56 protein-coding genes and 1 tRNA gene (1 of these 57 only partly in view) are annotated in these 54,928 nt (G+C 72.4%); 23 read left to right on the top strand and 34 right to left on the bottom strand.

Features of this window, described 5'->3' with window-relative positions; all coding sequences use genetic code 11:
* Positions 1-568, bottom strand: the 5' portion of a protein-coding gene (locus tag ABZU46_RS00850; RefSeq protein WP_354853805.1) for an SDR family oxidoreductase. The gene continues 263 nt to the left of window position 1, outside the view; 568 of the gene's 831 nt are visible here — the first part of the coding sequence; its start codon is at positions 566-568; the stop codon falls past the left edge of the window.
* A 56-nt stretch (positions 569-624) separates the two neighbouring features.
* Complete coding sequence (locus tag ABZU46_RS00845; protein ID WP_354853802.1) at positions 625-1,083, bottom strand: Lrp/AsnC family transcriptional regulator; 459 nt, start codon at positions 1,081-1,083, stop codon at positions 625-627.
* Between the two features lie 269 nt (positions 1,084-1,352).
* Between ABZU46_RS00845 and ABZU46_RS00840 the strand changes: the two genes are divergently transcribed.
* Positions 1,353-1,619 (top strand): BldC family transcriptional regulator, encoded by a 267-nt coding sequence (locus tag ABZU46_RS00840; protein WP_007454516.1) that lies wholly within the window; start codon positions 1,353-1,355, stop codon positions 1,617-1,619.
* 100 nt (positions 1,620-1,719) lie between these two features.
* On the opposite strand, the gene ABZU46_RS00835 is transcribed toward ABZU46_RS00840, so the two are convergent.
* On the bottom strand, positions 1,720-2,349 hold the full coding sequence (locus ABZU46_RS00835; protein WP_354853801.1) for a UbiX family flavin prenyltransferase: 630 nt from the start codon (positions 2,347-2,349) through the stop codon (positions 1,720-1,722).
* Between the two features lie 160 nt (positions 2,350-2,509).
* On the opposite strand from ABZU46_RS00835, the gene ABZU46_RS00830 reads away from it, so the two are divergent.
* A complete protein-coding gene (locus tag ABZU46_RS00830; RefSeq protein WP_354853798.1) occupies positions 2,510-3,472 on the top strand; it encodes a terpene synthase in 963 nt (320 codons plus the stop codon).
* On the opposite strand, the gene mqnP is transcribed toward ABZU46_RS00830, so the two are convergent.
* The 4 genes from mqnP to ABZU46_RS00810 all read right to left on the bottom strand — a co-directional run bounded on the left by mqnP (position 3,469) and on the right by ABZU46_RS00810 (position 7,029).
* A complete protein-coding gene (gene mqnP / locus ABZU46_RS00825) occupies positions 3,469-4,380 on the bottom strand; it encodes a menaquinone biosynthesis prenyltransferase MqnP (RefSeq protein ID WP_354853795.1) in 912 nt (303 codons plus the stop codon). The genes ABZU46_RS00830 and mqnP overlap by 4 nt on opposite strands.
* Positions 4,380-5,840 carry a menaquinone biosynthesis decarboxylase gene (locus ABZU46_RS00820; protein ID WP_354853792.1) on the bottom strand — a complete coding sequence of 487 codons (1,461 nt, stop codon included), beginning with the start codon at positions 5,838-5,840 and terminating at the stop codon, positions 4,380-4,382. The genes mqnP and ABZU46_RS00820 overlap by 1 nt, the downstream gene beginning before the upstream one ends.
* 203 nt (positions 5,841-6,043) lie before the next feature.
* Entirely contained in the window at positions 6,044-6,232 is a 189-nt protein-coding gene (locus tag ABZU46_RS00815) for a DUF397 domain-containing protein (RefSeq protein ID WP_139587116.1), read from the bottom strand.
* The gene (locus ABZU46_RS00810; RefSeq protein ID WP_354853790.1) at positions 6,223-7,029 is read right to left on the bottom strand and encodes a helix-turn-helix transcriptional regulator; all 807 of its coding nucleotides are present in this window, start codon (positions 7,027-7,029) and stop codon (positions 6,223-6,225) included. The genes ABZU46_RS00815 and ABZU46_RS00810 overlap by 10 nt, the downstream gene beginning before the upstream one ends.
* Positions 7,030-7,164: 135 nt before the next feature.
* Here ABZU46_RS00810 and ABZU46_RS00805 point away from each other — a divergent pair, with 135 nt between their 5' ends.
* A complete protein-coding gene (locus ABZU46_RS00805) occupies positions 7,165-8,040 on the top strand; it encodes an alpha/beta hydrolase (RefSeq protein ID WP_354853787.1) in 876 nt (291 codons plus the stop codon).
* A gap of 47 nt (positions 8,041-8,087) precedes the next feature.
* On the opposite strand, the gene ABZU46_RS00800 is transcribed toward ABZU46_RS00805, so the two are convergent.
* Complete coding sequence (locus ABZU46_RS00800) at positions 8,088-8,642, bottom strand: carboxymuconolactone decarboxylase family protein (protein ID WP_354853784.1); 555 nt, start codon at positions 8,640-8,642, stop codon at positions 8,088-8,090.
* A 74-nt stretch (positions 8,643-8,716) separates the two neighbouring features.
* On the opposite strand from ABZU46_RS00800, the gene ABZU46_RS00795 reads away from it, so the two are divergent.
* The 3 genes from ABZU46_RS00795 (at position 8,717) to ABZU46_RS00785 (ending at position 11,042) form a co-directional block, all read left to right on the top strand.
* Positions 8,717-9,193, top strand: a complete 477-nt coding sequence (locus ABZU46_RS00795) for a MarR family winged helix-turn-helix transcriptional regulator (RefSeq protein WP_139587112.1) — start codon at positions 8,717-8,719, stop codon at positions 9,191-9,193.
* A 134-nt stretch (positions 9,194-9,327) separates the two neighbouring features.
* Positions 9,328-9,576 (top strand): hypothetical protein, encoded by a 249-nt coding sequence (locus ABZU46_RS00790; RefSeq protein WP_354853781.1) that lies wholly within the window; start codon positions 9,328-9,330, stop codon positions 9,574-9,576.
* 104 nt (positions 9,577-9,680) lie between these two features.
* A complete protein-coding gene (locus ABZU46_RS00785; RefSeq protein ID WP_354853778.1) occupies positions 9,681-11,042 on the top strand; it encodes a hypothetical protein in 1,362 nt (453 codons plus the stop codon).
* 70 nt (positions 11,043-11,112) lie between these two features.
* Here the strand turns inward: ABZU46_RS00785 and ccsB are convergent, their stop codons facing one another.
* Genes ccsB through hemL form a run of 6 tightly spaced genes read right to left on the bottom strand, consistent with a single transcriptional unit; the run spans position 11,113 to position 17,132 of the window.
* The gene (gene ccsB, locus ABZU46_RS00780) at positions 11,113-12,090 is read right to left on the bottom strand and encodes a c-type cytochrome biogenesis protein CcsB (protein ID WP_354853776.1); all 978 of its coding nucleotides are present in this window, start codon (positions 12,088-12,090) and stop codon (positions 11,113-11,115) included.
* Positions 12,090-13,745: a cytochrome c biogenesis protein ResB gene (locus ABZU46_RS00775; RefSeq protein WP_354853774.1), complete on the bottom strand. Its 1,656-nt coding sequence runs from the start codon at positions 13,743-13,745 to the stop codon at positions 12,090-12,092. The genes ccsB and ABZU46_RS00775 overlap by 1 nt, the downstream gene beginning before the upstream one ends.
* Positions 13,745-14,572 (bottom strand): cytochrome c biogenesis protein CcdA, encoded by an 828-nt coding sequence (locus ABZU46_RS00770; RefSeq protein ID WP_354853772.1) that lies wholly within the window; start codon positions 14,570-14,572, stop codon positions 13,745-13,747. The genes ABZU46_RS00775 and ABZU46_RS00770 overlap by 1 nt, the downstream gene beginning before the upstream one ends.
* Positions 14,572-15,141 carry a TlpA disulfide reductase family protein gene (locus ABZU46_RS00765; protein ID WP_354853769.1) on the bottom strand — a complete coding sequence of 190 codons (570 nt, stop codon included), beginning with the start codon at positions 15,139-15,141 and terminating at the stop codon, positions 14,572-14,574. The genes ABZU46_RS00770 and ABZU46_RS00765 overlap by 1 nt, the downstream gene beginning before the upstream one ends.
* Positions 15,141-15,788 carry a histidine phosphatase family protein gene (locus tag ABZU46_RS00760; RefSeq protein ID WP_354853767.1) on the bottom strand — a complete coding sequence of 216 codons (648 nt, stop codon included), beginning with the start codon at positions 15,786-15,788 and terminating at the stop codon, positions 15,141-15,143. Before ABZU46_RS00760 ends, ABZU46_RS00765 begins: the two co-directional genes overlap by 1 nt.
* Before the next feature lie 3 nt (positions 15,789-15,791).
* Entirely contained in the window at positions 15,792-17,132 is a 1,341-nt protein-coding gene (hemL, locus tag ABZU46_RS00755) for a glutamate-1-semialdehyde 2,1-aminomutase (RefSeq protein ID WP_354853764.1), read from the bottom strand.
* A gap of 165 nt (positions 17,133-17,297) precedes the next feature.
* Between hemL and ABZU46_RS00750 the strand changes: the two genes are divergently transcribed.
* On the top strand, positions 17,298-17,633 hold the full coding sequence (locus tag ABZU46_RS00750; RefSeq protein ID WP_272614785.1) for an STAS domain-containing protein: 336 nt from the start codon (positions 17,298-17,300) through the stop codon (positions 17,631-17,633).
* Positions 17,634-17,756: 123 nt separating this feature from the next.
* Here the strand turns inward: ABZU46_RS00750 and ABZU46_RS00745 are convergent, their stop codons facing one another.
* Together ABZU46_RS00745 and ABZU46_RS00740 are read right to left on the bottom strand one after the other, a co-directional pair.
* A complete protein-coding gene (locus ABZU46_RS00745; RefSeq protein WP_354853761.1) occupies positions 17,757-19,370 on the bottom strand; it encodes an ABC transporter permease in 1,614 nt (537 codons plus the stop codon).
* The gene (locus ABZU46_RS00740) at positions 19,367-20,263 is read right to left on the bottom strand and encodes an ABC transporter ATP-binding protein (protein ID WP_354853758.1); all 897 of its coding nucleotides are present in this window, start codon (positions 20,261-20,263) and stop codon (positions 19,367-19,369) included. The genes ABZU46_RS00745 and ABZU46_RS00740 overlap by 4 nt, the downstream gene beginning before the upstream one ends.
* A 92-nt stretch (positions 20,264-20,355) precedes the next feature.
* Between ABZU46_RS00740 and ABZU46_RS00735 the strand changes: the two genes are divergently transcribed.
* Positions 20,356-20,853 carry a helix-turn-helix domain-containing protein gene (locus tag ABZU46_RS00735; RefSeq protein WP_354853755.1) on the top strand — a complete coding sequence of 166 codons (498 nt, stop codon included), beginning with the start codon at positions 20,356-20,358 and terminating at the stop codon, positions 20,851-20,853.
* A gap of 9 nt (positions 20,854-20,862) precedes the next feature.
* On the opposite strand, the gene ABZU46_RS00730 is transcribed toward ABZU46_RS00735, so the two are convergent.
* Together ABZU46_RS00730 and ABZU46_RS00725 are read right to left on the bottom strand one after the other, a co-directional pair.
* The gene (locus ABZU46_RS00730; protein ID WP_354853752.1) at positions 20,863-21,417 is read right to left on the bottom strand and encodes a response regulator; all 555 of its coding nucleotides are present in this window, start codon (positions 21,415-21,417) and stop codon (positions 20,863-20,865) included.
* Entirely contained in the window at positions 21,414-25,781 is a 4,368-nt protein-coding gene (locus tag ABZU46_RS00725) for a HAMP domain-containing protein (protein ID WP_354853749.1), read from the bottom strand. The genes ABZU46_RS00730 and ABZU46_RS00725 overlap by 4 nt, the downstream gene beginning before the upstream one ends.
* A gap of 305 nt (positions 25,782-26,086) precedes the next feature.
* On the opposite strand from ABZU46_RS00725, the gene ABZU46_RS00720 reads away from it, so the two are divergent.
* Positions 26,087-28,156: a SpoIIE family protein phosphatase gene (locus ABZU46_RS00720; RefSeq protein WP_354853746.1), complete on the top strand. Its 2,070-nt coding sequence runs from the start codon at positions 26,087-26,089 to the stop codon at positions 28,154-28,156.
* Between the two features lie 22 nt (positions 28,157-28,178).
* On the opposite strand, the gene ABZU46_RS00715 is transcribed toward ABZU46_RS00720, so the two are convergent.
* A complete protein-coding gene (locus ABZU46_RS00715; RefSeq protein WP_354853743.1) occupies positions 28,179-29,537 on the bottom strand; it encodes an FAD-binding oxidoreductase in 1,359 nt (452 codons plus the stop codon).
* A gap of 96 nt (positions 29,538-29,633) precedes the next feature.
* On the opposite strand from ABZU46_RS00715, the gene ABZU46_RS00710 reads away from it, so the two are divergent.
* Positions 29,634-31,730, top strand: a complete 2,097-nt coding sequence (locus ABZU46_RS00710; protein ID WP_354853740.1) for a S9 family peptidase — start codon at positions 29,634-29,636, stop codon at positions 31,728-31,730.
* A 92-nt stretch (positions 31,731-31,822) separates the two neighbouring features.
* On the top strand, positions 31,823-31,984 hold the full coding sequence (locus ABZU46_RS00705; protein WP_354853948.1) for a hypothetical protein: 162 nt from the start codon (positions 31,823-31,825) through the stop codon (positions 31,982-31,984).
* 29 nt (positions 31,985-32,013) lie between these two features.
* Here the strand turns inward: ABZU46_RS00705 and ABZU46_RS00700 are convergent, their stop codons facing one another.
* The 4 genes from ABZU46_RS00700 to ABZU46_RS00685 all read right to left on the bottom strand — a co-directional run bounded on the left by ABZU46_RS00700 (position 32,014) and on the right by ABZU46_RS00685 (position 35,534).
* The gene (locus ABZU46_RS00700) at positions 32,014-33,537 is read right to left on the bottom strand and encodes an ABC transporter permease (RefSeq protein WP_354853737.1); all 1,524 of its coding nucleotides are present in this window, start codon (positions 33,535-33,537) and stop codon (positions 32,014-32,016) included.
* Positions 33,534-34,235: an ABC transporter ATP-binding protein gene (locus tag ABZU46_RS00695; RefSeq protein ID WP_354853734.1), complete on the bottom strand. Its 702-nt coding sequence runs from the start codon at positions 34,233-34,235 to the stop codon at positions 33,534-33,536. Before ABZU46_RS00695 ends, ABZU46_RS00700 begins: the two co-directional genes overlap by 4 nt.
* Positions 34,232-34,768: a PadR family transcriptional regulator gene (locus tag ABZU46_RS00690; RefSeq protein ID WP_354853731.1), complete on the bottom strand. Its 537-nt coding sequence runs from the start codon at positions 34,766-34,768 to the stop codon at positions 34,232-34,234. The genes ABZU46_RS00695 and ABZU46_RS00690 overlap by 4 nt, the downstream gene beginning before the upstream one ends.
* Positions 34,769-34,943: 175 nt before the next feature.
* The gene (locus ABZU46_RS00685; RefSeq protein WP_354853728.1) at positions 34,944-35,534 is read right to left on the bottom strand and encodes a TIGR03086 family metal-binding protein; all 591 of its coding nucleotides are present in this window, start codon (positions 35,532-35,534) and stop codon (positions 34,944-34,946) included.
* A 31-nt stretch (positions 35,535-35,565) separates the two neighbouring features.
* Between ABZU46_RS00685 and ABZU46_RS00680 the strand changes: the two genes are divergently transcribed.
* Positions 35,566-36,381: an AraC family transcriptional regulator gene (locus ABZU46_RS00680; protein ID WP_354853726.1), complete on the top strand. Its 816-nt coding sequence runs from the start codon at positions 35,566-35,568 to the stop codon at positions 36,379-36,381.
* A gap of 59 nt (positions 36,382-36,440) precedes the next feature.
* Here the strand turns inward: ABZU46_RS00680 and ABZU46_RS00675 are convergent, their stop codons facing one another.
* From ABZU46_RS00675 to ABZU46_RS00650, 6 genes are read right to left on the bottom strand one after another with little or no spacing between them, the layout of a single operon-like run.
* Entirely contained in the window at positions 36,441-37,979 is a 1,539-nt protein-coding gene (locus tag ABZU46_RS00675; RefSeq protein ID WP_354853928.1) for a SpoIIE family protein phosphatase, read from the bottom strand.
* Between the two features lie 2 nt (positions 37,980-37,981).
* A complete protein-coding gene (locus ABZU46_RS00670) occupies positions 37,982-39,343 on the bottom strand; it encodes a sensor histidine kinase (protein WP_354853723.1) in 1,362 nt (453 codons plus the stop codon).
* Positions 39,340-40,356, bottom strand: a complete 1,017-nt coding sequence (locus ABZU46_RS00665) for a SpoIIE family protein phosphatase (RefSeq protein ID WP_354853720.1) — start codon at positions 40,354-40,356, stop codon at positions 39,340-39,342. The genes ABZU46_RS00670 and ABZU46_RS00665 overlap by 4 nt, the downstream gene beginning before the upstream one ends.
* Positions 40,344-40,763 carry an anti-sigma regulatory factor gene (locus ABZU46_RS00660; protein WP_354853717.1) on the bottom strand — a complete coding sequence of 140 codons (420 nt, stop codon included), beginning with the start codon at positions 40,761-40,763 and terminating at the stop codon, positions 40,344-40,346. The genes ABZU46_RS00665 and ABZU46_RS00660 overlap by 13 nt, the downstream gene beginning before the upstream one ends.
* A complete protein-coding gene (locus ABZU46_RS00655; RefSeq protein WP_354853715.1) occupies positions 40,760-41,170 on the bottom strand; it encodes an STAS domain-containing protein in 411 nt (136 codons plus the stop codon). The genes ABZU46_RS00660 and ABZU46_RS00655 overlap by 4 nt, the downstream gene beginning before the upstream one ends.
* Positions 41,170-42,030 (bottom strand): STAS domain-containing protein, encoded by an 861-nt coding sequence (locus tag ABZU46_RS00650; RefSeq protein ID WP_354853713.1) that lies wholly within the window; start codon positions 42,028-42,030, stop codon positions 41,170-41,172. Before ABZU46_RS00650 ends, ABZU46_RS00655 begins: the two co-directional genes overlap by 1 nt.
* A gap of 166 nt (positions 42,031-42,196) precedes the next feature.
* On the opposite strand from ABZU46_RS00650, the gene ABZU46_RS00645 reads away from it, so the two are divergent.
* The gene (locus ABZU46_RS00645; RefSeq protein ID WP_007454464.1) at positions 42,197-42,553 is read left to right on the top strand and encodes an STAS domain-containing protein; all 357 of its coding nucleotides are present in this window, start codon (positions 42,197-42,199) and stop codon (positions 42,551-42,553) included.
* 13 nt (positions 42,554-42,566) lie between these two features.
* Here ABZU46_RS00645 and ABZU46_RS00640 read toward each other — a convergent pair whose 3' ends face one another.
* Entirely contained in the window at positions 42,567-43,718 is a 1,152-nt protein-coding gene (locus tag ABZU46_RS00640; protein ID WP_354853925.1) for an MFS transporter, read from the bottom strand.
* A 176-nt stretch (positions 43,719-43,894) separates the two neighbouring features.
* Here ABZU46_RS00640 and ABZU46_RS00635 point away from each other — a divergent pair, with 176 nt between their 5' ends.
* The 4 genes from ABZU46_RS00635 (at position 43,895) to ABZU46_RS00620 (ending at position 46,047) form a co-directional block, all read left to right on the top strand.
* Complete coding sequence (locus ABZU46_RS00635) at positions 43,895-44,611, top strand: FCD domain-containing protein (protein ID WP_354853710.1); 717 nt, start codon at positions 43,895-43,897, stop codon at positions 44,609-44,611.
* Positions 44,612-44,650: 39 nt separating this feature from the next.
* Positions 44,651-45,109: a large conductance mechanosensitive channel protein MscL gene (gene mscL, locus ABZU46_RS00630; protein WP_354853708.1), complete on the top strand. Its 459-nt coding sequence runs from the start codon at positions 44,651-44,653 to the stop codon at positions 45,107-45,109.
* A gap of 81 nt (positions 45,110-45,190) precedes the next feature.
* A complete protein-coding gene (locus tag ABZU46_RS00625) occupies positions 45,191-45,442 on the top strand; it encodes a hypothetical protein (RefSeq protein WP_354853705.1) in 252 nt (83 codons plus the stop codon).
* A 236-nt stretch (positions 45,443-45,678) separates the two neighbouring features.
* A complete protein-coding gene (locus ABZU46_RS00620) occupies positions 45,679-46,047 on the top strand; it encodes a hypothetical protein (protein WP_354853702.1) in 369 nt (122 codons plus the stop codon).
* Positions 46,048-46,055: 8 nt separating this feature from the next.
* Here ABZU46_RS00620 and ABZU46_RS00615 read toward each other — a convergent pair whose 3' ends face one another.
* The gene (locus ABZU46_RS00615) at positions 46,056-47,309 is read right to left on the bottom strand and encodes a benzoate/H(+) symporter BenE family transporter (protein ID WP_354853700.1); all 1,254 of its coding nucleotides are present in this window, start codon (positions 47,307-47,309) and stop codon (positions 46,056-46,058) included.
* 56 nt (positions 47,310-47,365) lie between these two features.
* Here ABZU46_RS00615 and ABZU46_RS00610 point away from each other — a divergent pair, with 56 nt between their 5' ends.
* Positions 47,366-47,926, top strand: coding sequence for an XRE family transcriptional regulator (locus tag ABZU46_RS00610; RefSeq protein ID WP_354853697.1), 561 nt, complete (start codon positions 47,366-47,368; stop codon positions 47,924-47,926).
* A 7-nt stretch (positions 47,927-47,933) separates the two neighbouring features.
* Here ABZU46_RS00610 and ABZU46_RS00605 read toward each other — a convergent pair whose 3' ends face one another.
* Positions 47,934-48,998 carry an AAA family ATPase gene (locus ABZU46_RS00605; RefSeq protein WP_354853694.1) on the bottom strand — a complete coding sequence of 355 codons (1,065 nt, stop codon included), beginning with the start codon at positions 48,996-48,998 and terminating at the stop codon, positions 47,934-47,936.
* Between the two features lie 62 nt (positions 48,999-49,060).
* Here ABZU46_RS00605 and ABZU46_RS00600 point away from each other — a divergent pair, with 62 nt between their 5' ends.
* From ABZU46_RS00600 to ABZU46_RS00585, 4 genes are all read left to right on the top strand, one after another.
* Positions 49,061-49,780, top strand: coding sequence for a protein phosphatase 2C domain-containing protein (locus tag ABZU46_RS00600; protein WP_354853691.1), 720 nt, complete (start codon positions 49,061-49,063; stop codon positions 49,778-49,780).
* Between the two features lie 81 nt (positions 49,781-49,861).
* A complete protein-coding gene (locus ABZU46_RS00595; protein ID WP_354853688.1) occupies positions 49,862-51,052 on the top strand; it encodes a GNAT family N-acetyltransferase in 1,191 nt (396 codons plus the stop codon).
* A 42-nt stretch (positions 51,053-51,094) separates the two neighbouring features.
* Entirely contained in the window at positions 51,095-51,844 is a 750-nt protein-coding gene (locus ABZU46_RS00590; RefSeq protein WP_354853685.1) for a ZIP family zinc transporter, read from the top strand.
* 116 nt (positions 51,845-51,960) lie between these two features.
* Positions 51,961-53,157, top strand: a complete 1,197-nt coding sequence (locus ABZU46_RS00585; RefSeq protein WP_354853921.1) for a hypothetical protein — start codon at positions 51,961-51,963, stop codon at positions 53,155-53,157.
* 104 nt (positions 53,158-53,261) lie between these two features.
* Here the strand turns inward: ABZU46_RS00585 and ABZU46_RS00580 are convergent, their stop codons facing one another.
* A complete protein-coding gene (locus ABZU46_RS00580; protein WP_354853682.1) occupies positions 53,262-54,344 on the bottom strand; it encodes an NAD-dependent epimerase/dehydratase family protein in 1,083 nt (360 codons plus the stop codon).
* Positions 54,345-54,470: 126 nt separating this feature from the next.
* Positions 54,471-54,662 (bottom strand): hypothetical protein, encoded by a 192-nt coding sequence (locus ABZU46_RS00575; RefSeq protein ID WP_354853679.1) that lies wholly within the window; start codon positions 54,660-54,662, stop codon positions 54,471-54,473.
* Positions 54,663-54,814: 152 nt separating this feature from the next.
* Between ABZU46_RS00575 and ABZU46_RS00570 the strand changes: the two genes are divergently transcribed.
* Positions 54,815-54,886: transfer RNA gene (locus ABZU46_RS00570), tRNA-Lys, on the top strand.
* The last annotated feature ends 42 nt before the right edge of the window (positions 54,887-54,928 follow it).

The following is a 54,928-nucleotide window of genomic DNA, read 5'->3' as shown; positions in this document are numbered from 1 at the left end:
GCATCGGGGTCCAGATGCCGTCCGGGCAGAGGCAGGAGACGTGCACCCGCCGGTACCCGGCCATCCGCAGGTCAGAGAGGGTGCCGAGGCTGAAGGCCAGCAGTGCGTGCTTGCTGGCGGCGTACACCGTCTCGCCAGGTGCGGCGATGAGCCCGGCCAGCGAGACGATGTTCAGGACGTGGCCGTGGCCCTGGTCGCGCATGACCGCCAGCGCGGCGAGTGTGCCGTTCATGGCACCGAGCGCGTTGACGTCGAGCACCCGGCGGCGGGTCGGCCCGTCGTGCTCCCAGGAGGGGCCGGTGACCAGGATGCCGGCGTTGTTGACCCAGAGGCCGAGGCCGCCTCGACTCGCGGCGGTCGCCGCGATCTCGGCGCACGCGGCCTCGTCGCGGACGTCCAGTGCGGCCGACCAGCCGCCGAACGGCACGGCGGCGGCCGCTGCCGCGTCCGGGTCGAGGTCGGTGAGCAGCACCGACCAGCCGTCGGCGTGCAGCGCGGCGGCGACGGCGCGGCCCAGGCCGCCGGCGGCCCCGGTCACCACGGCCGCGCCGCGTCCCGGCGAGGTCATCGGCGCACGCTACCGCCGCGCGCCGGACGACACCAGGGGTACGCGGCGCAGCAGGGTCAGGCGGGCGGCGGGCCGAGCGGCTGGGGGCGGTTCTCCCACTTGGTGGAGAGGGCGATGGCGGTGCGCGTCGAGGCGACCCCGGGGGTCCGGTTCAGCCGCACGATGAGCTGCTCCAGCTCGGCGATCGTGCCGACCCGGGCCTTGAGCAGGAACGACTCGACGCCGGCCATGAAGTAGCAGGATTCGATCTCGGGCAGCACCCGCAGCGACTCCAGCATGTCGTCGGAGTCCGCGCCGGAGTCCTCGACGATGCCGATGAGCGCCGTGACACCCAGGCCGATCGCCTCGGGTTCCACGTCCGCGCGGTAGCCCCGGACCACGCCACTGCTCTCCAGCTTGCCGACGCGTTCGTGCACGGCGGGGGCGGAGAGGCCCACCTGCCGGGCAAGCTCGGCGTACGAGAGGCGGGCGTTGCCCCGCAGCAGGTCGACGAGGCTCAGGTCGATAGCGTCCACGGAGAGTGACCTTAACGTGTTGGGCGTAACGCGACGCCTTCGGCATCCGTTGGTCAGAACAGTGAGTAACCGTTCATAAACTGACCGTCTAGGTAGGGGTTGCACCAGTACCATTTACTAACTTCCCAGTCAGTGCATTTTTCGCGTTTGGCGGACAGGCCAGGTCCCTGGTGCTGTAATTGCCATACGTCCCTCATGACGGCTCTGGGCTCGCACCAGCCGGGGGCAGTGTGTTCAGCCAGGGGCTTCGTCGACGCGAGGAGGGGGCTGTGGACACTGGAGATCGCCTGCTGACACCGGGTGAGGTCGCCGCGCTGTTTCGGGTGGACCCGAAAACTGTGACGAGATGGGCGGCGGCCGGCCGGATAGGAAGCATCCGGACTCCAGGCGGGCATCGCCGGTTTCGGGAATCCGAGGTGCGGGCCCTGCTTGAGGGGGAGGGCATGCTGGACGAGGTGGACGAGGTCGGAAAGCCACGCAACGTGGGTCCGGCTGCCTCCACCGGGCCGGGTCCGGCCAACGCCGGCATGTACTGAACTGGTGCGGACAACGTCAGGCGGACCGGACACCAGTCCGGTCCGCGTCCCGCTGCGACAACCGGCCGGGCGTCCCGGCCGAACGAGCTGAACCGACGGCTCAACCCCGGGCCGCGCCGAGCTGGCCGGACCAGCGGCGGAACAGGGTGTGTGGCACGCCGAGCGCGTCCAGCACCTTGCCGGCCACGAAGTCGACCAGTTGCTGCGCGCTGGCCGCCGCGCCCGCGCCGTAGAAGCCGGGGCTGGCCGGCAGCACCACCGCCCCGGCGTCGTGCAACGCGAGGAGATGCTCCAGGTGACTGCGGGTCACCGGCGTCTCCCGGGGCACCACCACCACCGGTCGGCGCTCCTTGAGGTTGACCTCGGCGGCGCGTTGCAGCAGGTCCTTGGAGAGCCCGATCGCGATGCCCGCGCAGGCCGCCGTGCTCGCGGGCACGACCGCCATTCCGCGTACCCGGTAGGAGCCGCTGCTGGGCCCGGCGGCCAGGTCACCCGCCGGCCAGTGCCGTACGTCCGCGTCGGTCAGGTCCCGGCCGAGCCAGGCGGCGAGGTCCTCGGCCCAGTGCGCGTCGCGGAACGACCGGCCGGTCTCGTCGAGCACGGTGAGCCGTGCCGCCCGGGACACGATGAGGTCCACCGGCTCGCCCGCGTCGAGGAGCCCGCCGACGACGGCCGCCGCGTACGGCGTGCCGGAGGCTCCGGAGACCCCGACCACCCATGGTTCCCGCATACCCTCAGCCTGCCTGGTCGGCGTCGCACGCCGGTGGGCACCCCCGCGATCCGGTCGACGCGAGCCGTCCGAGATGTCCGGGCGGGTCTCTGCTCGTCCCGCCGACCTGACATGCTGCCGGTGGCGATTCGCACCGGAGCAGATCGCGCGGGAGGCATCGGTGACGACCGGCGAGGTCCTCTGGGCGCTGCGCGCCGAATGCCCGATTCCGGCCCGGTCTTCGCCGCACGCGGACCGGGTCCAGCAGTGGCTGCTCGGTCTGCTGCCCGAGCTGGGTCTGCCGCTGGACGACGCCGCGCTGCACCGGCTGGCCCGGGGCGGCTTCGCCCGGTACGCGGGGCGGCTCTACCCGGACGCCAGCGAAGCCGACCTGCGGGTGCTGACCGCCCTCTTCACCTGGTTCTTCCTCGTCGACGACGCGTGCGACGGGCCGAACCGGCTCGATCCGGCGCAGATCCGGGCGCTGCGCGACGGGACGCTGGCACTGCTGCACGACGGCCCCCGGCTCCGGCACGGCGGCCTGACCGGTCCGCTGCGGCGGCTGCTGGTGCTGGCCTGGCGGGAGCCGCGCCGCCGGATGCCGGCCCGGTGGCGGCAGCGCTTCGCCGACGCGGTGGCCCGGCACCTCGACGGCACCTGGCGGGAGGCGGTCAACAAGGAGGCCGGCCGCCGTCCCAGCGTCGGCGAGTACGTCGAGTTGCGGCGGGAAACCTCGGCGGCGGAGGTGTCGTACCCGCTGGTGGAGTTCGTCAGCGGCCGACCGCTGCCCGACGCGGTCTACCACCACCCGCTGCTGCGGCAGGTCGCGCGCACCGGCAACGACCTGCTCTCCTGGTACAACGACGTGGCCTCGCTGGACCGGGACCGGGCCACCTCGGGCGGGCACAACCTGGTCCTGGCCACGCAGGCCGAGCAGGGCGTGTCGGCGGCGGAGGCGGTCGACCGGGTGGCCGAGCGCTGGCGGGAGTCGATGCGACAGTTCGTGGCGCTCCGCGCCGCCGTGCCGTCGTTCGGGCCGGCGTTGGACGAGGCGGTCACCGACCATCTCGACGGGGTCGCGTACGCGGTGCGCGGCACCATCGACTGGACGCTGGAGAGCGCCCGCTACCCGACCAACGCCTAGGAACGCAGGTCGAGGCGGATCACCAGGTCGAGCAGGGCGAACACGAACAGCGCGATGCCGACGAAGCCGTTGGCGGTGAAGAACGCCCGGTTGACCTTGCTGAGGTCGGTCGGGCTGACCACCAGGTGCTGGTAGCCGAACGCGACAGCGGTCAACGCCAGCCCGATCCACCAGAGCCAACCGAAGCCGACCAGCGCGCCGAACCAGATGAACAGCGCGAACGTCACCACGTGCGCGACGGTGGAGGCGTGCAGGGCGAAGCGCCGGCCGTACCGGGCGGGCACGCTGCGCACGCCGATCTCCTGGTCGATCTCGGAGTCCTGGCAGGCGTAGATCAGGTCGAAGCCGCCGATCCACAGGCCGACCGCCGCGCCGAGCAGCCAGGCCGGCCAGGAGCCGTCCAGGGTGCCGGTGACCGCGAGCCAGGCGCCGACCGGGCCGACCGCCTGGGCGATCGCGAGGATGGCGTGCGGCCAGTTGGTGAACCGCTTGCCGTACGGGTAGACGACCAGCGGCACCACGGCGAGCGGCGCCAGTACCAGGCAGAGGGGGTTGAGCAGCGCGGCGGCGGCGAGGAACACCACAAGCGCGACGGCCGCGCCGGTCCAGGCCGTCCGCACGCTCACGGCCCCGGTGACCAGTTCCCGTCCGGCGGTACGCGGGTTCCGGGCGTCGATGCGCCGGTCGAGGATCCGGTTGGCGGCCATCGCGAACGTCCGCGCGCCGACCATCGCCACGGTGATCAGCAGCAGGTCGAGCCACCGCACGTGCCCGCCGTTGACCTGCATGGCGGTCAGCGCCGACAGGTACGCGAACGGCAGCGCGAACACCGAGTGCTCGATCGCGACGAGCTTGAGGAAGGACTTGACCCGGCCCGGCTTCTCCACCGGTGCGTCGAGGACGGCCATCAGATCCCGTACTCCTTCCAGCGCTTGTCGACCAGGGCCGCGACTTCCGGGGCCATGGTCATCTCCTCCGGCCAACCGCGGGTGTAGCCCTCGGTGGGCAGCTTGCGGGTCGCGTCGACGCCGGCCTTGCCGCCCCAGAACTGCTGGTACGACGAGTGGTCGAGGTGGTCCACCGGACCCTCGGTCAGCAGCAGGTCACGGGCGTAGTCGACGTTGCCGAACGCGCGGAAGGCGACCTCGTTGTAGTCGTGCACGTCGCAGTCCTCGTCGACGATCACGATCAGCTTGGTGAGCGACATGAGGTGCGCGCCCCAGATCGCGTTCATCACCTTCTGCGCGTGCTTCGGGTAGCGCTTGCGGATGGAGACGATCGCGCAGTTGTGGAACACCCCGGCGGCCGGCAGGTCGTAGTCGACGATGTCCGGGATCATCAGCTTGAGCAGCGGCTGGAAGATCCGCTCGGTGGCCTTGCCGAGGCCGTGGTCCTCCTGCGGCGGCTTCGACGTGACGATCGAGTGGTAGACCGGGTCGCGCTGCGTGGTCATCGTCTCGATGTGCAGCACCGGGAACGGCTCGACCGGCGTGTAGTAGCCGGTGTGGTCGCCGAACGGGCCCTCGGGCAGCCGCTCGCCGGGCTCCAGGTAGCCCTCCAGGACGATCTGCGCGTGCGCCGGCACCTGCAACGGCACGGTGAGGCAGTCGACCATCTCCACCCGCTCGCCGCGCAGGAACCCGGCGAACAGGTATTCGTCGATGTCGCCGGGAAGCGGCGCGCTGGCCGCGTACGAGACGACCGGGTCGCAGCCGATCGCGATCGCGACCGGCAGGCGCTGGCCGAGCCGCTCGGCGACGGCGTGGTGCGCGGTCGAGTCCTTGTGGATCTGCCAGTGCATGCCCAGCGTGTTGCGGCCGTGCTGCTGGAGCCGGTAGAGGCCCAGGTTGCGCTTGCCGGTCTCCGGGTGCTTGGTGTGGGTCAGCCCGTAGTTGTGGAAGATCCCGCCGTCGCCGGGCCACACCTGCAACCCCGGCAGCCGGTTCAGGTCGACGTCGTCGCCGGAGTAGACGACCTCCTGGCAGGGCGCGGTCTTGACCTTGCGCGGCGGCACCGACTTGAGCTGCATGACCTTGCCGAGGCCCTCGCGGATGCCGGACCAGCCGACCGGCAGCTCCGGCTTGATCAGCGCGCCGATCCGCTCGCCGACCTCGTCCAGCGAGTCGACGCCGAGGGCCATCGCCATCCGCTTCTCGGTGCCGAACAGGTTGATCGCCACCGGCATCTCGCCCCGGGTGGGGTGCTCGAAGAGCAGCGCCGGCCCACCGGCGCGCACCGTGCGGGTGACCACCTCGCTGATCTCCAGGGTCGGGTCAACGGGGACGTCGACCCGACGCAGCTCCCCCGCGCGCTCCAGCGCCGCGAGAAAGTCCTTGAGATCGGTGTACGGGAAGCCACGAGCCGCCATGAGGCCCAGTCTCCCGCACCGGGTCCGGGGTGGCCCACAGCGGGTGCTGTGACACCCGCGACGGCCCGGGTCGACGGCTGTCCGCGGGTCCGGCGGGCGGCCGTCCGCGGGTCCGGCGGGCGCGGCGCGGCCACCGGGGCAGGCCGGCGCGGGCCACCGCCCAGTGACAGCTCCTGGACCGGCGGCGCGGTCGTTCGGCGCGGTCAGTCGGTGCGGGCCAGCTCGACGAAGGCGCGCCACGCGGCCGGGCTGAAGGTCAGCACGCCGCCGTCGCGGTCCTTGGAATCGCGGACGTGCACCCGGCCGGGCAGGTTGTCGGCGACCTCGACGCAGGCGCCGGCGTCGTTGCCGCTCCGGGTGGACTTGTGCCAGCGGGCTCCGGTCAGATCCATGGCTTCACGATCTCCTCGAGCAGGTCGATGGACTGCTGCCGGGGCAGCGCGTCACTGCGCAGACTCTCCCACCTTCCGAGCAGGGTCGCCACCTCGTTGTTCTCGTCGACGGCGGTGCCGCCGGTCTGGTTGTCGAGGAAGCCGAGCCAACTGCCGTCGGCGGTGCGACCGAGGATGAACGGCCCGAACAGGCCGGCGTGCAGCCCGACCGCCTGCGGCAGCACGTGCACCCGGATGTGCGGCCGACGGGCGCACGCCACCAGGTGCCGGAGCTGATCGGCCAACACCCCGGCGCAGCCCTCGGCGAAGCGCTGCAACGCGGCCTCGTCGATCACGGCGGTGAGCTGCGGCGGATGCTCCCGGTCGAGGATCACCTGCCGCTCCAGCCGGGCGGCCACCAACTCCTCCACCCGCTCGGCGGTGAGCCCCAGGTCGAGCCGGAACACCGCGCGGGCGTAGTCGGCGGTCTGCAAGAGGCCGGGGATCATCGTCGCGCCGAAGCAGCGCAACTGGGTGGCGACCCGCTCGACCTCCAACCAGGGCCGGAACCAGACCGGCTCACCGTCTCGCCGGCCCAGCTCGCGCAGCGAGACCAGCAGCCCACCGGTGTCGAGCACCTCGTCGGCCCGGGTCAGGTACGCCAGGTTGGGCACGGTCTGGCCCAACTCGACCGCCGACACCATGGAGGGCGAGTAGTGCGCCCGCTTGCCGTACTCCTCCTGACTCATGCCGGCCGCGAGCCGCGACCGGCGGAGCTGGTCCCGGATCATCGCCACCGTCGACACCACTGGGGCCATTCGCCCGCCTCCCGCCGTGAATGAAGGACCACATCGATCCGCCTGCCGCAAGGTAGCGAACTCGCGACCCTGAGTCAGCATCCAACGGCCATATCGGGGTATCGCGAGTCTCAAAGCGGGCGGACGGAGGCAGCGATGGGGGCGGAGCGGATGCCGGCGGGGTTCACTGAGCAACAGGCGCGGATCGGCGAGATCACCCTGAACTACGTCCGGGGCGGCAGCGGCCCGCCACTGGTGCTGCTGCACGGCTATCCGCAGTGTTCGCACATGTGGCGGCACCTGCTGCCCGAGCTGGGACGCTCCTACGACGTGGTCGCGCCCGACCTGCGCGGCTTCGGGGACAGCGACGCCCCCGCCGGCGGGTACGACAAGAAGACGGTGGCCGCTGACCTGCACGGACTGCTCGACCAGCTCGGCCTGACCGCCGACCTGCGAGTGGTCGGGCACGACCTGGGAACGATGGTGGCGTACGCGTACGCCGCCGCCCATCCGGAGCGGGTGAGCCGGCTGGCGCTCACCGAGGCGCCGATTCCCGACGAGAGCATCTACACGTTCCCCGCGCTCACCGCGGCCGGGCCGGGGGTGTGGAACTTCGGCTTCTTCTCGATCGGCAACGGGCTCGCGGAGGAGCTGGTCCGCGGGCGGGAGTCGCTCTGGGTGGACCGGTTCACCGATGCCCTGATGGTGCGCAAGAGCAGCATCGCCGCTCCCGACATCGAGGAGTACGCCCGCCACCTGCGCGACCCGGCGCACCTGCGAGCCAGCTTCGCCTACTTCCGGGCGTTCGATCAGGACATCGTCGACAACGCGGCGTACCGGGCCACGAAGCTGACGATGCCGGTGCTGGCCGTCGGCGCGTCGGCCAGCCTCGGTGGACAGGTCGCCGAGCAGGTCCGCCGGTACGCCGACACGGTCCGCGGCGAAGTGATCGACGACTGCGGACACTGGCTGTACGAGGAACGCCCGGACGAGATGCTGGCCCTGCTGCGCGACTTCCTCGGTGCGGGCTGAGGGCCGCAGCCGCTGGTCAGCCCTGCGGGCGGCGGGCGATGCGGCGGTCAGGCGGCGGGCGCCCAGGCGTGGGCGGCCAGCGGCGGGTCGAGCGGCGCGCGGGTGAGCCGGTTGGCGAAGGCGGACATCGTGTACGCCCCGACGCCGAGCACCACCTCCAGCGCCTGCCGGGGCTGGTAGCCGGCCGCCAGGAAGGCTTCCAACTCCTCGTCGGGCACCGCGCCCCGGTGCTTGAGCACGGCCAGCGTGAACTGGCGCAGCGCCTCCAGTCGCGGCTCGGGCAGCTCCGTGCCGCCGCGCAACGCGGTGATCAGCGCGGTGCTCGCGCCGATCTCGGTGAGCTTGCCGGTGTGCAGGGCCACGCAGACGTGGCATTCGTGCGAGGTGGAGACGGTCAGGATGACCACCTCCCGCTCCACCGGCGCGAGGCTGGTCTGTTCGAAGCCCGCGCTGGCGGTGAGGAAGCCGCTGAGCAGCTGTGGCGACTCGGCCATCAGCGCCACCGGGGTGGGCAGCCAGCCGAACCGGCCGCGTACGCCCTCGACGGTCCGGCGGGCGGCGGTGGGTGCGGTCTCGGCGGTGTGGACGGGAAAGACGGACATGGTTACCTGCTTCCACGGCGTACGCCGTAATATGGTCAACGTGGTTGACGAAATAGTAAACGTGGTTGTCGAACATGGCAACCGCTGATCCCGCCCGGCCCGGCTTCCAACTCCCGCTGTTGCTGCTGGCCGGCTTCCGCACCCTGATCGACGACCTGCACGCCGAACTGGCCCGGCAGGGGCATCCCGAGCTGCGCCCGTTGCACGGCTTCGTGTTGCAGGCCGTCGGGGTGCACGGCACCACCGCCACCGAGCTGGGCCAACGACTGGGCATCTCCAAGCAGGCGGCCGGCAAGACGGTCGACCGGCTGGTCGCCGTCGGCTACCTGGAACGGGTCGACGATCCGTCCGACGCCCGCCGCCGGCTGGTCCGGGTGACGGAACACGGCGCCGACGGGCTACGCCGCTCGGCGGAGACCTTCGACCGGCTGCGCGAGCAGTGGGCCGAGGCCCTGGGCGAGGAACGCGTCGCCGCCCTGGAGGACGACCTGCGCACGATGGCCTCGGCTAACTGGTTCCGCCTCGACGTGCCGGGCTGGTTCGGCGGCTGACCCTGCTCCACACCGGATCGCCGACGTGGTGCCCTGCGGGGCGCAGGACGCCACCCCATCGGCGTGGGTCAAGCCCTGCGGACACATCTCACCGGTCCTGGCCGAACGGCCGGACCCCGGCGCAGGCTGGGGGCATGTCGGACGCGTACGTCGACGGCGACCCGGACGGGTTGTCGCCGCTGCTGGTCGAGCTGCGCGACACCATCGCCCGGGAGCTGCACGCGCAGGTGGCGCTGCGGGGCGAGCGGATCGGGCTGGCCGACCTGCCCGAGGTGTCCTATCAGGTCACCATCCAGGTCGAGCGGGCGTTGCGCCGCTGGCGACCCGGGCCGCCGCCACGCGGCGAGGCCCGTTCCGACGGTATTCAGGCTCCGATCGACTGATCGAGAACTGTCACAGGCGATCTCTAGGATCAGGGGTGCCGGTCGGGTCGGGTCGCAGCAGCCCCGGCTTCTACCGACCGGCTCATCCCTCACCAAGGAGATCGATGAGATCTGTGCACGTTACGCGTGGCAGGCTCCTGCGCGGTCTGAGCGCGCTGGTCGTGGCCACCACGGCGGTCGGCGTGGTGGCCGGTCCCGCTGCGGCCGCTGACGACCCCGGTTGGGTCAGCGGCTGGCTGGGGGACCTGACGGTCGGCGGCCCCGGTGCTCCCGCCCGGACGGTGCCGCTCACCCTGACCAGCACCGGGGCCACCCAGCCCCGGGTGACCATCGACCTGGCCGGCCTGGCCGGCGTGGCCACCGCCAGCTTCCCCGACTGGTGCGTCACCGAGGCCACCTCGGTCACCTGCCCGATGCCACCGAACGCCGTCGACGACTTCGGCACGCTCACCGGAACCGTGCCGGTGGTGTTCCGGGCCGCTCCCGGTGCCGCCGACGGCGTGACCGGCACGCTCGACTACACGGCGTTCGGCGAGCAGACCGAGGCGTACACCCAGCAGGCGACGATCACCGTGCGGTCCGGGCCCGACCTGCTCGACATGGTCGACGAGTACGTCTCCGGCGTCGAGGTGGGCGACACGCGCCCCGTCCCGGTGGCCGTGGTCAACGCCGGTGACCAGCCGACCGTGGACCTGCGGCTCACCATGCGCTTCCCGGTGGGCCTGGTCCCGGCGAGCTACCGCAACTGCCGGTACGGCACCGACCAGGTGCTCGCCACCGTGGCCGTCTGCACCGTGCGCGGCACCTTCGCGCCCGGCCAGCGGCACGAGCTGCGCGGCGGGCTCGCCACCACGGTCGGCCCGGCCACCCTCGGCGACAAGCGGATCACGCAGATCGTGGAGCCGCTGGCCAGCGCCGGGCCGCTGCCCAGTGGTGTGAAACTCGCGCGCCGCGAGGCCGACCAGGCACTGCGGCTGCGCGCGGTCGGGCGGCCGCTCGGCGTGATCCCGGTCGAGGTGACCGGCGCTGGCGGGCAGACCTACCTGCGAAACGTCCAGGGCGCCTTCGACATCGTCGCCGAGGGCGCAACCGTCACCGGGGCCGTCGGTGACACCGTCCGGGTCACGGTGGGCCTCCGCAACGAGGGCCCCGGTGTCCCGGACGCCACCAACTCCGGTGACGGCGTCGGCGCCTTCCTCTTCGTGCCGCCGGCCGGCACCACAGTGCTCGCCAACCCGTCGGGCTGCTGGCTCAACGGCGACGATGAGACCGCCGGAGACGCCCCGACGACCTGGTACTGCAACGGGCCGGGGGCCGTGTTCCCGGCCGGGACGAGCCACACGGTCACCTTCGACCTGCGCATCGACAGCCTCACCGGAGCCGCCGGCGAGGTGCAGCCGTACGGCCGCTACCCCCGGGTTGACGACGACCCGAGCAACGACATCGCCCCGGTGACCGTGAGCTGACCAGGGCAACGACAGACGGCGGGCCGGTCACGGACGATTCCGTGGCCGGCCCGCGCGTCGTCGACCAGGGTCAGTTCAGCCCGCCGTACGAGTGCAGGCCGGTGAAGAAGATGTTCACGCCGAACAGGTTCATCAGCATGGTGAGGAAGCCGATCACCGCGATCCAGGTGGCCACGTTGCGCTTCACGCTGGGCGTGGCGCGAGCGTGCAGGTAGCCGGCGTAGACGACCCAGGAGATGAACGCCCAGGTCTCCTTCGGGTCCCAGCCCCACGGCCGGCCCCAGGCCGCCTCGGCCCAGATCGCGCCGGCGATGACCGCGAACGTGAAGATCGGGAACGCGAACGCGTGCAGCGCGAAGGTCAGCCGCTCCAGGCTGACCGCGCCCGGCAGCCGCTTCGCGAGGGTGTACGGGAAGCTCCGCTTGCCCTGCTCGTACCCGTTGCGCATCAGGAAGCCGACCGCCGGCACCGCGCCGAGCAGGAAGATACCGGACGCGAAGACGATTGTCGAGACGTGGATGACGAACCAGTACGAGTTCAGGGCTGGCACCAGCGGCACGATCGGCACGTACAGGACCAGCTCGGCGGTGGCCACCAGCAGCACCATCACCAGGGTCAGGAACAGCCCGAGCTTGCGCAACGCCGGGCGCTTCCAGAGCACCACGAGCCAGGCCGCGACCCCGATGAACGTCACCGTGAGCACGAACTCGTACATGTTGCCCCAGGGCATCCGGTCGGCGGCCAGACCTCGCGTGACCAGCGCCGCGAGGTGCAGCACGGCGGCCAACGCGGTGGCACCCACCGCGACCAGGCCGGCGATCCGGGCCCGACGCGACGCGCCGTCGACCGTCGGCGGGACCGGCGCGGGCGGCTCCGGGATGACGCCACCGCCACCACCGACCCCCGCCCCCACCAGCTCGCGGGCGGGCGACGCCACGGCGACCCGGGTGCGCGCGTTGCCCAGCGCGTACTCGACGGCGTGACTGATCATCGCGATCAGGTACGTCAGGATCGCGAAGGTCACCAGATTGTCGGAGAGCGCGGACATCACTCGGTCCCTTCTCGCACACCGGCCCGGTCGCTGGAGTCAGCGTCGGTGCCGGCCCGCTCGGCAGCCCCGTCGGCACCGCTCACGGCGGTGACGAGCTGGGCGAACTCGTCGGCGAACCCTGGATAGTCGGTGCGCGGCAACCCACCGGCCTCCATCAAGCTACTACCGCCCGTCGGAGATCCATCCGCCGGGTCGGCCGGTGCCACCCGGAAGAACACCCGGCGGCGCCTACCGAAAAGCGAGCCCATCAGCCCGACCAGCAGGGCGCCACAGCTCACCAGCAGCGGCGTCGAGCCGGGGTCGTGCCGGACGGAGAGCGTCACGTACCGCTCGGTGCCCAGGAACTCGACGGTCGTGCCGTCGTCAAGCGTCCACTTCTCGCCCTTGCGGAGCAGCTTGCTGCCGATCTCCTTGACCTTGCCGTTGCGCACCTGCCGCTGGTCGAGCTGGTAGACCGAGCCGGGGATGCCGGCGTCCAGGCCGAGGTTGCCCCGGTAGGCGACCAGGTTCAGCGCCGGGTTGCGCTCGGTCGGGTACTCGGAGCGGACGAACGGGGCCTGCTGCGGCGCGGTGGGCAGGTAGATGCCGGTGAACGCCATCTGCTCACCCGGTGTCCGCTTGCCGGTGGCCGGGTCGACGTTCGCGTCCGGGAAGGCCGCCAGCCCCTCGCTGGTCAGGCCCATGTCGCCGGTGGTCAGGAACGGCTCGTCACTGACCTGGCTGTTGCCGAACCGGTCGGTGTAGCGGATCACCGGGGCGTACCCGTGGCCGAGCAGGTAGACGCTCGCGTCGGCGAGTCGCAGCGGTGAGTTCACCGAGAAGTCCGCGCTGCGGGTCGGCTCGTCCGGGCCGTCGACGGTCACCCGGGCGTTGAAGAACTCCGGCTGGCCGGACGGCAGGAACCGGGCCTGGAAGTCGTCCAGCCGCAGGCAGAAGCGGGGCAGGTCCGCGCTGTCGACGCGGGGGCCGAGCTTGGCCTCGGCGTACTGCTGGCGGGTGTTGCAGAACGCGTTGTCGGCGCCCGCCACGAGCAGGCGGTTGCCGCTCCAGCCGTACCACGAGCCGAGCGCGACACCGATCAGCACCGCGATCAGCGAGGTGTGGAACAGCAGGTTGCCGGTCTCCTTGAGGTAGCCCTTCTCGGCGGAGACCTCGTCGCCGCGGACCTCGACCCGCCAGCGTCGCTTGCGCAGCACCTCGGCGACGGCGGCCGCGCCACCGGCCGGGGCGGGCAGTACGGCGTGCTGCGGCAGCCGCGCCAGCTGCTTCGGCGCGGCCGGTGGCCGGGACCGCAGCGCCCGGACGTGGTCGCGCAGCCGGGGCGTGATGCAGCCGATCAGCGACGTGAACAGCAGCAGGTAGATCGCGGAGAACCAGACCGAACCGAAGACCTCGAACGCGCCGATCCGGTCCAGTCGGGGGGCCCAGTCCGGGTGGTCGGTGAAGTACTGGTTGACCTTCTCCGGGCTGATCCCCCGCTGCGGCAGCACCGAACCGGGGATCGCGGCGATGGCCAGCAGGAAGAGCAGGATCAGCGCCGTACGCATGCTGGTGAGCTGCCGCCACGAGTTGCGCAGCAGGGCCAGCAGCCGATTGGGCCGGCGCCGGGGCGCCGGAGCCACGGTCTCCGGTCGGTCGTCGACGACCGTCATCAGATGCTCACCTCGCCCACCCCGACGGTGGTCTGCAACCAGATCACGAAGCTCTGCCATCCGCCGGTGACCAGCGCCAGGCCGATCAGGATGAGCAGGGCGCCGCCGACCCGGGTGACCCAGCGGCTGTTGCGCCGGATGGCGCGGAAGACCCCGAGCAGGCGCTGGAAGCCCAGCCCGAAGACGACGAACGGTATCCCCAACCCGAGGCAGTACGCCACGGCGAGCACCACGGCGCGGTCGCTCTGACCGCTGCTGGCGGCCATGCCCATCACCGCGCCGAGGGTCGGACCGGTGCACGGCACCCAACTGAGCGCGAAGACCGCGCCGAACACGGGTGCGCCGAGCAGGCCGGCCGACGGCAGCCGGGAGATCCGGAACTCACGTTGCAGGGCGGGAATCATGCCGAGGTAGCCCAGGCCGAGCACGATGATCAGCGCGCCGATGCCGATCTGCAGTTCGCGCTTGTAGTCGAAGAAGACCCGACCGATGCCGGCGAACAGGATCGCGGTGGCGACGAAGACGACAGTGAAGCCGGCGATGAAGAGCAGGGTGCCGGCGAGCACCCGCCCCTTGACCGCCGCCGACGGTGCCGTCCGCTCCCGGACCGCGACACCCCCGCCGGTGGTCTCGGCGGGCGCGGGGGCCGTCGCCGGGCGGCGGCCCTCCAGGTCGGCGCCGGCCAGACCGGTGACGTACGACAGGTAGCCGGGGACCAGCGGGAGCACGCACGGGGAGAGGAAGCTGACCAGGCCGGCGAGCGCCGCCGCGCCGATGGCGAGCACCAGCGGCCCGCTCTGGGCCAACTCCTTGAAGGTCTCACCCATCAGTTCGGCGCCGGCTTCTCGGCCGCGACCCGCTCGACGATCGGTTGCAGGCCCTCCTGCTTGACGGCGGCGCGGATCACCACCGCGACCCTGCCCTCCCGGTCGAGCACCACGGTCGCCGGGACGGTGTTCGGCGGGATGTCCAGGTCGAGCGCCAGACGGCTGGACGGGTCGAACAGGCTCGGATAGGTGACCCGGCCCTCCTCGAACGCCTTGGCCTTGTCCCGCTGGTCTTGCACGTTGATGCCGAGGAAGCCCACCCCGGAGCCCTTGGTGGCCTGGTAGGTGGCTTCCAGGTCGTCGGCCTCGGCGCGGCACGGCGCGCACCAGGAGCCCCAGAAGTTGACCACCACGACCTGCCCGCGGGCCGCACTCACGTCGTAGGTGCCGCCGGTGAGCAGCTCACCGGCGAGCTTCGGAGGGGCCGAACGCTGGTCCGGTGCGCACTCGATGATGCCGTCGGAGGTGGTCGAGCAGGTCTTCTCCTGCCCCTTCGACGACGTGCAGCCCACCAGCGCCACCGTGGTGACGGCGGCGAGCAGACCGGCGGTCCACCTCCGGGCGGTCATCAGGCCCCCTTGGCCGTCCGGGCTGTCGCGGAGAGGGCGATGAGGTGCGCGGCCGGCTCGCTGTAGCCGATGCCCACCACCTTCGCGCCGTCGAAGTGGAACGAGGTGAGGCTCGCCAGCCCGCACTGCCGCTTGCGCGGGTCGTGCCAGAGCCGCTTGCGCTCGACGTAGCGGCGCAGCGTCCAGATCGGGAGCTGGTGAGACACCAGCACCGCCTCGCGGCCCTCGGCGGCAACGCGGGCGGCGTGCACGGCGGCGAACATCCGCTCGGCGATCACCCGGTACGCCTCACCCCAGGACGGCGTCACCGGGTCGCGTAGCACCCACCAGTTGCGCGGGTCGCGGAACGACCGGTCACCCGGGGAGACCTTCTTGCCCTCGAACCAGTTGGCGCTCTCGATCAGCCGCTCGTCCACCCCGACCGGCAGCCCGAACTGGGCGGCGATCGGCTCGGCGGTCTGCTGGGCGCGCTCCAGCGGACTGGCCACCACGTGCACGACCTCCCGATCGGCCAGCCCCTGCGCGGCGGCCTTGGCCATCTGCACGCCCAGCTCGGACAGGCGGAAACCGGGCAGCCGCCCGTACAGGATCTGGTCGGGATTGTGCACCTCACCGTGCCGGAGCACGTGGACCACCGTCTTGCTCACCGTTTACGACCCCCCGTGACCAGCCGCCGCCGCCGCGTTCGCCGCCGTCGGCAGCGCTGCGGCGATGTGCTCCAGAGCGGCGTCGTCGAGCGCCGCCGACACGAACCACGACTCGAACGCGCTCGGCGGCAGGTAGACGCCGGCGGCGAGCATCGCGTGGAAGAACGCCTTGAACGCCGGCACCTGCTGGGTGCGGGCACTGTCGTAGTCGACGACATCGGCATCGGTGAAGAAGATCGAGAACATGCTGCCCGCGTACGACAAACGGTGCGGGACCCCGGCGGCGGCCAGCGCGTCGGACGCGAGCTTGCCCACGACGGCGGCCGTGTCGTCGAGCTTGCGATACAGCGCGTCGTCGGCCAGCCGCAGCGTGGCCAGGCCTGCGGCGCAGGCCAGCGGGTTACCGGAGAGCGTGCCGGCCTGGTAGACCGGGCCGGCCGGCGCGAGACGCGCCATGATGTCCGCGCGCCCGCCGAAGGCCGCCGCGGGCAGCCCACCACCCATGACCTTGCCGTACGTCCACAGGTCGGCGTCGGAGGCGTCGAGGCCGTGCCACCCGGCGCGGGAGACCCGGAACCCGGTCATCACCTCGTCGACCACGAGCAGCGCCCCGTGTGCGTGCGCGATCCGGGCGAGCTGCTGATTGAAGCCGTCGCGGGGGGCCACCACGCCCATGTTGCCGGCGGCGGCCTCGGTGATCACCGCGGCGATGTGCGGGCCCTCGGCGGCGAACGCCTCCTCGACGGCCCGGATGTCGTTGTACGGCAGGACGATCGTCTCGCTGGCCGCCGCGCCGGTGACGCCGGGCGAGTCGGGCAGGCCGAGCGTCGCCACGCCGGAGCCGGCGGAGGCGAGCAGCGCGTCGACATGGCCGTGGTAGCAACCGGCGAACTTGACGATCTTGGAACGGCCGGTGAAGCCGCGAGCCAGCCGGATCGCCGACATGGTGGCCTCGGTGCCGGAGTTGACCAGGCGTACCTGCTCCACCGGCGTCCGGTCGACGATCTCGGCGGCCAGCTCCACCTCACCCGGGGTGGGCGTGCCGAAGCTGGTGCCCCGGGCGGCGGCGGCCTGCACGGCCTCCACCACCTCCGGGTGGGCGTGCCCGAGGATCAGCGGACCCCAGGAGCAGACCAGGTCGACGTAGCGGCGACCGTCGGCGTCGTACAGCCACGGGCCCTCGCCACGGACCATGAAACGCGGGGTGCCGCCGACCGCCTGGAAGGCGCGCACGGGGGAGTTCACCCCGCCCGGCACGATGGCGCGGGCGCGGTCGAACAGGGCCTCGGAAGCCGGCGCGTCGGCCGGGTAACGGCCAGATCCGGCGGAAACGATGTCGGTCACGATGCCGCCATTGTGTCAGCGACGGACGGTCAACCAGCAGCCACCCCGGGCCGGGGTTACCAGGCTCACCCGCTGCCGGCACCCGTCACCAGCCCCGACACGGGCCGGGTCAGCGGCTCTCGGCCTCAACAGGCCGGGTCGGCTGGATCGCGCTAGGCTGACCGGGTGGATCGTGCCGAACTGTCCATCACGCTACACCGGACGGGCGACGAAGCAGTGCTGCGCCTGGCCGGTGAGATCGACATGCTCACGGCCGCCCAGCTCAGCACCGTCGTCAACGAGGTGCTGGCCGACCCGCCCCCGCGGATCGTGCTCGACCTCGGCGGCGTCACCTTCTGCGACTCGCAGGGCCTGGGCACGCTCGTGGTGCTCAGCCGCAAGGCCAGTCACGCGCAGAGCCTGCTGATGCTCACCCACGTCGGCGAGTTCCTGATTCGCGTCCTGGACATCACCGGCCTGCGCAGCGCCCTGATGATCCGCAACGACCAACCCACCGGCTGACCCCCACCCCACCCCCGGCCTGGGTCCCGGCTGCCTCCAGCGTTGATCATGAAGTTATTGCCAATCTCCGTCCCATTTGTCGGCAATAACTTCATGATCAACGCGGTTCCAGGGGGCCGGGGGTTACTGGGTGGGGATGTCGCGGGTTTGGAAGGTGCGTAGGGCCAGGGCCAGGAGGGCTGCCGTGATCACCGTCAGGGCCGCCAGGGGGGTGGCCGTCCAGTTGTCGCCCAGGACCTGGGGGGTGTGCGTGAACGGGGAGACGTCCAGCGCCCACTGGCTCAGCTTCAGCACCGCGCCGATCTGACCGAGCAGCAGGCAGCCGGCGAGAACGGCCCAGGCCGCCGCGGAGAACCGGGGCAGCCAGCCCACCAGCAGCGCGGCGAGCCCGGCGAGCACCCACACCGCCGGCACCTGGGCCAGCCCCGCGCCGAGCAGCCGGGGCAGCTCACCACCGACGTCGCCCACGCTGAGGCCGTACGACAGCCCGGTCGCGAGCCCCGCCACGGCCAGCACCACCACCGGGCCGAGCAGCGCGAAGAGCAGGTGCGCCGCCAGCCAGCGGGACCGGCTCACCGCCGTGGCGAGCAGCGGTTCGGCCCGCCCGGCGGTCTCCTCGGCCCGCGCCCGCAGCGCCGCCTGGATGCCGTACCCGGCGGCGGCCAGCGCGGTCAGGCTCAGCGAGCTCCCGAGGTACGCCTCGGCCAGGGCCGACGTGCCGCCCAGACGGGCCAGGATCTCGGCGAACTGCTGGTTGCCCTGCACCGCGTCGCCGGCCGCGTCCGCCGCGCCGCCCAGCACCAGACCGAGCAGCCCGAAGCCGACCGTCCAGCCGAGCAACGGGCCCCGGTGCAGTCGCCAGGCCAGCCCGAACGGGCCGGCCAGCCGCGGACCGGCGGTGGCCGGGCCGAGCCGCGGCGGCAGCACCCCCGCGCCGAGGTCCCGGCGCACCGAGACGGGGTACGCGACGAGCGCGACCACCGCGGCGAACAGCACCGGCAGCAGCAGCACCCACCAGTGGTCACCGGCGAAGGCCCGCCCCCGGGGCGCCCAGCCCAGCGGCGAGACCCAGCTCAGCCATTCGGTCTTTCCACCGGTGCCGCCGGACCCTCCGGCGTCGCCCGCCAGCCGCAGCACGAAGGCCAACCCGAGCACCCCCAGGGCGATGCCGCGCGCGCCGCCGGCGCTCTCGGTGAGCTGTGCGGCCAGACCGCCGACCGTGGCGAAGGCGACGCCGGTGAGCGCCAAGCCGGCACCGAAGAGCAGCGAACCCGCGCCGGGCAGACCCGCGGCGACCAGGCCGCCGGCGGTGAGCAGGCCGAGCAGCACATTCGCGGCGTACGTCACCAGCAGCGCCGCGGTCAGACCGGCGTACCGGCCGAGGACCGTCGCGCCGAGCAACTCCCGCCGGCCGGCCTCCTCCTCGGTGCGGGTGTGCCGCACCACCGTCAGCAGGCTGGCCAACGCGGCGAACAACATCAGCAGGCCGGCCCGCTGGACGGTGAGCGCGCCGACGCTGTCGCCGAACACCGGGCCGAGCAGCGCGACGATCGACGGGTTGCTCGCCGTGCTCGCCACGTACGCGGCCCGCTCGGCGGCGGTCGGGTACAGCTCGGCGTACGTGCCGGCGTAGCTGGCCGGCAGCACGGCCAGCAGGAGGATCCAGATCGGCAGCACGACCCGGTCCCGCCGCAGAATCAGCCGCACCAGGTGCCGGGTGCCGGTGAGGGCGGTCATGACCGCACCTGCTCGGGCTGGTAGTGCCGCAGGAACAGCTCCTCCAGCGTCGGCGGTTGGCTGGTCAGGCTGCGTACGCCGATCTCGGTGAGCCGACGCAGCGCGGCGTCCAGCGCCGCGTTCTCCACGTCGAAGCGCACCCGCTGCCCGTCCACCCGCAGGTCGTGTACCCCGCCGAGCTGACCCAGCCCGTCCACCGGTCCGGTCACTTCGGCCTCGATCGAGGTGCGTCGCAGGTGCCGAAGCTCGCTCAGGGTGCCGTTCTCCACGTCCCGCCCGTTGCGGATGATCGTCACCCGGTCACAGAGCGCCTCCACCTCGGCCAGGATGTGGCTGGAGAGCAGCACGGTGCGACCGTCGGCCTTGGCCCGGCGCACCCAGTGCTGGAAGACCTCCTCCATGAGCGGGTCCAGGCCGGAGGTCGGCTCGTCCAGGATGAGCAGTTCGACGTCCGACGCGAGGGCGGCCACCAGGCCGACCTTCTGCCGGTTGCCCTTGGAGTACGCCCGGCCCTTCTTGCGGGGGTCCAACTCGAAGGAGTCGAGCAGTTCGGCTCGGCGGCCCGGGTCGAGGCCGCCGCGCATCCGGCCGAGCAGGTCGATGACCTCGCCGCCGGAGAGGTTGGGCCAGAGCGTCACGTCGCCTGGCACGTACGCCAGCCGGCGGTGCAGGGCCACCGCGTCGCGCCACGGGTCACCGCCGAGCAGTCGGACGTCCCCCGCGTCCGTCCGCAGCAGGCCGAGCAGGGCCCGGATGGCGGTCGACTTGCCGGCGCCGTTCGGGCCGAGGAAGCCGTGCACCTCGCCGGCGCGGACGGTCAAATCGAGACCGTCCAGCGCCCGGGTCCGGCCGAAGGTCTTGACCAGGCCGGACACCTCAATCGGAGTTTCCATATCTCGGAAGCTACACTCGTTTCACAAAGTTGTGAAGACAGTGAGAGTCGGTGCACCATCGGTGCCCACGAACCGCGCAGGGAGGGACCGCCATGGCAGCCGACGACGGCCACGACCCGGTGCACCTCTTCGTCGAACGGATGGCCCTCACGTTCGCCGAGGTCGGCTTCCCACGGATGGCCGCCCGGGTGTTGTTCACCGTGATGAGCGCCGACGACCCCCTGACGGCCGCCGAGATCGGCGAGCGGCTCGGGGTCAGCGCGGCGGCGGTCAGCGGCGCGGTCCGCTATCTCACCCAGTTCGGCATGCTGATCCGCGAGCCCGTCCCCCGGTCCCGCCGCGATCGCTACCGGATGCCGGACAACCCCTGGTACGAGGGGACCATCACCAAGACCGCGATCTACAAGACGTTCATCGACGTGGCCGGCTCCGGGGTGGACGCCCTCAACGGCCCGCAGACGCCGGCCGGCGAACGGGTGGCCGAGATGCGCGACTTCTTCATCTTCGTGCAGGAGGAAATCGACTCGCTGGGCGAGCGCTGGCGGATCCGCCGGGCCCAGACCGGCCATCTGCGCCCCGGCGACGGCTGACCGGCCCGGTCAGGCGGAGCTGCCCCAGCGGGCCTGCTCCAGCAGCTCCACCGCACGGCCCCGCGACTCCTGGTCGTCGGAGCGGAGCAGCGTGGTCGCCTCGTCGACCGCGTCGGTGAGCCGCCGCCACTGCGTGTCGCGCTCCCGAACCAGGTCCGACTGGGCGGCCAACTGCCGGGTCTTCACCCACAGCTCGACGAAGACCGACACCTTGGCCCGCAGCACCCACGGGTCGAACGGCTTGGTCAGGTAGTCCACCGCACCCACCTGGTAGCCCCGAAGGGCGAGCTGGGCGTCCCGGTCGGCGGCGGTGAGGAAGATGATCGGCACGTGCCGGGTCCGCTCCCGGCGCTTGATGTGGCTGGCCGTCTCGAAGCCGTCCATGTCCGGCATCTGCGCGTCCAACAGGATCACCGCGAAGTCGTCCACCAGCAACTGCTTGAGCGCCGCCTCGCCGCTCTCCACAGCCACCGACTGAACCGGCAGGCCCTGGAGGATCGCCTCCAGCGCCATCAGATTCTCGCGGCGGTCGTCCACGAGCAGCGCCTTGGCCATCTGGGTCACGAAGTCTCCTCGGTCCGGCCGCCGCTGATCCAGGACGACATCAACTCGATCAGGTCATCCAGGTCGACCGGCTTGGTGATGTAGTCGCTTCCCCCGGCCGCGAGCGCGGACTCGCGGTCACCCGGCATCGCCTTCGCGGTCAGGAAGACGACCGGAAGGTCGGCGAACCGGTGGTTACGGCGGATCTGGCGGGTCGTCTCGTATCCGTCCTGGTCCGGCATCATGGCGTCCATCAGCACGATGTCCACCTCCGGGTGCTCGGCCAGCAGGCGGACGCCGTCCGCCCCGTTGTCCGAGTACAGCACGGTCATGCCGTGCAGCTCCAACGCGCTGGTCAGAGCGAAGACGTTGCGGACGTCGTCGTCCACGATCAGCACGGTGGCACCGTCCAACTGACGGGTGGCCGGCGCCTCCGGCCGCGCCGGCAGGAGCTCCAGCGGCGGCATCAACAGCGACGACGGCAGGCCGGCACGCTGCGGTGACGGCGGCTGGGGCGCGACCACCGCGTCCGGAGCGAGGACCTGCGGCACGAACAACGTGAACGTCGAACCCTGCCCGGGCGCCGACGACACCGTGATGGTGCCACCGATCAGCCGGGCCAGGTCGCGGCTGATCGACAGCCCCAGGCCGGTGCCGCCGTAGCGGCGGCTGGTCGTGCCGTCCGCCTGCTGGAACGCCTCGAAGATGATCGACAGCTTGTCGTCGGAGATGCCGATGCCGGTGTCGATCACCGTGAAGGCGATCACCTGCTGGGCGTTGGTCAGCGCCGGCACGTCGAAGACCGCGTTCTCGGCCGCCGGGGCGATCCGCAACGTCACCGCGCCGTTGTCGGTGAACTTCACCGCGTTCGAGAGCAGGTTGCGCAGGATCTGCTGCAACCGCTGCGCGTCGGTGACCAACGCCGGCGGCAGATCCTTGCTGACCCGTACCTGGAAGTCGAGGTTCTTCTCCTCGGCCTGCGGCGCGAACGCCTGCTCGACGTAGCCGCGGATCTCCGCGAAGCGGATCTCGGTGGGCTCGACGTCCATCCGGCCGGCCTCGATCTTGGACAGGTCCAGGATGTCGTCGATCAGTGAGAGCAGGTCCGAGCCGGCACTGTGGATGGTCCGGGCGAACTCGATCTGCTTCGGGTTGAGGTTCTGCTCCGAGTTCTCGGCCAGCAGCCGGGCCAGCAACAGCAGCGAGTTCAGCGGCGTACGCAGCTCGTGGCTCATGTTGGCCAGGAACTCCGACTTGTACGCCGAGGCCCGCGTGAGCTGCTGCGCCTTCTCCTCCAGGCCGAGCCGGGCCAGCTCGATCTCCCGGTTCTTGGTCTCGATGTTGCCCTTCTGTTCGGAGAGCAGGGTGGCCTTCTCCTCCAGCTCGGCGTTGGTGCGCTGCAACTCCGCCGACTGCTCCTGCAACTCGTGCGCGAGCCGCTGCGACTGGGCCAGCAGCTCCTCCGTACGCCGGTTGGCCTGGATGGTGTTGACCGCGATGCCGATGGTGAGCACCAGCCGCTCCAGGAACGACAGGTGCAGCTCGGAGAAGGCGGCCACGCTGGCGAACTCGATCACCCCGAGCAGCTCCCCCTCGAACAGCACGGGGAGCACCACCAGGTCGGACGGGGGCGTCTCGGCCAGGCCGGAGCGCAGCGTGAGGCGGCTGTTCGGGGAGGCGCTGACCCGGATCGTCCGGCGCGAAAGGGCGGTCTGGCCGACCAACCCCTCACCCGGCCCGAAGGTGACGTCGTGCCCGCGTGCCACATACCCGTACGACGAGGTCAACCGCAGCCGCATGCTGCCGTCGGTGTCGTCGGCCAGGAAGAAGGCGCCGAGCTGGGCGTCGACCAGCGGGGTCACCTCGGTCATGATCATGCGGCAGACCTCGACCAGGTCCCGCTGGCCCTGCAACAGGCCACCGATGCGGGCCAGGTTCGAGTCCAGCCAGCCCTGCTCGGCGTTCTTCTTGGTCGTCTCCCGGAGGGTGACGATCATCTGGTTGATGTTGTCCTTCAGCTCGGCGACCTCGCCCTGCGCCTTGACCGCGATCCGCTGGGTCAGGTCGCCCCGGGTCACCGACGTGGACACCTGGGCGATGGCCCGCAGCTGGGTGGTCAGCGTCGAGGCGAGCTGGTTGACGTTCTCGGTGAGGTCGCGCCAGGTGCCGGAGACGCCCTTGACCTGCGCCTGACCGCCCAGCTTGCCCTCGATACCGACCTCGCGGGCCACCCGGGTCACCTCGTCGGCGAACGACGAGAGCTGGTCCACCATCGTGTTGACCGTCGACTTCAGCTCCAAGATCTCGCCCTGCGCGTCCACGGTGATCTTCTGGCTCAGGTCGCCCTTCGCCACTGCGGTGGTCACCGAGGCGATGTTGCGGACCTGGCTGGTCAGGTTCGACGCCATCGAGTTCACGTTGTCGGTCAGATCCCGCCACGTGCCGCTGACGCCCTTCACCTGCGCCTGACCGCCGAGCTTGCCCTCGGTGCCCACCTCGCGGGCCACCCGGGTCACCTCGTCGGCGAACGACGAGAGCTGATCCACCATCGTGTTGACAGTCGACTTCAGCTCCAGGATCTCGCCCCGCGCGTCCACCGTGATCTTCTGCGACAGGTCACCCTTGGCCACCGCCGTGGAGACCTGCGCGATGTTGCGCACCTGGGCGGTCAGGTTCGAGGCCATCGAGTTGACGTTGTCGGTCAGATCCCGCCAGGTGCCGGCGACCCCGCGCACCTGGGCCTGGCCGCCCAGCTTGCCCTCGGTGCCCACCTCACGGGCCACCCGCGTCACCTCGTCGGCGAACGACGAAAGCTGATCCACCATCGTGTTGACAGTCGACTTCAACTCCAGGATCTCGCCCCGCGCGTCCACCGTGATCTTCTGCGACAGGTCACCCTTGGCCACCGCCGTGGTCACCGAGGCGATGTTCCGCACCTGGCTGGTCAGGTTCGACGCCATCGAGTTCACGTTGTCGGTCAGGTCCCGCCACGTGCCGGAGACGCCCTTGACCTGGGCCTGACCGCCCAGGTTGCCCTCGGTGCCCACCTCGCGGGCCACCCGGGTCACCTCGTCGGCGAACGACGACAACTGGTCGACCATCGTGTTGACGGTGTTCTTCAGCTCCAGGATCTCGCCCTGGGCGTCGACGGTGATCTTCTGCGACAGGTCGCCCTTCGCCACGGCGGTGGAGACCTGGGAGATGTTGCGGACCTGGCTGGTCAGGTTGCCGGCGAGCTGGTTGACGTTCTCGGTGAGGTCCCGCCAGGTGCCGGAGACGCCACGCACCTGCGCCTGACCGCCGAGCTTGCCCTCAATGCCCACCTCACGGGCCACCCGCGTCACCTCGTCGGCGAACGACGACAACTGGTCCACCATCGTGTTGACGGTGTCCTTCAGCTCCAGAATCTCGCCCTGCGCCGCCACGGTGATCTTCTGCGAGAGGTCACCGCGCGCGACAGCCGTGGAGACCTGCGCGATGTTGCGGACCTGGGCGGTCAGGTTCGACGCCATCGAGTTGACGCTGTCGGTCAGGTCCTTCCAGGTGCCGGCCACGTTCGGCACCTCGGCCTGGCCGCCCAGCTTGCCCTCGGTGCCCACCTCGCGGGCCACCCGGGTCACCTGCTCGGCGAAGAGCCGCAGCGTGTCGGTGAGGTAGTTCATCGTCGCGGCCAACTCGGCGACCTCACCGCGCGCGCCGACCGTGATCTTCTGCGACAGGTCGCCCTTGGCCACCGCCGTCGCCACCTGCGAGATCGACCGCACCTGGCCGGTCAGGTTCGACGCCATGGTGTTCACCGAGTCGGTGAGGTCCTTCCAGGTGCCGGCGACGCCCCGGACGTCGGCCTGGCCGCCCAGCTTGCCCTCGGTGCCCACCTCACGGGCCACCCGGGTCACCTCGTTGGAGAACGACGAGAGCTGGTCGACCATCGTGTTCACGGTGCGCCCGATGCGCAGGTACTCACCGCGCAGCGGCCGACCGTCGATCTCCAACGCCATGTGCTGGGACAGGTCGCCGTCCGCAACCGCCACGATGACGCGGGCGATCTCGGTGGTGGGCCGGCCCAGGTCGTCGATCAGCGAGTTGATCGCCCGCTGCCCCTCCGCCCAGGAGCCGTCCAGCCCCTCGTCGTCGAGTCGCTCGGTGAGCCGGCCGTCCCGACCGACGATCCGGCTGATCCGCCGCAGGTCCAGGTACTGCCGCTCCTGGAGCGAGACCACCTCGTTGAAGGCGTCCGCCACCTCGCCGGCCTTGCCGGCACGGCGGGGCAGCCGGACCTTCAGGTCACCGCGACCGATCCGTCGCAGCGCCTCGGTCAATTCACCGAGGAGCGCCTCGTGGTCGGGCGCGGACGGATCCGCGACCGACTGCTTCGCCGTGGTCATCATTCCTCGCTCAACTCGGGGGCCCGTGCCCGTACGGACACACCGGCACCCCATATTGTGCCCGCGCGCGCCGCAGTGCCAGGGTGCGCGACCCGCCGGGCGACCCTGGTGGCCTCCGCGATCCCCCCGGCGACGCCCAACCCGGCACAGACCTCGCCGAGTGGCGCTGCTCACCGTGACATCTCGTGGCCGGGCTCCCGCCGTGCCCGCCGCCACGCGACCCACCGCACTCCGCCGACCGGCGTCCGTTCCGCCGATCGCGCATCGGCTTGGCACCCGGCGGGGGAACGGTGGAGGATACGGGGGTGTCAGCCGAGGCGGGGGCCGCGACGGCCGGGGCCGGGAGCGGGGCCGTCCGGCGTGTCCGCCTGCCCGCCGACCGCCGTACGCCCGCCGCCGCCCGCGCGGTCGTCCGCTCCGTCCTCGCCGAGGCGCACCTGGACGACCTGGTCAACGAGGCGCTGCTGCTCACCACCGAGCTGACCACCAACGCCGTCGAGCACGCCGGCACCGAACTGGACATCGAGGTCGTCGCGGACGACGTCGGGCTCTCCGTGACCGTTTCCGACTTCGCGCCCAGCTCGGGCAACGACGAGCTGACCGTCGGCGCCCGCAACGACGCGACCGAGATCAACGAGGTCTCCGTACGTGGTCGCGGGCTGCTGCTCGTCGATCACTTCGCGAGCCGCTGGGGCACCACGTACCTTCCGACCGGCAAGGGCGTCTGGTTCCGGTTGGACCGGCCCGGGGCCGAGCCGGCGGCCGGGGCCAGCGCCGGCGGCACGTCGACGGCGGGCAACACCGGGGCCGTCGACAGCTCGGCTCCGAGCGCCGGCGCGATGAGCGAACTCATGCAGACCGCCCCCGACGTGTACGCGGACGACCCACTGCCCGACTTCGCCGCCAGCCTGCTCAGCCGGGTCGCCGAGATGGTCGGCGCGGCCGGCGGCGCCATCCGACTGGACCGGGGCGACGGTCAGGGCCGACAGTTGTTGGCCCGTTTCGGCCGGCAGCCCCGCCCCGACAGCGAGCTGCTCCGGGTGCCGCTGACGGTGCACCGCCCGTACGCCGGGGAGCTGGAGCTGGACGCCGCGCCGTCGGCGTACGCCCGGCCGCTGGCGGTGCTCACCGCCGAGCGCCTGTCGCTGCACCTGGAGAACGACCGGCTGCGCCGGGCGGACGTACGCCGGCAGGCGTGGCTGACGTTCCTGGCCGAGGCGAGCGAGCTGCTGGCCCAGTCGCTGGACGTCGAGCTGACCATGGCGCTGATCCCGCAGTTGGTGGTGCCCCGCCTCGGCCAGTGGTGCGCGGTGCACACCACCGACGAGTGGGGCCGGCTGCGGCTGGCGGCGGCCAGCCACGCCGACGAGTCGATGCTGCCGCAACTGCACAAGGTGCTGGCCGAGGCCGGCCCGGACTCGATCCAGGCCCGGCTGCGCGAGGCGTCCCGCAGCGCGGCGCAGATCCCGCTCGGCGGGCCGATGGAGGGTTTCGCGGTCCCGCTGATCGCCCGCGGCCAGCGGCTCGGCACCCTGGCGGTGGGCCGGCACCAACGGCACCGGCACGACCCGGACGAGGTGGCCGTTCTGGAGGACGTGGCCCGACGGGCCGCGCTGGCGATCGAGAACGCCCGCATCCACGCCGAGCGCCGACGGGTCGCGCAGACGCTCCAGCACTCCCTGCTGCCGCCCGTCCTGCCCGTGGTGGACGGCATCGGCTTCGCCGCCGAGTACGTGCCGACCGGCGACGACGCCGAGGTGGGTGGCGACTTCTACGACGTGGTGCCGCTGCCCGACGGGCGCTGGCTCGTGGTGATCGGGGACGTCTCGGGCAAGGGCGTCCAGGCAGCGGCGGTCACCGGGCTGGTCCGCGACGTGATCCGGGTGCTGGTCGGCGACGGCAAGCCGCTACCGGAGGCGCTGGCCCGGCTCAACGAGACGCTTGTCGAACGGGGTGGCGGCCGGTACTGCACGCTGGCCCTGGCGGCGGTCGGGCCGGGTGACGGTGACCGCCTGGACGTCTCCCTGCACCTGGCGGGGCACGACCGGCCGGTGCTGCTGGCCGGTGGAGGCGGCGCCCGGTTCGTCGGCACCGGTGGCACGGCGCTGGGCCTGCTCGACACGATCACCTCGCCGACGGCGGAGATCACGCTCGCCCCGGGTGACTCGCTGATCTTCTACACCGATGGGGTCACCGAGCGGCGGCGCGGCCGGGAGCTGTTCGGCACCGACCGGCTGCGGGACGCGGCAGCGCCGTTGGCCGGCTACTCGGCGGACGTGGTCGCCGCCCGCCTACGCGCCGCCGCGATCAACTTCTCGGTCGAGCCGCCCCGGGACGACATCGCCGTGCTGGTGCTCCGCAACGACGCAGGCTGACGCCGACACGCCCGATCCCGGGTCAGAGGCCGCCGGGGAGGCGGCCGGGGGCGAGGCGGTGCTCCGGGTCGAGGTGCTCCTTGGCGGCCTGCAGCCGGGCCAGGCCGGCCAGCTCACCCCAGAGGTCAACGGCCTGGCGCACCGCCGCGGGGGCGGAGACGACCACGCAGCGACCCTGTCGGGCCAGCAGCACGCCACGGACCGCGGCCAGGATGGATGCCACCCGGTCGGGTGCCACCGCGCCGGGCAGGGCTGCGTGCACCACGCCCAGCCCGGCCGAGCCCCGCACCGGCACGGGAGCGCCGGCCGCGTCCCGCAACGCGTAGACGGCGGCGTGGAGATCGCTGATCGGCACCTCCAGGCGTAGCGCGGTGTCGCCGGGCGCGAACGGGTAACGCCGCCACCACGGCGGGGCGGAGTGGGCGACCGTCGCCTCACCGTGCAGCAGCCCGACCAGCCGCTCAGCGCGCTCGGTGACCTCGGCCGGGCCACCCTCCAGCAGCACGACCAGGCTGCCCGCCCGGGACGGGGCGCTGGACCGGCCGGACATCGACGGGTGGCGCTCGCGGGCGGTGGCGGCGGGGTGGCCGGGCGGGTAGGCGGTGCGCGGCCTGGGCGGCCCGCCCGGCAGGTCCAGCTCGATGGCCGCCGGCTCCAGTCGGGCGGCGAGAATCGCCCGGACCAGGTCGTGGACCTCCAGCGGCGTCCACACCGGACGGGACACCCAGAGCCGACTGGCCGGCGCCGGCTGCACCCGCAGGCTCGCCGAGACCAGCACGCCGAGGGCGCCCTGCGAGCCGCAGAGCAGCCGGGCCAGGTCGAGCCCGGGTACGCCACCGCCGGCGCTGACCAGCTCACCGTCTGCGCCCAGGTAGCGGACGCCGAGGAGCTGGTCGCACGGGCTGCCGTGGCGGTGCCGGAGCGGCCCGGCCTCCCCGGCGGCGAGCACCCCGCCCAGCGTCGCGCCGGGCGACGGGGCGTCCATCGCGAGCCGCTGCCCGGTGCGCTCCAGAGTGGCCTGCACCGCCCGCAGCGGGGTGCCCGCACCCACCTCGGCCACCGGCGCGCCGACCGGCTCGTGGCCGATCCCCGCCAGCCGGCCGGTGTCGAGCATGATGTCGACCTGCGTGGGGGTGGCACCCCAGTCGATCTTCGTGCCGGCGCCCCGGGGCACCACCGCCAGATCGTGCACGGCGGCCAGCCGCAGCACCTCGGCCGCGGCGTGCGGGCCACCGGGCACCGCCACCCAGCGGGCCGGACGCCCGGCGACCTCGTCGGCCGGGCCGGCGAGTCGGGCGAACGGCGGACCGCAGATCGCCGTCAGTCGCCGGGTGATCTCGAGGGCTCCGGACCGGCCGAGGGAACTCGCTGCTGCCGCCATGCCGGCTATCGTACATGTGTTCGAAAGCCGTGGTGATGGCCTTCGGGATGCCGCTGGTCCGGCGCGCGGGGTGAGCCGGCCGGTAACGTGGCCGCCGTGACCACCGAGACTGCCCCGCCCGCGGCGAAGCGGGTGCCCACCGAGCGCACCCACCACGGCGACACCGTCGTCGACGAGTACGCCTGGCTCGCCGCCAAGGACGACCCGGAGACGATCGCCTACCTGACCGCCGAGAACGCGTTCACCGAGGAGCGCACCGCGCACCTGGCCGCCCTGCGCGCGGAGCTGTTCGAGGAGACCCGCCAGCGGACCCGGGAGACGGACCTGTCCGTGCCCACCCGCAAGGGCGGCCACTGGTACTACACCCGGACGATCGAGGGCCAGCAGTACGGGGTGCACTGCCGGCGCGCGGTCCGCGACGGCGAGACCGACCCGCCGGTCAGCGCGGACGGCGCCCCGCTCGACGGCGAGGAGGTGCTGCTCGACGGCAACCTGCTGGCCGAGGGGCACGACTTCTTCTCGCTGGGCGCGTTCGACGTCAGCCCGGACGGGCGCTGGCTGGCGTACTCGACCGACTTCTCGGGTGACGAACGGTTCACCCTGCGCGTCAAGGACCTGAGCACCGGCGAGCTGCTGCCGGACGAGGTGCCCGACACGTTCTACGGCACCGCCTGGTCCGCCGACGCGTCGGTGCTGTTCTACGTGACGGTCGACGACGCCTGGCGGCCGAACCGGGTCTGGCGGCACACCATCGGCGCCGCGGCCGCCGACGACGTGGTGGTCCACCAGGAGGACGACGAGCGGTTCTGGGTGGGCGTCGAGCTGACCCGGTCGGAGAAGTTCATCCTCGTCGACATCCACAGCAAGATCACCAGCGAGGTGCTGGTGATCCCGGCCGGCAACCCCACCGGGGCGCCGGCCGTGATCGCGCCCCGCCGGCAGGGCGTCGAGTACGCCGTGGAGCACCACGGCCACCGCTTCCTGATCCTGCACAACGACGGCGCGGAGGACTTCGCGCTGGCGTTCACCTCGGCGGACGCCCCGGGCGACTGGGTGCCGCTGATCGAGCACACCCCCGGCACCCGCCTGGAGGCGGTCGACGCGTTCGCGAACCACCTGGTGGTGTCGCTGCGCACCGACGGGCTCACCGGCCTGCGGGTGCTGCCGGTCGGCAGCGACGACTCGTACGACATCGACTTCCCCGAGCCGCTCTACAGCGTGGGGTTGGACGCCAACCCGGAGTACCGCACCGGGCAGATCCGGCTGCGCTACTCCTCGCTGGTCACCCCCGACTCGGTGTACGACTTCGACCTGGTCACCCGGCAGATGGTGCTGCGCAAGCAGAAGCCCGTGCTGCCCGGGCCGGACGGGCGGCCGTACGACCCGGCCGAGTACGAGCAGCACCGCGACTGGGCGCTCGCCGACGACGGCACGCGGGTGCCGATCTCGCTGGTCTGTCGGGTCGGTACGCCCCGGGACGGCTCGGCACCGTGCGAGCTGTACGGCTACGGCTCCTACGAGGCCAGCATGGACCCGTGGTTCTCGGTGGCCCGCCTGTCCCTGCTGGACCGGGGCGTGGTCTTCGCGGTGGCGCACATCCGCGGCGGTGGCGAGCTGGGCCGGCGCTGGTACGACCAGGGCAAGATGCTGGCCAAGAAGAACACCTTCACCGACTTCGTCGCCTGCGCCCGGCACCTCGTCAAGGCCGGCTGGACGGCCAGCGACCGGCTGGTCGCCCGGGGCGCCTCGGCCGGTGGGCTGCTGATGGGCGCGGTCGCCAACCTCGCCCCGGACGCGTTCGCGGGGATCGTGGCGCAGGTGCCGTTCGTGGACGCGCTCACCTCGATCCTCGACCCGTCGCTGCCACTCACCGTCACCGAGTGGGAGGAGTGGGGCAACCCCCTCGACGACCCCGAGGTCTACGCGTACATGAAGTCGTACACGCCGTACGAGAACGTCGCGGCGGTGGACTACCCGGCGATCCTCGCGGTGACCAGCCTCAACGACACGCGGGTGCTCTACTCCGAGCCGGCGAAGTGGATCGCGCGGCTGCGGGCGACCGCACCGCAGGGCGACTACCTGCTCAAGACCGAGATGGGTGCCGGGCACGGTGGCCCGAGCGGTCGCTATGACGCCTGGCGCGAGGAGGCGTTCATCAACGCCTGGATCCTGGACCGCCTCGGTCGCGCCTGACGCTTTGATCTCGGACGTGGTGGCCTCACTCTGCCGTCGAGGCCACCACATCCAGGAAAATTGCGCGATCATGCGCGCCTAGACTTCCCGGAGTGAGCGACGAGGCCGATGCGGACAACCCGGGAGCGGCCCGCCGGATGTCCGCGTGGATGATCCTGGGGGTGGTGGCCGCCGCCCTGGTCGTCTGCTGCTGCTCCGCCGCCGTCGGCCTGCTGATCTCCTGGTCCGCTGGCCTGTTCCACGCCCCGACCTGACCGACCGACGGCCGACCCCACCTCGTCGGTCAGGCCGTCCGCAGCTCGTCCACCGCCGTGCTCACCCTGAGGAAGAGCAGGCCGACGCCGACCGTCACCAGCACCGCCGCCAGAGCGCCGGCGCCGAGCCAGGCCAGCTGTTCCAGGGGTACGGCGATCGCTTTCTCCACCCCGGCGGTCTGCACGATCCGTGTGTACTGGCTGCGGGTGGCCGGATCGTCGCAGAGCGCCGCCGTGGCGTCGCAGACCTCGATCGACGACCCGCTCGTGGTGATGCTCTGGAAGAGCCCTCGGCCGAGCAGCAAGCCCACGGTGAGCGCCAGCAGGATCGCCGGCACGGCCGGGGTGAGCGCCTGCCAGGCCACCGATGCGCTGAGCGTGCTGCGGGGCACGCCGGTGGCGACCAGCGCCGCGTAGGCCCGTCGGCGGGCGACGATCCCCTCGACCAGCGCGACGATCAGGCCGCCCGCCGCGATCAGCACCGCCACGGCCACCGCGGCGTCGACCAGATCCATCGTCGACAGGTAGAAGGGGTTGGTGCCCGCGTCCACCCCGGCGAGCCGGTTCTGCTCCCGTTCCACCTCGTCCTGCGCGACGAAGTAGGCGCGCTGCGCCGCCGCGCCGGCACCGAAGATCACGGCGGCCAGCAACGCGGCGAACGTCCGGCTGCCCGCCCACGGGTCGGCCATCAGCCGGCCCGCCGCGAGCAGCGCCGACGCGCCGCGGGCGTGCCGGTGCAGCAACCGTCCGCAGGTGTGCGAGATCCAGCCGGTGCCGACGACCACCCCGATCATCGCGGTGAGCCCACCCACCAGGAACAACAGCGGCACCAGCCAGCCCAGCACCGCGTCGTTCCCGTCGAGTTGGTACACCACCGGGCGTACGACGACGAAGGTGGCCAGACCCAGGCCGATCAGCAGCCCGGCCCAGGGGCGCGGACCCCGCTCGCGGGCGGCCTTGCGACTGACCCCGAGCGGGCTGGTCGTGACCGTGCGCAGCATCAGGGCGGTGGCCAGCGCCGCGATCACCGGCAGACCCAGCACCACCGCGACCAGCGCGCCGACCGACGGCAGCACGTCGGTGGGCAGGGCCAGCCGACCCTGCTCGTCCGGGCGGTGCAGCAGCTCACGGCCGGCCAGGTAGACGCCCAGCCCGGCGAGGGTGCCGAGCAGGCTGGCCAGGCCGGTCTCCAGCACCGCCAGGCGGGTGACCTGACCGGGCGTGGCGCCGGCCAGCCGGAGCGCGGCGAGGCGCCGGTCCCGGGCCGGCGCCCCGAGCCGGGCACACTGGCCGGCCAGCGCCAGCACCGGGACGGCCAACATCAGCAGCGCGAAGGCCGTCCCCCCGCGCAGTCCCGGCTCACTCAGCAGCGCGTTGCGGTACTGCTCGGACTCCGCCCGCGCGTCGCCGGGCGGTTTCTGGATGGCCAGCACGGTGAGCGCCGCCAGCCCGGCCAGCGTCGCCAACAGGGCACTGAGCGCGGTCAGCACCACCCGCGCCGTGTCCGTCCGGTTGCCGGCGAGCGCGAGCCGCACCAGCGTCGCCGGCCTCACCGGGCGCCACCCGCCAACGGCACGTCGAGCCCCAGGCCGGTGTGGTCCACCAGGCCGTCGCGCAGCACGATCTCCCGATCGGCGTACGCGGCGATCCGGGGCTCGTGCGTGACCAGCACGACGGACGTGCCTTGCTCGCGGGCGAGCCGAACCAGCTGGGTGAGCACCTGCTCGCCGGTGAGCGTGTCCAGCGCGCCGGTCGGCTCATCGGCGAAGAGCACCCGCGGCTCGGTGACCAGCGCCCGAGCCGTGGCGCACCGCTGCTGCTGACCGCCGGACATCTCACCCGGCCGGAGGTCGGCCAGGTCGGCCACCCCGAACCGTTCCAGCCAGGTGAGGGCCGCCGTCCGTGCCTCTCGCCGCCCCGTGCCGGCGAGGAGCAGGGGCAGGGCCACGTTCTCGGCCGCGGTCAGCTCGGCGACCAGCTGCCCGAACTGGAACAGCACGCCGAACTCGGTGCGCCGCAGCCGGGACCGGGCCGCCTCCGACCAGGTGTCGATCCGGTGGCCGCGCCAGGTGACCTCGCCCGCGTCGGGCCGGAGGATCCCGGCCAGGCAGTGCAGCAGGGTCGACTTGCCGCAGCCACTCGGACCGGTGACCGCGACGATCTCGCCCTCGGCCACGTCGAGCGTCACACCGCGCAGGGCGGGCGTCGGACCGTACGCCCGAACCACGCCGCGAGCCTGGAGTTGCGTCACGCGTGCACCTCCCGGTGCCAGTCGGCGACCCGGCCCAGGGTGGTCTGCAGCCACCGCAGGTCCGCGTCGAGATGGGCGATCGCGAAGTCAGCCGCGACCACGTCGTTGAGGGTGGCGGCCGGGTCGGTCTTGACCGCCGTCAGCTCCCGCAGCCGTGCGGTGTGCGCGGCGCGCTGGGCCACCAGGTACGACCGCGCCCGGTCGACGTCGGCGACCAGCAGCGCCACCACGACCTTGGCGAAGAGCGTGCTGGCCACGTACGGCATCGGCGGCTCCACCGTGGACAGCCAGTGATCCAGCGTGGACCGGCCCTCGTCGGTCAGCGCGTACGTCGTGCGGTCCGGCCCGGAGGCGCGGTCCTGACCCGCGGTGGCCACCAGACCGTCCCGTTCCAGGCGGCCGAGGGTGGCGTAGACCTGCCCGAAGGCCAACGGCCGAGCCCGCGGCAACCGCTGGTCATGCGCACGCTTGAGCTCATACCCGTGCCGGCTGCCCCCAGCGAGCAACCCGAGCAGCACATGCGGCGTGGACACCCGGCCCACTATTCACCCAGCGAATACCCAAGTCAACCACCCACCCACCCCCTCCCCAACCACCCTGATCGCCGGTGATCAAGAGGTTTGGGTCAGATTTCGCCCCGCTGATGACGCAAACCTCTTGATCACCGGGGCGAAGGGTGGGGGTGGGGGTGGGGTGGGGTGGGTGGGGTTAGGGGGTTTGGGGCCAGGTGGGGGTTCGGCCGGTCTGGGTCAGGAGGTGGTCCAGGTCGGGCGTGGTGACGGCCGGCGTGGATGTGGGTGGGGTTGGGGTGGGGTCGGCGAAGACGCCCATCTTGCGAGCGGTCGGGCCCAGCCGCTCGACCAGGGCGTGCAGCTCGGTCACCGCCTCCGGGGCGGGCTGGTAGGGCTGGCCGGTCGCCACGGCGAGATCCCAACCGTGCACGATCAGGTCCAGCAGGGCCATGCCGCCGACGACGGTCTGCGGCAGCCCCATGCCCGGCGAGACGCCCTCCAGCGTGGACGGGTCCGACCAGGCGGCGATCAGGCGGTCGGTCTCGACCGCGAACCGGTCCCGCCAGCCGTCGTCCAGGTGGTCGGGTTTCTCGGCCCACTCCACCGGCCTCTTCTCGGCCAGCTCCTGGAAGTTCACCACCACCTCGAACAGGTGGTTGAGCAGATCACGGACCACGTAGTCGCGGCACGGAGTGGGCAGGTCGAGCTGGTCGTCGGCGATGCCGCGTACCACGTCGACGGTTCGCGGCGCGGCAGCCGCCAGCAGATCGCTAGTCTGAGTGGCCATACGGCCAGCGTATGAGGGTGGTCTTGAAGAAATGCGACAGCGACCGCGCGGCGACAGCCGGGGCATTCTCGACCCGGCGCGGTTGCTGCGCGAGGTCCGCTTCCGGCGGCACCTGCCGGCCGAACCGCTGCGCGAGTGGGTCGAGCACTACTGGTTGATCGACTGGACGTTGAGCGCGCCGTTCGAGCAACGGGTCGTGCCGCACCCGGCGGTGAACGTGGTGTTCCGCAGCGACGGTGCGAGTGACCGCGACGGCGACGCGGCGGAGGCCGGCGAGGTGGCCGGGGTGGGCCGCGACCTGTTCCGGATCACGCTCACCGGCACCGGCCGGGTCTGCGGGATCCAGTTCCGCCCCGGTGGCTTCCACCCGTTCTGGCGTCGGTCGGTGGCCGAGTTGACCGGACGTCGACTGCCACTGCCCGCCGGCCGGCTGACCCGTCCCGCCCATCCCGTCTGCGCGGGCAGCGACAGCGACCGCTGTCGCGCGCTCGACGCGGCGCTCACCGCGTGGGCGCCCGACCCGGACCCGGCCGCAGCGGAGGCCGTCCGGCTGGCCGAGTCCATCCGGGCCGACCGGACGGTGCTGCGCGTCGACGAGTTCGCCGCGCGGCACGGGGTTCCGGTCCGCCGGCTACAGCGGCTCTTCACCGAGTGCGTGGGGGTCGGTCCGAAGTGGGTGATCCGCCGCTACCGCCTCCAGGAGGCCGTCGAGCGGGCCGCCGGGGCTCCGCTCGACTGGGCGGGCCTCGCCGCCACCCTCGGCTACAGCGACCAGGCCCACCTGGTCCGCGACTTCACCGCCGTCGCCGGAGTGTCACCAGCCGCATACGCCCGCTCGGTGCACTGAGCCGCACGCGCGACCGCCCGAGCAGCGACCACCGAGCAGCCCCGCGGGTGCCGCCGTGCTCAGCGACGGCGCAGGACGACCACGGCGACGTCGTCCTGGATCTTCGATGGGGCCAGTTCCACCAGCAGGCGGGCGCAAAACTCGTCCAGGTTGTCGTCCACGATGGCGGCCACTGCGGCGAGTGCGGCCAGCCCTTCGTCGATGGTGGCGTCCCGGCGCTCGATCAACCCGTCGGTGTAGAACACCAGCGTGGCACCGGCCGGCAGGACGAACTCCAGGTCGGCCGGTCGGGGCGCGCGGACGCCGAGCAGCGGCGCCGAGTGCTGCACGAACTCGACCTTGCCGTTCTGGTGCAGCAGCGGGGGCAGGTGACCGGCGCTGGCCAGCCGGACCCGCCCGGTCGGCGGGTGCAGCAGCAGGACGCAGAGCGTGGCCAGTTCGTTCGGCAGCAGGGTCCGCATCAGCTCGTTGACCCGGTGCAGGATCTCGCCGGGTTGGTGCCCCTCGACCGCGTACGCCCGCACCGCGTGCCGCAGCTCGGCCATCACGGTGGCCGCGTGCAGCGAGTGGCCGGCCACGTCGCCGATCGCCAGCAGGAGGTGCCCGTCGAGCATCACCAGCTCGTAGAAGTCGCCGCCCACCTCGGTCTGCGCGCTGGCGGGCTCGTAGCGCACCGCGAAGTCAAGTCCGGCCACCGTGGGCAGGCTGCGCGGGAGCAGGCTGCGCTGGAGGGTGACGGCGATGCGGTGCTCCTCGTCGAAGGAGCGCTGAGCCTCGACCGCCGCCGCCACGGCCTGCGCGAGCTGCACGAGCACCGGCGTTCGGGCGGTCTGGGTGGCGGTGGGGACCACCACGTACAGCGGTGCCCGGTCCTCGCGCAGTCGAGCCGCGGCCACGGTCACCGAGTCGTCCGCCGGCCAGGTCAGCAGCGCCCAGTTCGCCGGGGCCTCCACCTTGACCGTGGCGCCCGTGGGGACCCCGGTGTCGTCGACGACCCAGGGCACGATGGCGGCCTCGGCGCCGGGGCCGGCGCAGATGCCGGCGATGCAGTCACCGTCGAACGTCTCCGCGATCACGGCGGCAGGGCTCTTGAAGATCTGCGCGGCCCCCTCCGCCGCGACCTCCAGCAGCCGTGCGAAGGTCGACGCGGCGTGCACCGCGACTGTGGTGTCGGCGAGGACGAGCAGCCGCTCGGCGAGCAGCTCGGCACGCTTGCGGGCCTGGTAGTACCGCAGGACCGCCCGGGTGGTGGCGATCAGCTCCTCGGGCTCGATCGGTTCGGCCAGGTACGCGTCCGCTCCCCGGGTCAGCCCCTGGGCGCGGTCGGCGACGTCCACCGCGTGCGCGGAGACGTGGATCACCGGCATCACCGGGTGTGCCGCCTTGATCCGCTCGCACACCTCGTAGCCGCTCAGGTCGGGCAGCCGGACGTCGAGCACCACCAGGTCGATCCGGTCCGTCTCGACGCGGGCCAGCGCCTCGGTGCCGCTCTCCGCTTCGAGGACGGTGTACCCGGCCCGGGTCAGCCAACTGACCAGCAGGTAACGCTTGGTCCGACTGTCATCGACCACCAGGACGGTCGCCGGGCCGCCGTCCACCGTCACGCTCCGCCTGTGGGCAGGGAGACAGTGAATGTGCTGCCCCGGCCCGGCTCGCTGGCCAGCTCCAGCGTGCCCCCGAGCAGGGTCACCAGCCGCCGGGCGTACGGCAGGCCGAGGCCGGTGCCGCCGACCCGGGTCGCCCCCGGCACCTGGTAGAACTCCTCGAAGATCCGATCGTGCATCTCGGGCGCGATGCCCGGGCCGGTGTCACTGACCTCGAAGTTCCACCGGTCGTCGCGTTGCCGGACGCGCAGGCGCACCTCGCCGCGCTCGGTGAACTTCAACCCGTTGTGCAGCAGGTTGCGCAGCACCTGGCCGAGCAGCACCTCGTCGGTGCGGAGCACGGCCGGAGCGGTCGGCTCCTCCACGGTGAGCTCCACCTCCGGCCGGGTGGCCAGCGCCCGCATGGTGCCGCGCAGTTGGCCGAAGACCGGGCGCAGATCCACGTCCGCCCAGTCCGGCTCGATACGGCCCGACTCCGCCTTGGCGAGATCCAGCAGTTCGTTGACCAGCCCGAGCAGGTCCTCCGCCGAGGAGCGGATGAGGCCCACCTGGCGGGCCTGTTCGGCGGTGAGCGGGTCGGAGGCGGAGTCGGCGAGCAGACGCCCCAACCCGATGATCGCGGTGACCGGGGCGCGCAGCTCGTGGCTCACGTTGGCCAGGAAGCGGCTCTTCGACTCGCTCGCGGCGCGCAGTTGGGCCGACTTCTCGTCCAGCTCGGCGTAGAGAGCGACCACCCCCCGGTTGGTCTCCTCCAACTCCTCGGTGAGCTGGTTGTAGAGCGCCAGCACGCCGCGGTTGGTCTCGGCCAGCTCCTCGTTCAGCACGGCCAGCTCGTCGCGCTGGCTGCGTACCTCGTCGAGTGCCGCGATGAGCTGGCCGTTCTGCACGGTCAGCTCATCCAGCGCGCTGGCCGGGGCGGTGCGGCCGAGTTCCGCACGGAACTCGGCAAGCCGCTCCGGAGTTGGTGTCGGCGCGTTGGCCGGGACTCTTCGGGACATCCGTACGACCGTAACCCCCTCGACGGTCGACACGCTCAGTGTGTCGACCAGTCGGGAGACCGCACCCGACTGCGGCTCGTACCGGCCGTCGGGCAGCGGGGCCACCGGGGCCAGGTCGGCGCGGAGGTGGAACCGGCCGTCGGATCCCGCGTCGATGTGGAACGTGACGTCCGCGCCGCCGGTCGTACGCAGCAGGTCCCGGGCGACCTCGCTGAGCGCGGTGGCGATCCGGACCTGGTCCTGGCGTTCGAGGCCCACCACGTTGGCCACCTCGCGGCCACGCTGGCGGATGACGAAGATGTCCTGCTCGACCCGCAGCGCCATCTGCAGCAGCGGCGGCGCGGCCGGCTCCGCGCTCATGCCCACGACCTCGCGACCAGAACGCAGGCGTCGTCGCGTCGGACGCCGGCGTCGCGCAGCAGGGTCGCCGCCATCACCAGCGGGGATCGTTCGGCGAGGCCCGGGTAGTCGGTCAACCGCCAACGGTCGGCCACGCCGTCGCTGTGCATCACCAGCCGGGCGCCCGGTCCGAACGGGTAGTCGTAGCCCCGGACCGTCGGACGCTGGTGCCCGGCGATGCCGGGCAGCGACACCAGCCCCCGGCGCTGGCCGTCGCCCTCGACGATCACGCCGCTGATGTTGCCCAGCCCGGCGTAGTGCAGCACGCCGGCCGCCAGCTCGGCGACCGCGAGCGCGGCGCCGCGGGTGTGCGACATGCTCCGATGCAGGTGACTGACCACCGCTGCCGGTGGGCTGGCCGGGGCGTCGCGGAAGGCCGCGAGCGCCGCCTCGGTGGCGGCGGCGGCCAGCGGCCCGTGCCCCAGCCCGTCGCTGACCAGCACCTGGTGCCGGCCGTCGGCGATCCGGACGGCGTACCCGTCGCCGCTGACCGTCTCGCCGGTAAGGGGCCGGGTGAGGGCACCGGCCCAGGACGGGTGGGCCGGTTCGGCCGGCCAGACCTGCACGGCGAGGACGGTGCCCCGGCCGGGCAGGGAGTACCCGTCGAACCAGCTCGCCTGCCGGACGATGGCGCCCAGGCCGATGCCGAGCGTGCCGGTGGTGGAGTGCCCGTCGCGGGACGAGACGGCGAGGTCGGCCATGCCGGGCCCGGAGTCGATGGCCACCAGCTCCACGCCGGCCTGCCCGGCGCGGCGGACCGGCCGGAGCAGCAGGACACCGTTGTCGGCGTGCTTGACGAGGTTGCTGGTCAACTCGGCGGCGACGATGGCCAGGTCGGCGATGCGCGCCGCACCCATCTCGATCTGCTCGCCGAGGCGTTCCGCGGCCCGTCGTACGGCGCTGGCGGTGCTGCCGGCCTCCACCCGGAACCAGATGCCGCTGTCGGTGACCGGGTCCCCGTTCACCGCGACCACTTGGTCACCGTGATGCGCGTGCCGGCCTCCGCCGACGTCTCGATCTCGAACTCGTCGACCAGTCGCCGGGACCCACTGAGCCCGAGGCCGAGGCCGCCGCCGGTGGTGTAGCCGTCGGTCAGGGCCAGGTTGAGGTCGGCGATGCCGGGGCCGGAGTCGGCGAAGATGATCCGGACGCCCTTGCGACGACCGTTGTCCACGATCGTCACCTCCACGGTGCCGCCGCCGCCGTACACCAGGGTGTTGCGGGCCAGCTCGCTCGCCGCGGTGACCACCTTGGTCTGGTCGACGAGCGACAGCTTGACGGCGACCGCCACCGTGCGGACCAGTTGCCGGACGCGGACCACGTCCTCATCGCTGCGGACCGACTGCGCCTGCGGCTGGCCCAGGTCGACGCCCGCGGTCACGGCGTGGCCGTCTCGGCGTCCGGATCGTCGTCGAGCTGCAGGTCGAGCTCGTCGGCGCGGGCCGCCGCGATCAGCTCCATGCCGCGCTCGACGTTCAGCGCGGTACGGATGCCGTTCAGCGACAGCCCCAGTTCGACAAGGGTGATGGCGACGGCGGGTCGCATACCGACCACCACCGTCTCGGCGTCGAGCACCTTGGAGATCGACGCGATGGTGGAGAGCATCCGCCCGACGAACGAGTCGACGATGTCCAGCGCCGTGATGTCGATGATGACGCCGTGGCAGCCGGTGGCCACGATCCGCTCGGCGAGGTCGTCCTGGAGCTGGACCGCCGTCTGGTCGGACATGTCCAGCTGGATCGAGACGAGCAGGATGTCACCGATCTTGAGGATCGGCACGCGCTCCATCAGACGCCCCGGCGTGGCTGGCGACGGGCGGTCTCCACCCCGTTGAGCCGCAGCACGTGCCGCAGCGCGTCGGCCAGGCTCGCCTTGGTGGCGATGTCGCCGAACTCGATGCCGAGCGCCACGATGGTCTGCGCGATCTGCGGACGGATGCCGGAGATGATGCAGTCGGCGCCCATCAGCCGGGCGGCCACCACGGTCTTCAGGATGTGCTGGGCGACCTGGGTGTCCACGGCCGGGACGCCGGTGATGTCGATGATCGCGTACGGGGAGCCGGTGTCGACCAGGGTCTGCAGCAGCCGCTCCATGACCACCTGGGCGCGGGCCGAGTCCAGGGTGCCGACCAGCGGGACGGCGACCACGCCCTCCCAGAGCTTGACCACCGGGGTGGAGAGTTCAAGCAGCTGCTCGGCCTGGTCGGCGATCAGGCTCTCGCGGGTGCGCACGAAGCTCTCGAAGGTGAACAGGCCCAGCTCGTCGACCAGCTTGGAGAAGGCGACGTAGTCGTGCAGCGCGTTGGCGCCGCCGGACTCCTGCACCAGGTCGGCCAGCACGTCCTTGAGCGCGAAGACGCTGATCGTCGTCTCGGTGGCGGAGAAGCCCTGCCGGGCCCTGCCCCGGGACAGCTCGGACAGCGTGGCGCGCAGTTCCGCGGCGTGCTCGGCGGACAGGTCGATCGTGCCCTGCTCACCGGTGCCGACGATGGCACGGTGCAGGTCCTCGACCTGCCGGCGCAGCTCGGCGTGACTCAGCCGACCCCGCAGCGAGCTGGCAACGATGTCGGTCCACCGCTGCGTGACCTGCTCGGCATGCCCGCCCAGCAGCGCGGCGAGCCGACCACTTTCCTCGGCGTTCAACGCCATCGTGAAAACCCCCCTCGACCTGGACCGGCCGGACTCTATCACCGGGGTCCGCGCAACTACTTGCTCCGTAGCAATGGAATGATGATGGCCACCGGATGCCGGCTCCCGTCCTGCGTCGGATCACGGTCGTGGGATACCGTTCCCCCGATAACAGGAGGTCTGGCGAATGTCCCTGACGGTGCACACGGAACAACGCGGCGACGTGGTCGTCGTGTCAGTCGCGGGCGAGCTGGACATGGCAACCGCACCGCAGTTGCAGGATCAGATCACCGACCTGCTCGACAAGGGCCGTAACCGGCTGGTGTTCGACCTGGCGGACGTCTCGTTCTGCGACTCGACCGGTCTGTCGGTGTTCGTTCGCGCCAAGAACAGCTGTGACGAGGCCGGCGGTGTGGTGCGGTTGGCCGCTCCGCAGCGCGGGGTGCTGCGCATCCTCGAGGTGAGCGGGCTCGTCGAGGTGCTGCACACCTACCCGACGGTGGATGAGGCCGTCGCCGGCGAACCCACCCCGGCGTCCTCCTGATCGCTGTCGCGACCTACTCGTCCTCGACGTACCGGGGACGAGCGATCGCCATGCCCGCAGTCGTCTGCACGGCGAGTGCGACCAGCAGGAACCCGATCGGCGCGGTCCAGCCGCCGGTGGCCTCGTAGAGGATGCCGACCAGCAGCGGGCCGAGGGCGGCGATCACGTACCCGGTGCTCTGCGCGAACCCGGAGAGCGCGACGGTCCCCTCGGCGGTGCGGGCGCGTAGGCCGATGGCGGTCAGGATCATCGGGAACGCGCCCTGGCCGATCGCCAGGAAGGCGACCCAGAGCAGCGCGGCGCCGTGCGGTGCGAGCGCCAACCCCAGGTAGGCCAGCGCGGAAGCGGTGGTCAACCCGAGCACCAGCGGACGCAGGCTGCCCAGCCGACCGGCCAGGGTGGGCATCAGCAACGCGATCGGCACGCCGAGCGCGGTCACCCCGGCGAGCAGCAGCCCGGCCGACTCCGGATGGTAACCGGCGTCGCGGAAGAGTTGGGCCAGCCAGCCCATGATCGCGTACCCGCTGAGCGACTGCGCCCCGAAGTAGACGGCCATCGCCCAACCGAGCCGGGTCCGCGCCGGCCGGACCCGCGCCGGCGTGGCGACGGCCGCCGTCAGGGTCGCCCGCCGCGCGCCCGCCCGGGTCCGCAGCGCCAGCGGCACCCACGGGAGTACGGCCACCGCGGCCATCGCGGCCCAGACGCCGAGCCCGGCCCGCCAGGACCCGAAGGCGTGCGCGATCGGCACCGCGGAGGCGGCGGCCACCGTGGTGCCCACCGTCAACGTCATGGTGTACGCCCCGGTGACCAGGCCGGTGCGGTGCGGGAAGTGCTGCTTGACCAGCATCGGCAGCAGGATGTTGGCGACCGCGATGCCGGACAGCGCCAGCGCGCTGGTGAGCACGAAGATCAAGGCCGAGTCGGTGGCGACCCGCAGCACCTGGCCAACGGCGAGGGCGAGCATGGCGACCACCAGCACCCGGGCCGGTGCCACCCGGCGGACCAGCCACGGGGTGAGCGCGCCCAGGCCGGCGAACGCGATGGTCGGCAGGGTGGTGACCAGACCGGCGGTGACGCCGGAGAGACCCAGCCCGTCGCGGACCTCGTCGAGCAGGGCGCCGAGGCTGGTGACCACGGCACGCAGGTTCAGCGCGACCAGCAGCATCCCGACCAGCACGAGCGCGCCACCGGTCGCCGGGTGCGTCCGCCGGCCCCCGGGGTCGCGCGTCGGGCGGATGTCGACGGCGGCGGGAGCGGGCGGGGCCGGAGCGGCGGTGGGTGGCGGGGTCATGACCTCTAACCTACAATCATGGGATGAATTTAGGGCCGGTGATGTAACCAGTGCCACCGTCGGTCGATTCCCCCACCGCGCCGCCAGCGCCGCCCCGCGGCCAGCCCGCCGTGCCGCCCCGCGGGCACCGCGTCCGGCAGACCATCGAGCAGCTCCGGGCCCGGATCCTGGGCGGCGAGTGGCCGATCGGCGGGCGCATCCCCACCGAGCCACAGCTGGTCGCCGCGCTGGGTGTCGGGCGCAACACGGTCCGCGAGGCCGTCCGCGCCCTCGTGCACGCCGGGGTGCTGGAGTGCCGGCAGGGCTCCGGCACGTACGTGGTGTCCACCGACGAGCTGGCGCCGGTGGTGGCCCGCCGACTCGGCGACGACCGGATGACCGAGGTCATCGAGGTCCGGCGCGCGTTCGAGGTGGAGGCCGCCCGGCTCGCCGCGCTGAGGCGTACACCGGAGGACCTGGCGGCCCTCGACGGCGCGCTCGCCGAGCGCGAGGCGGCCTGGCGCGGCGGCCGGGTCGACGCGTTCGTCGAGGCCGACGCGGCCCTGCACGTCGCGGTGGTCGCCGCCGCGCACAACACCATGCTCGCCGAGCTGTACGCCTCGGTCGGCGCGGCCCTGCGCAGCACCGTCGCCCAGGCGATGGGAGGCGCGCTCACGCCCGAGCGCTACGTCGACCACACCCGGCTGGTCGAGGCGATCCGGGCCGGCGACGCGGGCCGGGCGGCGATCGAAGCCGGCGCTTTTCTGGAGCCCGCCCCCGGGGCATAGGTTGTGCCGGACGGAAAACCGGACACCTCGGGAGTACGGATGCTCAAGGGCTTCAAAGATTTCATCATGCGCGGCAACGTCGTCGACCTGGCGGTCGGTGTCGTCATCGGCGCCGCGTTCACGGGCGTGGTCACCCAACTCACCAAATCGTTCCTCGAACCGCTGATCAAGGCGATCGGCGGGGGCACTGGCCTGTCGGCCGGGACGTGGAAGCTCAACGGCCAGGTCTTCGACTGGGCCGCGTTCATCAACGCCCTGATCACGTTCCTGCTCACCGCGGCGGTGCTCTACTTCTTCGTGGTCTACCCGATGAACAAGCTGGCTGAGCGGCGCAAGCGGGGCGAGGAGCCGCCGCCCTCCGCGCCCAGCGAGGAGGTCAAGCTGCTCACCGAGATCCGGGACGCGCTGGTCTCCGCCGGCCACACGACCCCCGGCCAGCAGCGCGGGGCGCTGGACGACGTGCTGGGCCGCCGCACCGAGCCGCCGACGCAGCGCTGATCCGAGCGGATGCACATCGGCCCCTGTGGGATTCCCGCAGGGGCCGCACCTTCTCGTACGTGTGTTCGATAGAGTCCCGCCATGGAGCAGCGAAAGCACTGGTGGAACGGGAAGTGGGGGCGACTGGCCCGGCGGGACGTCTTCCTGCGGGTGGACGCCGACCGGTGGCACGTCGAGCAGCGGGCCGGCGGCGCTGAGGGCATCTCCCGTTTCTACGAGTACGGCAGCGCGGACGAGGCCGAGGAGACCGTCCGGGCGCTGCTCGACGGCCCGGACACCTGGCGGGAACTGTCCCCGCGCCCACCGGGCAGCTGGACGCTCCCGAACAGCTGAATGGGCGGGCTGTGCGCGGTGCGCGGGTGGCGCAGGTGCGCGGTGGAGCGCTCGTATCCCGGTCTGTCGCCCGCCATCGTCGCAGAGCCTTGGAGGCGGTATTGCCTTCGACGGTTATGACTCTGAGGTATGAATATTCCTCTGAGGTATACCGCTCTCCGGACCTCTCGCCTCCGCGCCGGCCACCAGCAGGCCGACGGCGTTTAGCCGCGCACGACCCCGGGAACCGCTGAGGGATGGACCAGCAGGACGAGCAGCAGGCGACCATCTCGCGGATCACCACCGGGATGTCGGTGATCGACTCCGCCGGCACCGAGGTCGGGACCGTGGACCTCGTCCAGCGGGGCGACCCCAACGCGGTGACCGTGCAGACACCGACCGCCGACCCGGGCAGCAGCCTGGACGAGCTGATCGAGGCGACGGCTGTCGACGAGCCGGACGTTCCGGCCGACCTGGCGGCGCGGCTGCTGCACACCGGCTACCTGAAGGTGTCCACCGACTCGGCCGTCGGTGCCGTCTACGTGCCGGCCGACCGGATCGCCGCCGTCGCGCAGGGCCGGGTACGCCTCACTGTCGGCGTGGCCGACCTGCCGCCCGAGGAGTGACCGCCGGGTCAGTGATGTTGCGGTGTCCGGTCGGCGGGGATGGCGTCACTCCCCTGAACTGGTGTTGATCTCTCCGCCGAGGGCACGGGGAGCGCGGCGGGCGGCGCGGGTTGGCGGCGGTGGAAGAGCAGCAGCATGAGGCAGCCGGCGACCAGCCCCCAGAACGCGCCGCCCACGCCGATCAGCGTCACCCCGGAGGCGGTCACCACGAAGGTGACCACGGCGGCCTCCCTGGTCGCCGGGTCGGTCACCGCCGCGGCGAGCGCGGTGGCGAGCGCACCCAGCAGGGCCAGACCGGCGACCGCCTCGATGAGGATCGGCGGCGCGACCGCGACCAGGGCCGTGGCCACGCCGGCGCCCAGCCCGAGCAGGGCCAGCCCGAGCCCGGCGGTGACCGAGGCGACCCACCGGCGCTCCGGGTCCGGGTGGGCGTCGGGGCCGGCGGCCAGCGCGGCGGTGATCGCCGCGAGGTTCACCGCGTGCCCGCCGGCCGGGGCGGCCAGCAGGCTGGCCAGACCCGTGGCCCGCAGCGCCGCCCCGAACGGCGGCCGGTAGCCGTAGCCGACCAGCACCGCCATGCCTGGCACGTTCTGCGCCGCCATCGTGACCAGAAACAGCGGGAGGGCGAGCCCGACCAGCGCGGACGCGTTCCAGGCGGGCACGGTCAGGGCGAGCGACGGGGTCAGCGTGGCACCGCTCAGCCCGGCCGGCGGCGCGGTCAGCGCGATCGCCACCACCGCCACCAGCAGCGCGCCGGGCACGGCCCAGCGGCGGGCGAACCGGTGCAGCAGCAGCCAGCCGAGCACCACCGGGCCGGCCACCCGGGGCAGCTCGACGAGCGCGCGGACCGGGGCGGCGCACAGGGGCAGCAGCACACCGGCGAGCATCGCGCCGGCCACCGGCTTGGGGATCGCGGCGACCGCCCGGCCCAGCGGCGGGAAGAGCCCGGCCGCGACGATCAGCGCCCCGGAGACGAGGAAGGCGCCCACCGCCACCGGCCAACCGCCGGTCGGCGGCCCGGTCGCCACCAGCAGCGCCGCGCCCGGCGTCGACCAGGCCACACTCATCGGGATCCGGTGCCGCCAGCCCAGCCAGGCGGCGGCGAGCCCGCACGCCACGCAGAGAGCCAGCAGGCCGGAGGCCGCCTGCGCGTCCGACGCGCCCGCCGCGCGGAGCCCGGCCAGCACGACGGTGAACGAGCTGGCGAAGCCCACCAGCGCGGTCACGACGCCGGCCAGCACCGGTTGCGCCCGTCCCGCCATCCCGACCTCCCCAAGCGTTCCGTTTACGGAACGACAGCGTGTAGCACGATAGCCGGGTGCCGCACCCACCACCAGCCCGCCGTCCGGGCCTCGACGTGGATCCCGCCGTCGTCGGCCGACGGGTCCGTGCCCTGCGGGAGGAGCGGGGGATCTCGCTGTCCACACTGGCGCGGCTCGCCGGCGTCGGAAAGGCCACCCTCTCCGGCCTGGAGAACGGCACCCGCAACCCGACACTGGAGACGCTCTGGGGGGTCACCGCGCAGCTCGGCGTGCCGCTCACCGCGCTGCTTGCCGAGCCGGCCGCCGAGCCCACCGTGCACGGCGCCGCGGTCACCGCCACCCTGCTGGAGGTGTTCGACGACACCGACGCGACCTACGAGCTGTACCGGATGCGCGTCGCACCCGGCGTCGTGCAGATCTCCCCCGCCCATCAACCGGGCGTCACCGAACACGTCACCGTCTTCGCCGGCGTGCTGCGGGCCGGCCCGGCCGACGCGCCGCTGACCGCCCCGGCCGGCGGGCACCTGCGCTGGGTCTCCGACGTGCCGCACAGCTATGCGGCGGTGGGCGACGACGAGGTCGCCGCGAGCCTGCTGTTGCGCTACCCGCGCCGCTGAACCCGACTCAGTCCACCGGGGCGGGCACCGGCAGCCGGTGCCGGACCGCCCAGAGCGCCACCTCGGTACGCGACACCGAGCCGGTCTTGCGCAGCAGGTTCGACACGTGCACGGTGACCGTCCGCACCGAGATGCCGAGCGCCTTCGCCACCTGCTTGTTGGACATCCCGGCGACCAGGCAGCCCAGCACCTCGACCTCGCGGGCGGTCAACTCCGGGTCGAGCGGCACGTCGACGACCGCATCGGCCGCCGACGCCGGAGCGCGCGGCGCGGTCGGCTGACGTGGCGGACGCGGGCCGGGCAGCCGCCGCAGCAACGCCTCCGGTCCCTCCGACGCGTGTGCGGCCAGCAGTTCGGTAAGCGCGTACGGGTTGCCGCCGGTGCAGCGCCAGAGGGAGGTGACCAGCCGACCGGACGGGGTGCTGCCCGCGTACACCTGGGTCAGCACCTCGGCGACCTCGGCCGGGCGCAGCGGGCCAAGATGTTGGCGGACGGCGCCGCGCACGCCGCTGAGCCGGGCCAGCGCGCGGCGGGTGAGGTCCGGCGCCACCGCCTCGGCCGGCGGTCGGCTGGCCACCACGAGCAGGGCGGGCAGGTCGGCGACGGTGGCCAACTCCCCGACCAGGTTGACGCTGGCCGGGTCGAGCGCGTGCAGGTCGTCCACGACCAGCACGGCCGGGCCGGCGCCGACCAGCAGCTGGACGGTCCGCACGGCGAGGCGGAGCAGGGTGCCCGGGGCGTACCGCTCGCGGGGCGCGGTGGGCTGCTGGGCCAGCCAGGCCAGCGCGTCCGACGGCAGGCCGAGCCGGCTGGTGTCCCGACCGGTGAGCACCGCCGCCAGCCAGTCGTACGGGGCCGGGCCGTGCACCCGGGCGGCACCGGAGAGAACCAGCGCGGGACGCGGCGCGAAGGCGTCCACAGCGGCCGCGACCAGCAGACTCTTGCCCACCCCCGCCGCTCCGGTGAGCACCGCGACGGCAGGCGCCGAGCGGCGTACGGCCGCCACGGCGGACCATGCCCGGTCGAGCTCGGCGAGCTCGCCGGCGCGTCCGACCATGGACACCGGCATCATTTCTCAACCCTACGCAGTAGTGCGTAGAGACGAAGGCAGGGTGTTCTTGGCAAGCTGACACCATGACGCTGATCCTCCGCTCGGTCATCCTCAACGACATCGGCCTGGTCCGCACCAACAACGAGGACTCCGCCCTCGCCGGTGACCGCCTGATCGCCGTCGCCGACGGCATGGGCGGGCTGCCCGCGGGCGAGGTGGCGAGCGAGATCGTGATCCGGATCCTGGACGAGCTGGCCCCGCCCACCGACCCGGACGGGGCCGCCGACGCCCTCCGTGCCGTGGTCAGCACCGCCAACCAGCGCATCCACGCCGCGATCACCGTCGACCCGGCCCGCGAGGGGATGGGCACCACGCTCACCGCCGCGCTGCTGGCCGGGGAGACGCTGGTGCTGGCCCAGGTCGGCGACTCCCGCTGCTACCTGCTGCGCGACGGGGAGCTGACCCAGCTCACCCGGGACGACACGTTCGTGCAGGCGCTTGTCGACCAGGGCACGCTCTCCCCCGAGCAGGCCCGGCACCACCCGCAGCGGTCCCTGGTGACCCGGGCCGTGCAGGGCGCCGACACCCCGCCGGCCGTCGGCGTGCTCACTGTGGTCCCCGGCGACCGGTTGCTGCTGTGCAGCGACGGGCTCTCCGACTACGTCGAGGACGAGGCCATCGCGACGACGCTGGGCATGTACGCCGACCGGCAGCAGTGCGGTGAGCAGTTGGTGAAGCTCGCCCACCACGCCGGCGCCCCGGACAACGTCACAGTCGTCGTCTCCGACGTCACGACCCGCTGACCCGCGCGTGGCCTGCCGGTGGCCCGCGCGGATCGGGCCAATCCAGTTGCTGCGACCTGCGCGGCGGGTTGAGATGGGCGGATGACCATCCGACGGGTGACCGCCGACGAACGTCTCACGACGAGTTTCCCGCTGGCCGCGTACGCCTTCGAGGCATCGCCGCTCAGTGCCGCCCGGGTGGAGGAGTTCCGCGACTACCTGCCCTACAACCAGGGCAACCGGACGCTGATCGTCGAGGAGGACGGCACCACCCTGGCCGCCGTCTCGGCCATCGGCATGCGGCAGAACCTGCGCGGCGTGGTACTGCCGATGGCCGGTGTCGCCGGGGTGGCCACCCATCCGCTGGCCCGCCGGCAGGGGCACGTCCGCAGGCTGCTGCACCAGCTCCTCGACGAGATGCGCGACGAGGGGCACGTGCTCAGCGCGCTCTACCCGTTCCGGCCCAGCTTCTACGCCCGGTTCGGCTACGTCGGGCTGCCCAAGCCGCGTACGGTCGCCTTCTCCCCGGCCGACCTGGGCCCACTCGTCCGCGCCGAGCTGCCCGGCGAGGTGGGCTGGGAGCGGATCGCCGCCGGTTATCCCGCCTGGCGGGCGTTCACCGAGCGCTGCCTGCAGACCCGGCACGGGTTCTCGGTGTTCCCGGACCACCGGGCGGCCGGCCTGCGTGACCGGGACGAGTACTGGCTGGTCACCGCCCGGGTGGCCGGTGAGGTCACCGGCGCTGTCACGTACCGGATCGACGACCACGGCGGCACGCTGATCGGCAACGAGCTGCTGGTCGCCGACCCCCTCGCCCGTACGCTGCTGCTGCAGTTCTTTGCTCGGCACGTCGACCAGGTCGAGCGCGTCACCGTCCAGGTCCCGCCCGACGAGTTGCCGGAGCTGTGGCTGACCGACCTGGACGTGCACGTCGAGGCGCGGGTGGGCCGGCCGGGCTCGTCCGCCCCGATGGCCCGGCTGCTGTCGCTGGACGCGCTGCACGGGCTGCCCTCCGGCCCGGGCCGGGTCCGGGTCGAACTGACCGGGGACCGGTGGCTGGCCGGCACCCATCTGCTCGACGGTACGACCGGCGCGCTGGAACTGGTCTCCGACGACAGCGGCCGCACGCCGACGGCCACGCTGACCGCGGCCGGGCTGTCCGCCCTGGCGTACGGGGTGCTGGACCCGGCCGAGCTGCCGTTGCGAGGGCTGGGCGACGTGCCGGCAGACGCCGCCACCGAGCTGCGCGACATCTTCGGGCGCCGGGTGCCGTACCTCTTCGCCGACTTCTGAGCGCGGTTTGCCGACCTCGGTCCAGCGGGTACGGTCCCCGGAATGCCGGAGTGGTTGCAGGCGGGTGGATGGGGATTGCTGGCCGGGTCGGCCCTGCTGATCGGGGCGGCGGTCGGCTTCTTCGTCCGGGTGCCGCAGCGGATCACCGCGTCGATCATGGCGTTCGGCGCGGGGGTGCTGCTCTCCGCCGTCTCGTACGAGCTGATCCAGGTGGCCCACGAGCAGGGCGGGATGCTGCCCACCGTGCTCGGCGCGGCCGGTGGCGCGATCGTCTACACCCTGGCGAATGTGGGCCTCGCCCGACACGGCGCGCGGAACCGGAAGCGCTCGGGCGACCAGCAGCCCTCCGAGGGTGAGCAGCCCGGTTCGGGGTCGGCGATCGCGGTCGGGGCGCTGCTGGACGGCGTACCGGAATCGGTCGTGATCGGCGCCAGCCTGCTCGCCGGCGGCGCGGTCAGCCTGGTCACCGTGGCGGCGGTGTTCCTCAGCAACGTCCCGGAGGGGCTGTCCAGCGCGGCCGGCATGCGCCAGGCGGGCCGCACCCGGCGGTACGTCTTCCTGCTGTGGACCGGGATCGCGCTGATCAGCGGTGTGGCGGCGCTGCTCGGCAACACCCTGCTGGGCGGCGCACCGCCGGAGGTGCTGGCCGCCATCACCGCGCTGGCCGGCGGGGCGATCCTCGCCATGATCACCGACACGATGGTCCCGGAGGCGTTCGAGAACGCCCACCTGCTGGTCGGCCTCATCACGGTCGCCGGCTTCCTGACGGCCTTCGCGCTCTCCCACGCGTGAGCGCGAAGGGCTGCGTGAGTCGACCGCCGGCGAGCGGCATTGCTTAGCGGCGCATTAAACCGGCACGGCGGATTCGTCGTGACGCCGTCGGGGCTCCTAGCATCACCGGGGTGCGCATGACGTCGCTTGCCGCTCTGCTCGTCCTCGGTGTCGCCACCGCGACCCTGCCCGCCTGCGGGTCCACCGATCCGGCTCCGGCCGGCGCGTCGGCCACCCCGGAGGCCACGCCGGACGCCCTCTCGACGGGCGACCAGGGTGTCGCACCGGCGGGCCGGGACGGTCTCGGTGGCCCCGGGGCCAGCACGAGCCCGAAGCCGACCACCCCGGCCGCCAAGGCGCTCGCCGCCGGCAACCCGAACGGCCACGCCACCGTGCCGACCGAGGCGCGCGCGGTGGACACGTCGAAGCCGACCCGCACCATCGGCACCGGCACCCCGGCGAGCTGCACCTCGGCGGCGGTGGTGAAGGCCGTGGCCGCCGGCGGCGTCATCACGTTCAACTGTGGACCGGCCCCGGTGACGATCAAGATGGCCGCCACCGCGAAAATCCGCAACGCCAACGGGCCGAAGATCGTGCTCGACGGCGGCGGCAGGGTGACGCTGAGCGGCCAGGGGCAGCGCCGCATCCTCTACATGAACACCTGCGACGAGGCCCAGGGCTTCACCACCTCGCACTGCCAGAACCAGGACCACCCGCAGCTCACCGTGCAGAACCTGACCTTCGCCGACGGCAACTCCACCGGCGACAAGACGGAGGGCGGCGGCGGGGGCGCGATCTTCGTCCGCGGCGGGCGGCTCAAGGTGGTCAACTCGCGCTTCGTCCACAACCGCTGCGACCGTACCGGCCCGGACCTGGGCGGCGCCGCCGTCCGGGTGCTGAGCCAGTACGAGAACAAGCCGGTGTACGTCGTGAGCAGCACCTTCGACGGCGGTTCCTGCTCGAACGGAGGGGCGCTGAGCAGCATCGGCGTGTCGTGGGTGGTGCTCAACAGCCTGCTCAGGAACAACGAGGCGATCGGCAGCGGCGCCAACCCGGCCAAGTCCGGCACGCCCGGCGGCGGCAGCGGCGGCGCGATCTACTGCGACGGCAACGAGTTCACCGTACGGATCGCCGGCACCGTCATCGAGAACAACAAGGCCAACGAGGGCGGCGGCGCGATCTTCTTCGTCAGCAACAACCGCACCGGCACGATGAAGATCGAAAACTCCCCGCTGCGCCGCAACCCGAGCGGCAAGTTCGAGACCCCCGGCTACCGCGGCATCTTCTTCCTGGGCGCCCGCAACCCCGAGGTCATCGGCCCCAAGCCCGCCTGACCGCCGTTTTTGTGGTGCCCGCCGCCTGGCGGCCTGCCGCAGGTGATCAAGAGGTTCGGGTCACCGAGGCCGGGTTTTCTGACCCAAAGCTCTTGATCACCGCGTCAGTAGGGGTTCTTCTCGCCTGGCGGGTGGGCGTGCAGGAGGCCGGCGGGGCGGCCGGGCAGGGTGCGCGCCGCGGAGAGCGGCGGGCTGGCCGTGTGGTCGCCGCCGGCCATGCCGACGAACAGCTCCTTGAGCGCGGTCAAAGCGTCGATCTTGGGTACCCAACCCAGCTCGGTCTCGGCCCGCTCGCTGGACATCAGTGGCGCGTTCAGGCCCAACTCGACCCAGCCCGCGTCGACCGGCTGCAACCGCGCCCGCCAGGTCAGCGCCGCCGCCACCCGCAGCACCGGAGCGGCGACCGGCACCGTCCAGCCGTGGAAGTGCCGAGCCACCAGCTCCGGGGTCAGCACCGGGTCCGCGGCGACGTTGAACGCGCCGCGCGCATCACCCAGAACCGCCCTGGCGTACGCGTCAGCCACATCGTCGGCGTGGACCGCCTGCATCCGCAGCCGCCGGTTGGTCGGCACCAGCGGTATCCGGCCGAAGCGCAGCAGTCGTACCGGCGCCAACGGGCCGAGAAAATAGCGGGTGATCTCCGTACCGGCGTCCCGCTGGAAGATCAGACCGGGCCGCAGGCGAACCACCCGCAGCGTCGGGTGCTCCCGCTCCAGTCCGTCCAGCAGCGCCTCGACCTCGGCCTTGTGCTCGCTGTACGACGAGCCGGGGACTCCGGTGGCCGGCCACCGCTCGCTGATCGGGTGATCCTTCGGGCCGGGCGCGTACGTGCCGACCGACGAGGCGTACACCAGAGCGGGCACCCCGGCCCGCGCCACCGCCTCGAACACCGCCCGACTGCCGTCGACGTTCGTCCGGCGCAGCACCCGCCGGTCGTGACTGGGTTGGATCTGCCAGGCCAGGTGCACCACCGCGTCCGCTCCCGCGAACACCTCGGCGAGCTGGCCCACCGCGCCCGGCGCACCGATGTCGCAGGAGTGCCATTCCACCTGCTCGTACGGCGTACCGGCATCCGGGCCGGGCAACCGCCGGACCACCCCGGCCAGCTCCACGCCGCGCTCCCGGCGCAGCCGCCGCAGCACCGCCGTACCGACGTTGCCACTCGCCCCCACCACCACGATCCGCATGCCCGACCCCGTACCCGTCCAGCAGCCGGTCAACCGCCGCCGCGCGCCGCGCCCGTGGACTCGGCTTCCTGCATCTCGGGGTAACGGCGGGGGCGGGACAGCCCGACTTCCCTGAATCCGAGTCGATCAAGGGCGCGGCGAGTCGCGGACCCAGCCGTGCTTCTCCTTGCCCCGGCGACCGAGGGTGGCCGCCAGGCAACGCGGGCAGATCCAGCCCACCGCGTCCGCCTCGGTGAGCACGTCGGTACCCAGGTAGTCGAAGCGCACGTGCGGAAAGCGGCGCAGCTGGGTGCGGCTACGGCTGCGTGAGGTCGGCATGATCCACTCCACCTCCCCGAAACGGCGGTATCCACCGCCCCGGATACCGCCACCTCGCCGACCTGGTGTTGATCACCTAAGCTCGCCAGGCATCGACGGCCGGCTGGAAGCCGAGGGTCAGCCACGCTGACTGTCAGGTAACCTGAGCGCGCGGGCCGCTAGCTCAATGGCAGAGCTGTGGACTTTTAATCCATAGGTTCAGGGTTCGAGTCCCTGGCGGCCCACTCCTCCGCAGGTCAGCGGTCCCGTCCGGGGCCGCTGTTGCC

Origin of the sequence: Micromonospora sp. NPDC005197 (genome assembly GCF_040608295.1) — a bacterium.
Lineage (GTDB): Bacteria > Actinomycetota > Actinomycetes > Mycobacteriales > Micromonosporaceae > Micromonospora.
Note: the sequence above shows the minus strand (reverse complement) of the source record. Positions and strands in the feature narration are given on the sequence as shown.

Bases quoted from the DNA above. Each gene is read 5' to 3' on its own strand.
- ABZU46_RS00835 (WP_354853801.1), bottom strand. From the start codon at position 2,349: ATGCGGGAACCATGGGTGGTCGGGGTCTCCGGAGCCTCCGGCACGCCG.
- mqnP (WP_354853795.1), bottom strand. From the start codon at position 4,380: ATGGCCGTCCTCGACGCACCGGTGGAGAAGCCGGGCCGGGTCAAGTCC.
- ABZU46_RS00820 (WP_354853792.1), bottom strand. From the start codon at position 5,840: ATGGCGGCTCGTGGCTTCCCGTACACCGATCTCAAGGACTTTCTCGCG.
- ABZU46_RS00815 (WP_139587116.1), bottom strand. From the start codon at position 6,232: ATGGATCTGACCGGAGCCCGCTGGCACAAGTCCACCCGGAGCGGCAAC.
- ABZU46_RS00810 (WP_354853790.1), bottom strand. From the start codon at position 7,029: ATGGCCCCAGTGGTGTCGACGGTGGCGATGATCCGGGACCAGCTCCGC.
- ABZU46_RS00805 (WP_354853787.1), top strand. From the start codon at position 7,165: ATGGGGGCGGAGCGGATGCCGGCGGGGTTCACTGAGCAACAGGCGCGG.
- ABZU46_RS00800 (WP_354853784.1), bottom strand. From the start codon at position 8,642: ATGTCCGTCTTTCCCGTCCACACCGCCGAGACCGCACCCACCGCCGCC.
- ABZU46_RS00795 (WP_139587112.1), top strand. From the start codon at position 8,717: ATGGCAACCGCTGATCCCGCCCGGCCCGGCTTCCAACTCCCGCTGTTG.
- ABZU46_RS00790 (WP_354853781.1), top strand. From the start codon at position 9,328: ATGTCGGACGCGTACGTCGACGGCGACCCGGACGGGTTGTCGCCGCTG.
- ABZU46_RS00785 (WP_354853778.1), top strand. From the start codon at position 9,681: ATGAGATCTGTGCACGTTACGCGTGGCAGGCTCCTGCGCGGTCTGAGC.
- ccsB (WP_354853776.1), bottom strand. From the start codon at position 12,090: ATGTCCGCGCTCTCCGACAATCTGGTGACCTTCGCGATCCTGACGTAC.
- ABZU46_RS00775 (WP_354853774.1), bottom strand. From the start codon at position 13,745: ATGACGGTCGTCGACGACCGACCGGAGACCGTGGCTCCGGCGCCCCGG.
- ABZU46_RS00770 (WP_354853772.1), bottom strand. From the start codon at position 14,572: ATGGGTGAGACCTTCAAGGAGTTGGCCCAGAGCGGGCCGCTGGTGCTC.
- ABZU46_RS00765 (WP_354853769.1), bottom strand. From the start codon at position 15,141: ATGACCGCCCGGAGGTGGACCGCCGGTCTGCTCGCCGCCGTCACCACG.
- ABZU46_RS00745 (WP_354853761.1), bottom strand. From the start codon at position 19,370: ATGACCGCCCTCACCGGCACCCGGCACCTGGTGCGGCTGATTCTGCGG.
- ABZU46_RS00740 (WP_354853758.1), bottom strand. From the start codon at position 20,263: ATGGAAACTCCGATTGAGGTGTCCGGCCTGGTCAAGACCTTCGGCCGG.
- ABZU46_RS00735 (WP_354853755.1), top strand. From the start codon at position 20,356: ATGGCAGCCGACGACGGCCACGACCCGGTGCACCTCTTCGTCGAACGG.
- ABZU46_RS00725 (WP_354853749.1), bottom strand. From the start codon at position 25,781: ATGACCACGGCGAAGCAGTCGGTCGCGGATCCGTCCGCGCCCGACCAC.
- ABZU46_RS00715 (WP_354853743.1), bottom strand. From the start codon at position 29,537: ATGGCGGCAGCAGCGAGTTCCCTCGGCCGGTCCGGAGCCCTCGAGATC.
- ABZU46_RS00685 (WP_354853728.1), bottom strand. From the start codon at position 35,534: ATGGCCACTCAGACTAGCGATCTGCTGGCGGCTGCCGCGCCGCGAACC.
- ABZU46_RS00680 (WP_354853726.1), top strand. From the start codon at position 35,566: ATGCGACAGCGACCGCGCGGCGACAGCCGGGGCATTCTCGACCCGGCG.
- ABZU46_RS00670 (WP_354853723.1), bottom strand. From the start codon at position 39,343: ATGAGCGCGGAGCCGGCCGCGCCGCCGCTGCTGCAGATGGCGCTGCGG.
- ABZU46_RS00655 (WP_354853715.1), bottom strand. From the start codon at position 41,170: ATGGAGCGCGTGCCGATCCTCAAGATCGGTGACATCCTGCTCGTCTCG.
- ABZU46_RS00650 (WP_354853713.1), bottom strand. From the start codon at position 42,030: ATGGCGTTGAACGCCGAGGAAAGTGGTCGGCTCGCCGCGCTGCTGGGC.
- ABZU46_RS00645 (WP_007454464.1), top strand. From the start codon at position 42,197: ATGTCCCTGACGGTGCACACGGAACAACGCGGCGACGTGGTCGTCGTG.
- ABZU46_RS00640 (WP_354853925.1), bottom strand. From the start codon at position 43,718: ATGCTGCTGGTCGCGCTGAACCTGCGTGCCGTGGTCACCAGCCTCGGC.
- mscL (WP_354853708.1), top strand. From the start codon at position 44,651: ATGCTCAAGGGCTTCAAAGATTTCATCATGCGCGGCAACGTCGTCGAC.
- ABZU46_RS00625 (WP_354853705.1), top strand. From the start codon at position 45,191: ATGGAGCAGCGAAAGCACTGGTGGAACGGGAAGTGGGGGCGACTGGCC.
- ABZU46_RS00620 (WP_354853702.1), top strand. From the start codon at position 45,679: ATGGACCAGCAGGACGAGCAGCAGGCGACCATCTCGCGGATCACCACC.
- ABZU46_RS00615 (WP_354853700.1), bottom strand. From the start codon at position 47,309: ATGGCGGGACGGGCGCAACCGGTGCTGGCCGGCGTCGTGACCGCGCTG.
- ABZU46_RS00605 (WP_354853694.1), bottom strand. From the start codon at position 48,998: ATGATGCCGGTGTCCATGGTCGGACGCGCCGGCGAGCTCGCCGAGCTC.
- ABZU46_RS00600 (WP_354853691.1), top strand. From the start codon at position 49,061: ATGACGCTGATCCTCCGCTCGGTCATCCTCAACGACATCGGCCTGGTC.
- ABZU46_RS00595 (WP_354853688.1), top strand. From the start codon at position 49,862: ATGACCATCCGACGGGTGACCGCCGACGAACGTCTCACGACGAGTTTC.
- ABZU46_RS00590 (WP_354853685.1), top strand. From the start codon at position 51,095: ATGCCGGAGTGGTTGCAGGCGGGTGGATGGGGATTGCTGGCCGGGTCG.
- ABZU46_RS00585 (WP_354853921.1), top strand. From the start codon at position 51,961: ATGACGTCGCTTGCCGCTCTGCTCGTCCTCGGTGTCGCCACCGCGACC.
- ABZU46_RS00580 (WP_354853682.1), bottom strand. From the start codon at position 54,344: ATGCGGATCGTGGTGGTGGGGGCGAGTGGCAACGTCGGTACGGCGGTG.
- ABZU46_RS00575 (WP_354853679.1), bottom strand. From the start codon at position 54,662: ATGCCGACCTCACGCAGCCGTAGCCGCACCCAGCTGCGCCGCTTTCCG.